A 55,747-nucleotide genomic window follows, 5' to 3' on the forward strand; every position below is an offset into this window, starting at 1 on the left:
ACGCGCCGGCGACCGGCACCGGCGCGTCCCGGGGTCCGGGGCTCCCGCGGATCACGCCGCGGGCGGGCGCCCCGGTGGTGCCTCGAAGCTCGTGAAGGCGCTCCGCTTCGGCAGCCGGTAGGTCTCCCGGCCGGTGACGGCGTTGAGGATCGTCGCGTTGCGCACCGCGCCGATGTCCAGGTTGGGCGAGGAGACGCCGTGGCTGTGGGTCTCGGCGTTGGCCACGAACACGCGGCCGCTCACCCCTTCGGCGAGCTCGACCGAGTGGTCCAGGCGCACCCGGGGACGCCCGCGGCCGTCCCTCAGCAGCAGCTTGTCGACCGGTTCCAGGAAGGCGGGCGGCCGGTCGCGGTAGCCGGTCGCCGCCACCACCAGGTCGGTGCTGTGCTCGAAGAGCTGACCGGTGTCGCGGTGCCGGCAGGTCAGTACCGCGTGGCCCGCCGGATCCTCGACCGCGGACTCGACCGCCGTGCCGAAGCGCAGTTCCACCTCGGCCAGTCCGTGCTCCAGCTGGCGCCGGTAGAGCAGTTCGTGGATCTCTTCGAGGGTGTCGGTGGAGATTCCCTTGTGGAACTGCCACTGCTCGGCGGCCAGCCGGTCCCGTACGTCCTCGGGCAGCGAGTGGAAGTACCGCATGTACGCCGGGGTGGTCATCTCCAGGACCATCTTCGTGTAGTCCAGCGGCGCGAACGAGGAGGTCCGGGTCAGCCAGCTCACCGCGGGCCCGCCCGCCAGGTTGCGGCCGAGCAGGTCCGCGGCCACCTCGGCGCCGGACTGCCCGGCGCCGACCACCGTGACCTTCGTCGCCGCGTCGAGCTCGGACGCCCGGTACAGGTAGTCGCTGGTGTGCAGGAGCCTCGACGCGGGCAGGCCCGCCAGGGCGTCCGGCACGTACGGCGCGGTGCCGATGCCGACGACGAGGTCGCGGGCGCGTGCCGTCAGCCGGGTGCCGTCGCCGCGCAGTACGTGGACGGTGAAGCGCTCCTCGGCCTCGTCCCAGTGGACCTCCTCGACGCGGTGCGAGAAGCGCACCGCGGGGAGCCGGGCCGCCGCCCAGCGCAGGTAGTCCTCGTACTCGCGGCGGGAGGGGAAGAAGTTCTCGCGCACCGTGAAGGTGTAGAGCCGGTCCATGTCGTGGAGGTAGGTGAGGAACGACAGGGGGTGGCCGGGGGCCACGAGGGTGACGAGGTCGGCGAGGAAGTTCACCTGCATCGAGGCTTCGCCGAACATCATCCCCCGGTGCCAGGTCAGCTCCGGCCGCTCCTCCAGCACCACCAGGTCCAGGCCGTCCACGGTCGAGGCCAGCGCGGCCAGCCCCAGGTTGAAGGGTCCGCAGCCGATGGCCACCACGTCGTGCTCACTGACGGAACAGCTCATCACAGCATGTCCTCCTCGCCGCGCGGACGGATGACCAGGGCCGAGGTCTTGTCGGGGAAGGCGACCTCGCCGGCGTGGCGGAATCCGGCGGCGGCGAACGCCCTGAGCGAGGGCTCGTTCGCCACGTCCGGCTCGGCGACCACCCGCGTGCAGTGGGGGTCCGCGGCGAGCAGGCCCTCGGCGAGCGCGCGCAGCAGGGCCCGACCCAGTCCCCTGCCGGTGCGGCCCACCTCGCCGATGGCGATGTGCAGGCCCAGGTCGCGGGGGCGGTACGGGTACTCCTGGGCGAGCCGGTCGCGCATCACCCGGTAGACCTCGATGTAGGCGAAGGGCTGTCCGTCGAGGTCGACCAGTACGGGCAGGACGGCGTCCCCCGCGAGGTGTCCGGCGATCTCCTCGGCCCAGCGCTCGCGCGGCCATGCCTGGTGCCAGAAGGCGTCGATGTGCCGGGCCCGCATCCAGTCGTGCACCACGTCCAGGTCGGCTCCGTCGGCTTGCGCCACCCGGGCCGTCCACGGTCCGCAGAGCCGCGGGAGCGGCGGACCGGGGACGGCGGCGGGCGGCGCCTGGTGGTCCTCGGGGTTCGCGCCCCGGTCCTTCGGTAACGGCTGGGCGGGGTGGGCCGGGGTCATGCGGCGGCCTCCTGGAGCGGGTTGGGGGCGTCGAGGTAGACGGACTGGGCGTCGAGGGGGGCGAGGACCTCGTCGATGCCGTGCAGTCGGGTGAGCAGATTGCCCTTGCAGGGGAGGGTTTCGGCCTCCAGCCAGCGGCGGGCCAGCCGGTCGCCGTCGGGGCCGGCGGCGGCGAGGCCGGGCAGGGCGGCGCGCAGCCGGTCGGCGAGGACGGCGAGGAGGTCCCGTTCGTCCGCGAGGCCGTCGACGGCGAGGCATCCGACGACGGACAGGGCCTGGTTGCGCAGCAGGTAGTACGAGAGCCGGTCGTCGACGAGCGGGTCGTCGACGACGGCGAGGGTGGAGGACTCGGCTGCGAGGCGCCGCAGCAGGCCGGGGAGGCGGGAGGCGGCCAGGTAGTAGCCCTGGTTGTCGCGGAAGGCGGCGCCGGTGACCCGGCCCCGGCCGTCCAGGCGGACCAGGGTGTTCTGCTGGTGGGCCTCCAGGCCGATACCGGTGGCGGCGTACAGGTGGAGCATGGGTACGAGCACCTTGTCGGTGTAGTCGGCCGTCCACTGCTCGGCCGCTCCCGCGCCGAGTCCGGACACCAGGCTGCCCAGCATGCTGCGGCCGAGTCCGGGGCGGGGGGCCACCAGGCCCACGAGGCAGCGCAGGTCGGCGATGCCGCCGGGCACCTCGCGTACGGCGACGTCGAGGCCGGTGACCTCCGGTCCCTCGGGGCGGCCCGGTTCGTCCACGGCGAGCCAGGCGGGGTCCCGGGTGAGGGAGAAGCCGGGGTGGGCCTCGAAGGTGCTGTCCGCGTAGCCCGCGTCGAGGAGCCGGTTGATCTCCAGGCCGCGGCGCAGTTCCGTACGGGTCGACTCGCGGCGGGAGTTGGTCAGCCGCAGACCGAGCGAGAGCTTGAGCATCACGTCGGCGTCGGGCCGGTAGACGGTGCGCACGCTGGAGGTCGGCCACCACTCGGGGCCGAGCTCGCCGAGCGGTTCGAGTGCGCCGGAGGCGACGAGGGCGGCGATGCGCGGGCGGTGCAGCAGGTCCCGGGCCTGCCAGGGGTGGGCGGGGACCAGGATGCGGCCGTCGTCCGGTTCGTGTCCGGCGAGTTCGGCGAGGAGGGCGACGGTGTCCCGGCCGGCCAGCGAGGGGGCCTTGTCCACGGCGTCGTGCGAGACGACGGACGCGTCGGCGGCGAACCAGTGCAGCCGGAAGGATCCGCGCAGTTCGGGCGAGAAGGCGGCGGCGTCGTGGTCCGAGATGCCGTCGCGGCTCTTGGGCGCCGGGTGGTTCAAGTGCCCGAGCAGGAGGGCCTGCTCGGCGTCGAGGAAGCCGTCGACGCCGGGGGGAGGCTGCGGGTGCTCGCGGCGGTCGGCGATGAAGGAGGTGACGCGGCGCACGGACTCGGCGGTGCGTTCCACCAGGTCGGCGATCTCACCGGCCGGGACGCCGCCGGGGCGGCTGCCGCCCCGTACGGCGGCCTCGGTGGACAGCAGCGCGACGGTGGTGACGGGGTCGGCGGTCTCGCCCAGGGGACCGCCGGGGCCCTCCAGGCGGGTGGGGCCGAAGCGGTGCCAGCCGGTCGGCGAGCGGTGCGTGACCTCGGTGACCAGGGTCAGTCCCGCGGTGGGCAGCTCGATCCGCAGCGGGCCGGCCGCGACCGGGGTGCCGGTCTCCAGCAGCCAGCACCGCAGCAGGGCCTCGATGTGGGCGTGTTCGGCGGCGCCCCGGGCGTCGGGGCCGTCCAGAGGGCCGCCGGGGCCGGTGCCCGGTCCGGGACGGGGGGACGTGGCGGTGACGCTCATGCGGCGCCCTCCTCGATGAGTCGTTCACAGGTGCGTCCGGCGTCGAGGACGGCATCCACGAGGCCGTCGATGTCGCCGGTGGTGGCGGTGGGGTTCAGCAGGGTGAACTTCAGGCAGACCCGTTCGGGGCCGCCGGGTCCCCCGGTGCGGACCTCGGTGCGTCCGATGAGCGCGCTGCCGGATTCGAGCAGTCTCCGCCGCAGCAGGCCGTTGAGCCGGTCGGAGGTCGACGCCGCTGCGCCCCGGTGGCGGAACACCACGGTGGTCAGCTCGGCCGGGGCGACGAGTTCCAGTTCGGGCTCGTCGAGGATGCGGCGCTCGGCGTGCCGAGCGAGGTCGTGGCAGGTGTCGATCATCCGGGCCATGCCGGTGCGGCCGTAGGCCAGCAGGGTGGCGGCGGCCTTCACGGCGTCCGGGCGGCGCGTGGTCTGCAGGCTGCGGCCGAGCAGGCCGTCGTAGCCGGCCTCGGAGTCGTCGGCCGGGTTGAGATAGGCGACTTCGCGGTCCAGGGCGGTGAACGCGGTGGTGTCGGAGACCAGCAGCACACTGGTGGCGGCCGGCTGCCAGCCGATCTTGTGCAGGTCGAGGGTGATCGAATCGGCCAGTTCCAGGCCGGCCAGCCGGTCGGCGAGCCGTTCGGAGAACAGGGCGCCGAAGCCGTAGGCGGCGTCCACGTGCATCCAGACGCCCCGGTCGGCGGCGATCTCCGCGATCTGCGGGAGGGGGTCGACGGAACCGAAGTCGGTGGTCCCGGCGGTGGCGACGACCGCGATCGGGGTGCGGCCGGGCCCGAGTCCGTCCAGGGCCCGGGCGAGGGCCTCCGGCCGCATCCGGCGGAGCCGGTCCGTGGGGAGGGGGCGGACGGCGCTCTCGCCCAGGCCGAGGGCCGCGCAGGCCCGCTGTACGGAGAAGTGGGCCAGCTCCGAGCAGAACACGACCGGTCCGGGCAGGGCGGCGACGCCTTCCTCCCGGGCGTTGACGCCCAGCCGCAGGGCGGCGGCGTCCCGGGCGAGGAGCAGGGCGAGCAGGTTGGAGAGCGAGCCGCCCGGGGTGAGGACGCCGTCGGCGCGCTCGCCCAGTCCGGCGAGGTGGGTCAGGACGCCGATGAGCCAGCGTTCCACGGCGATGGCGGAGGGGCCGGAGTCGTACGTGTCCAGGGAGGCGTTGGTCATGCTCGCCAGGGCGTCGGCGGCCACGGCGACGGCCAGGGGTGGGGGTTGCAGGTGGGCGGTGGCCCAGGGGTGGGACAGGTCGATGCCGCTCTCGACGAGCGTGGTGGCCAGCAGGTGGAGCGCGGCCTTGGCGCCGACCCCCTCGGCGGGCAGCCGGGCGGGGCCCAGGGCGCGGGCGACGGCCGCCAGTACGTCGGCGGGTGCGCCCGGAGGTAACGGCCCGGCCGGGCGGTCGGCGCACAGGGCGGCGTCGATGGCCTGGCCCAGGGCGGTGCGGACCTCGGCGAGGCCGTCACGGGTGCCGGCGAGCAGGGACGGGGGGAAGGGCGCCGGTGCGGGCGGCGCCTCGGTGAGCGGTATCACGCTCTGGCCTCCTCAGCCTTCAGCCAGCGGATTCGGGTGCGTGCCGTTCGGGTACAGCGCGTGGCGCAGGGCCCGGTCGCCGTAGCGGGTCACCACGATGCGGTCGCGGTTCAGGCCGTAGCGCGGGATCTGGGGGGTGAGCAGGTCGTACTCGGCGAAGCGCTCGGACAGTTCGGGGAAGCGCTTCTGGAAGTCGAGGATGGTGTGGCGCACCATGTGCCAGAACGTGGTCTCGGGGACGCCGAGTTGCTCGGCGCACAGGGGTGCCAGGTAGCGGAAGTGGCCGACGAACACCTGGTCCATCACGTGCTGCCGGATGATCGAGGGGTGCTTGCGGGGCAGGACGTGGTCGTGTCCGTCGGGCTCGGGGCCGCGCTCGGGCACGTCGGTGAAGGACACGCACACGTCGTCCACGAAGTCCTTGAGGTACAGGCGGGTCGGCACGTCGTTCTCGTCGTAACCGATCAGCGTGTTCTGGCCGTGCGGGTTGAAGGTGACCCCGTACCGGTAGAGGACGTGCAGGATCGGGACGAGCAGGGTGTCGAGGAACCGCCGCAGCCAGTCCTGCGGGTCGAGGCCGGACGCGCGGACGAGTTCGGCGACGAAGGCGTCGCCGGCGTGGTCGACGTGGAGCAGTGAGGCGAAGGTGCGGACGCGTTCGCCGGGGTCCTTGCGGGCGGTGACCGAGTCCCGCCAGATGCAGCCGAGCGTCTCCAGGTGCTGGTAGGGGGCGTCCTCCAGCTTGGAGAGGTAGGGGTGGCGCACGGTGACGGAGGCGACCTCGCCGAGGAAGACGGTCCTGCACTCCTCGGTGAGGAAGGCGTCGCGCTCCACGAGGCCCCGCAGCCACTGGGTGACCACGGGCGCGCCCATGGTGCAGTGCGGGGGGATGCCGCGCCAGACGAGGGTGTTGAGGATCTTCAGCGGGAGTTTGACGTCGTACCGGCCCGGGGTGTCGACGTTGGCCATCGTGCGGATGGACTGGCCCGGCAGGTACGCGTCGGGGCTCTCGCCCAGCGGGATGATGCGCTGCTGCGCCACGTCGGCGGCGTGCAGGATCTGCACGGCGTGGTCCCACTGCCAGGGGTGGACGGGCATCCACACGTAGCCCTGCGGGTCGACGCCGGCGGATTCGAGGACGGCGGTGAAGCGGGCCCGGGTCCCCTCGTCCAGTTCGCGGGCCAGGATCTCCTGCTCGGACAGTTCCGAGGTGCCGCGGAACTCGGCGAGCCCCCGGTGGACGGCCACCCACTGGAGGGTGAGGGACTGGGCCGATTCGGGGGCGTACCGGCGTACGTCGGTGGCCGAGAAGCCTATGCGGCCCTTGTTCGCGACGAGGAGGTTGTGCCCCGTCATGCGGCACTCCAGCTCCGTGTGGCCCAGCGCCCGCAGTTCCGCCACGGTCTCGCCGCCGTGCGTGATGCGGGCGGCGTCCACGGCCAGGGTGGCGGACAGCTCGGTGAAGTACGTGGCGATGGTGGAGGCGTCGCTGCCGAGGGTGGACGCCGCTTCGAGGAGGAACTGCTGGGCGTCCCAGGCGGGTTCGGCCACGGAGTTGCCGAGCATGCTGGTGGCCGTGCGGGTGACCGACCGCGGGTCGACGCGCAGCCATCCGAAGGCGCCGACGACAGCGTTGAACGCGTACGTCGTACCGCTGTCGAGGTCGACGCGGTAGCCTCCGTCGCCGGTCTCCACCGCTTTCAGCATGTCCTCGAAGCACCATTCGCCCAGGGCTTTGGCGAGGAGGCGACGGCCGGCCTCCCGCCAGGCCGCGGGGGCCACCTCCGGGAGGGCGGGGACGGGATGGTCGGGGGGGATGGGCATGAACTGCTCCGATGTCTGGCTGGATCGGGCCGGCCGGGTGAACACCCGGACCGTGGTCAGGTTAGGTAAGGCTCACCTAATGCTCAAGGTCAACTTCCAGCCAATCATGCGATATGACGCCACATCAGTAATTTGCTTAGGTTAGGCTAACCATATCCCCTGTCTTCGGTCCGGTCTCTTCTCCGAGGTGATCCGCGGTGCCCTCACGCCGGCGCACTCCCCGATGGACGTTCGCACTCGTCAGCGCCGGCGGCGTGCTGATGACCCTGGACGTGACCGTCGTGAACGTCGCCCTCTCCGACATCTCCCGGGACCTGGACGCCGGACTCGGCAGGGTCCAGTGGACCGTGTCGGCGTACTCGCTGGCCTTCGGAGCCCTGCTCCTGACGGCCGGCGCACTGTCCGACCGCATCGGCCGCCGCACCGTGTTCGCCGCCGGCGCGGCCCTGTTCACCCTCGCCTCCGCGGCCTGCGGGCTGGCGCCCGACGCGGGCACCCTCATCGCCGCCCGGGCCGCGCAGGGCCTCGGCGGCGCCATGGTGTTCGCGCCGACGCTCGCCCTGCTCGCGGCCGCCTACGAGGGCGCCAGGCGGCAGGCCGCCATCGCCTCCTTCGCGGCCATCGCCTCCGCCGCGGGGGCGCTCGGGCCGTTGGTCGGGGGGCTGTTCGTCCAGACCCTCGGCTGGCGGTGGATCTTCCTGATCAACGTGCCCATCGGCGTTCTGGTGGTGGCCGGGGCCCTGACGCGGCTGCCCGAGTCCGCCGCGCCGGGCGGGGCGCGCCGCAGACTGGACCCGCTGGGCGCCGTTCTCGGCGTGGGCGCCCTCCTCGCCCTGCACTACCCGCTGGTCACCGGCCCCGAGGCGGGCTGGACGGCGCCGCGGGTCATGGGCTCGGCCGTGCTCGGCGTCGCGCTCGCGCTGGCGTTGGTGGCGAGTCAGCGGCGGGGCGGCGGGCTCATCGACCTGACGCTGCTGCGCGTGCGCGCCTTCTCCGGCGCCGCCGTACTGGGCTTCCTGGCACGGATGTCCAGCCTGGGAGTGCTGGCCTTCACCACGCTGTGGCTGCAGAGCACGCACGGGTACACGGCCCTCGAAACCGGTCTGCGCCTGCTGCCGCTGACCGGCAGCCTGCTGGTGGCGGGGCTGTTCGTGGCGCGGCTGCAGCGGAACTTCTCCCCCGATGTCCTGGTCGCCGGCGGCTTCGCCCTGCAGGGGCTGGGGCTCCTCGCGCTGGCCGCCGCCGGAGCGGGGGCGGGGGCGGGTGCGACGGCGACCGGTCTCGTCCTGCTCGGCGTGGGCGGGGCGGTGATCTTCCCGCCGCTGATGGGGGTGGCGGTGGGCGCGGTGCCCGCGGAGCGGGCGGGCATGGCCTCGGGGCTGACGAACGCCTGCTATCCGCTCGGCACCGCGACCGGGGTCGCGGTCTTCGGCGCGCTGTTCTCCGCCCGGCTGGAGACCGGCTCGGCCGGCGGCGCCCACCGGTCCGCCGTGGAGACCGGCCGCTTCGAGCTCCTCGATCCCGTGCTCCGTCCGCTCGCCCGGTCCGCCTTCTCCGGGGCCTTCACCGCCGTCTGCCTGGCCTCGGCGCTGGTCTGCCTCCTGGGCGTACTGGCGGCCCGCACGCTCAGGCCCGTACCGTCGCCCGAGCCCGAGCCGGCCGGATCCGGGGCCGCGGGGAGCGGGGGTCGGGGAGCGGGGACGGGCCGGCCGGCCGGGTCCCCGGCCGACACCGCACCGGGACGGCGCCGCTGACCGGCGCAGCCGCCCCGCGCGACGCCCCCGCCGCCGGGGCCGGACCACACCGGCCGCCGGCGCGGGGGCCGCCCTCACGCCTCCTGCCCCTCACGCCTCCTGGGTCCGGCGCAGGAGCCAGACCAGGTACGGCGCGCCGAGCAGGGCCGTGACGATGCCCACCGGGATCTCCGTCGGGGCCAGCAGCCAGCGGCCGAGCGCGTCCGCCGAGACGACCAGGACGGCGCCCAGCACCGCCGCCATCGGCACCATGCGCGCGCTGCTGTTGCCCACGACGCGCCGCGCCAGGTGCGGGGCGACCAGGCCCACGAAGCCCACGGCGCCGACGGCGGCCGCCGTTCCGGAGGCCAGTACGGCGCCCGCGCCCAGCACCAGCAGCCGCGCCCGGCCCAGTTCCAGGCCGAGGGCGCGCGGTAGTTCGTCACCGAGGGCCATCAGGTTCACCGGCCTCGCCGCGGTCACCAGCAGCATCGCCGCCAGGGCCGGCAGGGCGAGCCAGCCGAGCGCCGAGTAGTCGCGCGCGTAGGTGCTGCCGGCGAGCCAGCTGAGCGCGGCCGAGATGTTCATCTGCGCCCCGACCACCATGATGTTGACCAGCGCCATCGAGGTGGCGGCGGCGCCCAGTCCGACCAGGACCACGCGCGTCGGGTCCAGGCCCGCGCGGCCGGCCTCCCGGCTGCCGCGGGCGACGAAGACCACCAGGGCGAGCATCAGGACGCCTCCGATCCCGGCCGCCGCCGGCAGCGCGGCCGCCGGCGCCGAGGGGACGACGAGGATCACCAGGATCGCCCCGAGGGAGGCCCCGCCGGTCACGCCGACGAGGCCCGGTTCGGCCAACGGGTTGCGTACGACGGCCTGCACGGCGGCGCCGGCCACCGCGAGGCAGGCCCCGGCCAGCGCGGCCACCAGGATGCGCGGCATCCGGTACGCGACCACGGCCTCGGTGATCTGCTCGGCGGAGCCGAACAGCGCGGTGCCCAGCTGGCTCCAGCCGACCTCGACGTCGCCGACGCGCAGCGACACGACCATCGCCACGGCCAGCGCCACCAGTCCCCCGCCGAGCGCGACGGCGTAGGCGGGCGTCCGGCGCCGGCCGGCGACGGTGACCGCCGCCCCGGTGTCGGCGTCGCCGGTGCTCACCCTGCGCGCGAGCAGCATGAAGACGGGGCCGCCGATGAGGGCGGTCACCACCCCCACCGGAATCTCCGAGGTGTACACGGCGGAGGGCGGCACGGCGACCTGCGCGGCCGCGTCCGCCGCCAGCAGGACGGTGGCGGCCAGCACCGCCGACAGCGGCATGAGCAGGGCGTGCCGGCGCAGGCCCAGCTGGCGGACCATGACGGGCGCGATCAGTCCGATGAAGCCGATGGGGCCGGCCAGCGACACCGCCGAGGCGGACAGCAGGACCGCCAGGAGGAAGGCGGCGGGACGGACGCGTTCCACCCGGACGCCCATCGCCTCGGCGGTCTCGTCGCCGAGGGACAGCAGGTCGAGGGGGCGGGCCAGCAGCGGCGCCAGCAGCGCGCCCGCGGCGACGACGGCGCCGAGCGTGAGCGGCCGTTCGAGCCCCGACTGCATCAGGGTGCCGTTGCCCCAGAAGAACAGGCCCCGGGTCGCCTGCACGTCGAGCATCTGCAGGAACTCCGCGCCGGCGGTGGCGGCCAGGGCGACGGTCGCGCCGGCGAGCAGCACCCGTCCGGGTGTGAGCACGCCGCCCCGGCTCAGGACGTAGACCACCGCTATCGCGAAGAGGCCGCCGAGGAAGGCGGCGCCGCCGGCGGGCAGCGGGCCCAGGCTCACGCCGGTGAACGCCACGAGCACCACGGCGAGGTAGGCGCCGGCGTTGACGCCGAGCGTGTCGGGCGCGGCCAGGGGGTTGCGGGTCGCCCCCTGGACGAGGACTCCGGAGATACCGAGGGCGACACCGACGACCAGGCCGGTCAGGGTGCGCGGCAGGCGGCTGCCGATCAGGACGTCCCGGGTGCGGGGGTCGCCGCGGCCCGTGAGCAGGTCCGCGATGTCCGTGATCCCCACGCCGGAGGCCCCCAGGCAGAGGTGGGCCACGGCGACCAGGCACAGTGCGAGGCCCAGGGCGCCGCCCACGAGCAGGGCTCGCGGGCGGCGGACGGGCGGCGGGGCGGTAGGGGTCATCAGACCTTCAGGGCCTTGCCGGTCTCGTCGAGGATGTGCAGGGCCGAGAGCGGGCCGCCGAACAGCCAGGTACCGGGGTCGAGCGGCAGCGCCTTGTCGTTCTTCACGAAGTCCAGCCCCTTCCAGACGGCGTTGCCCGCGAGGTCGCCGGTGAACGGGTTGTCCTTGGCGCTGGCGACGTAGAGGAAGGTGGAGTCCGGTTCCACCTTGGTGAGGCCCTCCACTCCGACCGTGGTCATGCCCCAGGCGTCGGGAGTGCCCTGCCAACCGTTCTTGAGCCCGGCGAGGTTCAGGACCTGGGGGGCGATGGCGTCGTCGGTGAGCATGCGCACCGAGGCGGTGCCGTTGGCGGTGAACCCCTGGGCGACGGCGTACTTCAGGCCGCCCTTGCCCGCCTTGTCCAGCCGTCCCTTGAGGTCGGCGGCCGCGGCGTCGATGCGGCCGGTGACCTCGGACGCCTTGTCCGCCTTGCCGACCGCCTTCGCCAGTTCGGTGAAGTTCTTCTTCATCGTGTCGAGCTGGGGCTTGGTGGTGTACTTGAACGACACCACCGGTGCGATGTCCTGGAGTGCCTTGAGGTTGGCCTTCGACCGGTCGTCATCGATCACGATGAGGTCCGGCTGCAGGGCCCTGATCTTCTCCAGGCTCGGCTCGTTGCGGCTCCCGACGTCGGTGACGCTGTCGGCGAGGCCGGCTCCCTTCGCGGTGATCCAGGTGGCGTACCCCTTGTTGTCCGCGTTGCCCAGCGGACTGACGCCGAGGGCGACCAGCTCCTCGGTGTACGTCCACTCCAGCGTCACCACCTTCGTGGCCGGCTTGTCCAGCGTGACCTGACCCTGAGCGGTGTCGACGGTGATCTTGCCGCCGGTGGCGCCGTCCGCCCCGCTCTTCTTGTCGCCGGCGTCGCCGGCCGTTCCCGAACCGCAGCCGGCGGCCGTCAGCGCGAGCGCGGCGGCGGCGGTTCCCGTGGCGAGGGCGCGCAGAATTCTCTGCATGGTGGAACTCTCCTTGTGTGCGGGTGGTACGGGTGATCCCGTGGAGGGCGGGGCGAAGCGCGGCCCGGCCCGGGCCGGGGGCCCGAAACCGGCCGCGGGATTCAGGACGTGGTGGCGGGCGCGGCCGGCTCGGCGGCGCCGGAGCGTTGGGGGAAGCAGGCGAGGTACCCGCTCTGCGGATCGCGGACCACGTTGACCCGCAGCCCGAAGGCCCGGTCGATGACGTCCGGGGTGAGCACGTCGTCCGGGGCGCCGGAGGCCGTGATCCCGCCGTCGGCGACGACCACCACCTCGTCGGCGTACGCCGCCGCCTGCATGAGGTCGTGCAGCACCACCCCGCAGGCGATGCCGTGTTCGCGCGCGAGTCTGCGTACGACGTCGAGGACCTCGAACTGGTGGCGCATGTCCAGGTAGGTGGTGGGTTCGTCGAGCAGCACCACGCCGGCGCGCTGCGCCAACACCATGGCAAGCCAGGCGCGTTGGCGCTCGCCGCCCGACAACTCGTCGAGTCTGCGGTCCACCAGCGGGGCCGCGTCGGTGACGTCCAGCGCCCACTCGATCGACTGGGCGTCCTCGTCGGTGTGCCGGGCGAGCGCGCCCCGGTGGGCGTACCGGCCGTGGCGTACGAGCTCCCGCACCGTCACACCGGCGGGCGCGTGGGAGGTCTGGGGAAGGAAGGCCAGCTGCCGGGAGAGGGCCCGGCGCGGCAACTGGCGCAAGGGCACGCCGTCGATGCGCACTTCGCCGCCGATCGGGGGCAGGAGCCCGGCCACCGTGCGCAGGAGCGTGGATTTCCCACACCCGTTGGGACCGACCAGCACGGTGATCGCACCGGCCTTGAGGGAAAGATCTACTCGCTTGAGCACCGGGCGCCCCGCGTGCCCGACGTCAAGACCGTCCGCCACCAGACGGACGTCACTTAAGGACACCACATGCCTCCCCACGGCCGAACCGACCGCGCCACCATATAACTTAGGTAAGGCAGGCCTAAAACGAACTGTCGCCCCCTCCCCCGCTTGTGATCAGGTCGAGATCTTCCGCGCCCCCGCACGCCCCCCTTGCGCGCACTCACCACCCCTTGCGCTCAACGCACATGATCAGTCATCAGATCAGGAAGGGCCCGGCCGTCGCCCGGCCGTCAGAAGAGGGCCGGGCACGCGAACGGGGACCGCCCCCGTCCAGGAGGTCGGTCCCCGTCACCACCGCGGCCGGAGCGGCTCCGCGCTACCGCCGGCTACGCACCAGCAGGTGGAGGAAGTACGGCGTGCCGATCACAGCGGTCATCAGCCCGGCGCCGAGCTGGGCCGGCGCGATGACGGTGCGGCCCAGCAGGTCCGCGGCGCAGACGAGCACAGCGCCGAGGAGGACCGCGACCGGGACGACCCGGGCGTGCCGGCGGCCGACGAGGGCCCGGGCGGCGTGGGGCGCGACGAGCCCGACGAATCCGATCGTGCCGGCGGCGGCGACCGCGGTCGCGCTGAGCAGGACGCTCAGGACGAGGAAGCCGAGGCGGCCGCGTCCCGGGCTGATACCCAGGAGCCTCGGGGTGTCCTCGTCGAGGGACAGCAGGTCGAGGTCCCTGCGGCGCGCGACCGCGACGGCCAGGCCGAGGGCGAGCACCGCCATCAGCGGCACCACGTCGGGCAGGGTGCGCCCGTAGGTGGAGCCGGACAGCCAGGTGAGGGCCTTCGTCGCGTTGAACGGGTCGGTGAGCACGATCAGCAGGCTGATGAGGGCGGCCGTTCCGGTCGCGACGCCGAAGCCCACCAGCACCAGCCGGTTCTGCTGGAACCCGCCGCGCGCCGCGAGCCCGAAGACCAGGACGGAGCTGAGCGCCGCTCCCGCGAACGCGGCGCCGGCCAGGCTCCAGGATCCGGCCGCCGGCACGGTCGTCACGAGGAGCACGGCGCCCAGCGCGGCCCCGCCGGAGACGCCCAGGATGCCGGGCTCCGCGAGGGGGTTGCGGGTCACGGACTGGACGAGGGTGCCGGCCAGCGCGAGGGCCGCGCCGGCGAAGAGCGCGGCGAGTACCCGCGGGGTCCGCGTGTCCAGGACGAAGCCGACCGTGCGGCCGGCGTTGCCCTGCACCCAGTTGACCACGTCGCCCAGCAACAACTTGCTGTCACCCAGCAGCACGGAGGCGATCGTCACCCCGACGAGTACGGCCGCGAGTACGGCGGTGGTGGTCAGGAAGGCGGCCCGGCTCCTGATGCGCAGCGTGTCCGCCTCGGCGGCTCCCGAGCTGTCCCGGGCCCTCGTCGCCATGGCGATCAGGAACACGGCGCCGAGGAGGCTGGTGGCGACGCCCGTCGGGACGCCGACGGCCACGTCCGCCGGCACGAGGGCGCGCAGCAGCACGTCCGCGCCCAGGACCAGGACCGCGCCGGCCAGGCCGGCGAGCGGGATGCCGGCCCGGGTGCGGGCGAACGCCCTGAACCGGCGGGCGAGCGGGCGGGCCAGGGCGGGCGCGCACAGGCCGACGAAGCCGATCGGCCCGGCGAGCGTGACGGCGGCCGCGGACAGCAGGGACGCGAGGACGACCGCCGTGACGCGGGTGGCCCGCACGGGCACGCCGAGGCCCCGGGCGGCGTCGTCGCCGAGCGCCAGGGCGTCGATGCGGCGGGCGAGGAGGAGCAGTCCGACGAGACCGGCGAGGGCGATCGGCGCGACCTGGAGCACGCCGTCGAAGCCGTTCTGGGAGATGCTGCCCAGGTTCCACTTGTAGATGCCCTCGGTCTGCCGGGGGAACAGCAGGAGCAGGCCCTCGGTGAGCGCGGTGAGTCCGAGGGTGAGGGCGCTGCCCGCGAGGACGAGCCGTACGGTGCCCGCGCCGAGGCCGGACAGTCCGAGGACGACGGCCGCCGCCGCGAGACCGCCGACGAAGGCGACTCCGGAGGAGGCGAGCAACGGGAGCGAGACGCCGGTGACGGCGACCACGCCGAGGGACAGGTAGGAGCCGGCGTTGACCGCGAGGGTGTCGGGCGAGGCGAGCACGTTGCGGCTGACGGCCTGCAGGGCGGCGCCGGCCATGCCGAGCACGGCGCCGACGAGCAGGCCCGCGGCCGCCCTCGGCAGCCGGGAGGCGACGATGACGGACGTGTCGCCCGAGTCGGCCCGCCCGGTGAGCGCCTTCCAGATCTCGGGGGCGCCCACGGCGGCCGTGCCCTGGGTGATGTCGAGGATCGCGAGGCCCGCGAGGAGCAGGAGCAGTGCGGCCGCCACCGCGGCCGCCCCCGTCCGGGACGCGGCCGGCGACGGGCGGGTGGGGGCAACGGATGCGGTGACGGCCACGGTGCTACTTCGTGAGTGCCTGGACGACGGAGTCGATGTACAGGCCCATCGACTGGGGACCGCCGAACATCCAGATGCCGTCGGGCAGGCGGTGGACGTTGCCGTTCTTGACGAACGGCAGGTTGTTCCACACGGCGTCCTTGGCCAGGACTCCGGTGAACGGCGTGCTGTCCTTGTCCGTGTCGCTGCCGATGTAGGCGAACTCGACGTCGCCGAGCTGGGTGAGGCCCTCGACGTCGGTGGCCGCGAGACCGTAGCTCTCGTCGCCCTTGACGGTCCAGGCGTTCGTGAGACCGATCTTCTCGTTGACGGCGCCGAGGAGCGAGCCACCGGTGTACGGGCGGATCGAGACCTGGTTGGAGACGACGTAGCCGTCGGCGAAGGCGTACTTCGCACCGGCGCGGCCGGCGTCGGCGAGGGTCTTCCTGGCCTCCGCGGCCTTGGCCTCGAACTGCTTCTTGAGCGTGTCGGCCTTCGGCGTGGTTCCGGTGGCCTGCGCGATCAGGTCGAGGTTCGCCGTCATCCGGCCGATCGGGTCCGCGGCGTCGGCGGCCTTCAGCTCCAGGACGGGGGCGATGTCCCGCAGCTGCTTCAGGGCGGCCGCCGGCAGGTCGCTGGTGGCGATGACGAGGTCGGGCTTGAGCGCGGCGATGGTGTCCATGCTGGGCTCACCGCGGGTACCGATGTCCTTGGGCTCGTTCGTGAGCGGGACAGCGGTGTTCCAGGTCTTGTAGCCCTTGACGTCGGCGACACCGACGGGCTGCACTCCCAGCGAGACCAGGCTCTCGACGACGTTCCACTCGGTGCCGACGACGTTCTCGGCCGGCCCGGCGAGCTCCACCTTCGCGCCGGAGGCGTCGGTGAGGGTGAGGGGCTCGCCGGTCTTCTTCGCGTCGTCGGCCGCCGGTTCGGTGGTGCCGCAGGCGGTGAGGGCGAGCGCCGCGACGGTGGCGGCGGCGGTGAGGAGGAGTCGTCTCATGAGGTGGTGCTGAGCCTTTCGCTTCGCGTGTGGTGCCGGCCCATCGCGCGGGTGCGCAGCCGGCCGGTGAGGGGGTCCTCGTCGACTTCGACGCGGATGCCGTACGTGTCGGTCAGGCGCGCCGCCGTCAGCACGTCCTCGGGGGCGCCCTCGGCGATGACGCGTCCCGCGTGCAGCAGCACGATGCGGTCGGCGACGGCCGCGGCCTGGTCGAGGTCGTGCAGGACCACCCCGACGGCGATCCCGTGGTCGTCCGCCAGGTCTCGTACCAGGTCGAGGAGTTCGACCTGGTACCGCAGGTCGAGGTAGGTCGTCGGCTCGTCGAGGAGCAGTACGCCGGTCTCCTGCGCGAGGCAGCCCGCGAGCCACACCCGCTGGAGCTGCCCGCCGGAGAGGTGCTCGGCGCCGCGCTCCGCGAGGTCGGCGACGCCCGTCAGGGCGAGCGCGCGGTCCACCGCGGCCCGGCCGTCCGGGTCCGCCCTGCCCCAGCGGCCGCGGTAGGGGTACCGGCCGAACTCGACGACGTCCCGTACGCTCAGCCCGCCCGGGGTGGGGCGCCCCTGCGTCAACAGGGCGACGCGCCGGGAGAACTCCCGGGGCGTCAGGGCGAGGGCGTCCGTCTCGGTGTCGATGGTCAGCGTGGCGGTCCTGGGCCGCTGCAGCCGCGCCAGCGTCCGCAGCAGCGTGGATTTCCCACTGCCGTTCGGGCCCACCAGAACGGTCACTTCGCCGGGCCGCAAGGTGATCGACGCGTTGTGCACGACGTCGACGCCGTCGTAGGCCACGGTCACCTCCGCGGCCGACAGCACATGGCCGCGCGAGCGCGTGACCTCAGCTCTTTCTCCACCAACGTTCACATCGCGAGGTTAGCCCACCCTAAGCACTGGCTGAAATGAGGCTCCCGTTGACCGAAAAGCGACCCCTGCCACCGGCGACTCACATCAGGTCCGATCGCGCGGAGGTGCCGTCGAGGAACCCGCCCGACTGGTGCTGCCACAGTTTCGCGTAGGCGCCCTCGGCGGTGAGCAGCTCCTGGTGCGTTCCCTGCTCCACGATGCGGCCGCGGTCGAGGACTACGAGCCGGTCCATGGTGGCCACCGTGCTCAGCCGGTGCGCCACCACGAGCGCGGTCCGTCCCTCCATGAGCCGCCACAGGGCGTCCTGGACGAGGATCTCGCTCTCGGAGTCCAGGGCGCTGGTCGCCTCGTCGAGCAGCAGGACCGGCGCGTCGCGCAGGATGGCCCGAGCGAGGGCGACGCGCTGGCGCTGCCCGCCGGACAGCTTCACCCCGCGCTCGCCCACCATGGTGTCGAAGCCGTCCGGGAGCGCGTCCGCGAACTCCGTGACATGTGCCGCCTCGGCCGCGCGGCGGATTTCCGCGTCGGTGGCCTGCGGGCGGGCGAAGGCGATGTTCTCGCGGAGCGTGCGGTGGAACATCGCCGGGTCCTGCGGCACATAGGCGATCAGAGCGCGCAGGTCGGCCTGGCGCAGCTTGCTGATGTCCTGCCCGCCGATCAGGATCCGCCCCGCGTCGATGTCCGTCATGCGCAGCAGCAGCCGGGTGAGCGTGGTCTTGCCGCCGCCGGACCGGCCGACGAGGCCGACCCTCGACCCGTGGGGCACGGCCAGGTCCAGGGAGTCGAAGAGCGGCCGCCCGCCCCCGTGGGCGAAGGTCACCCGCTCGAAGCGCACGTCGGCGTCCTGGCCCAGCAGGGGTTCGGGGCGTACCGGGTCGAGCACCGTCGACGGCGTCAGCAGCAGTTCGGTGAACTGCGCGGCCTCCATCATGGAGCTCTCCAGCCGGCGGTAGATCTGGTTGAACTCGAACATGATCCGGGTCGCGTTGGTGTAGTAGGTGAAGGCGACGACGACGGTCTCCACCCCGTGCCCGCTCCCGGCCAGCGTGACGGCGAGCAGCAGGCCCAGCGCGTTGGTCAGTACGGACATCGGGGCGACCAGCGTGTCGATGCGCAGGTTGCCGTAGTCCCACGAGCGCAGCGTGAGCCGCCGCGACTCGGCGACCCGGGACCGGTGCTCGGCGGCCTCCCGCCGTTCGGCCGCGAACGCCCGGACGGTGTCCATGTTCATCAGGCTGTCGGCGACATGACCCGAGACCCGCGCGATCGCCGTCTCGCGCTCGTGGACGAGTGCCTGGCGGCGGCGGATCAGGGGCGTCACGCCCAGCGCCGTCACGGTGATCATCGTCAGGAGGCAGACGACGAGCAGGGGTTCGTACTGCCACAGCACCACCGACCCGAAGGCCAGCGGCACGAAACTGCCCACCACCGAGAACGTCAGGGTGTCGACGAACTCCTCGAAACGGGAGGCGAAGCTCAGGACCCGCTTGGTCAGGGACCCGGCGAAGTTGTCGTGGAAGAACGCGGCGTCCTTGGCGAAGAGCTCGTCCATGCCGATCACGTACATGTGCTCGATACCGCGGGCGTCGAGGCGGTTCAGGCAGTGCAGTCCGACGCGCCACAGCGTCTCCGCGAGGAGCAGGACCGCGGCGAAGCCGAGCACGTAGGGGAGCAGTGCCCCGATGCCGGCGCCGGAGTCGGCGCCGGAGTCGCCGTCGCCCGCGATACGGCCGATGAGCTTCGCGACGACCAGCGGCGCGATGTAGTGGATGCCGATGTTGCCCAGGGCCGGGAGCAGCATGGCGGGTAACGTGAGCCATCGGAGCCGTGCCAGCTCCCGGCCGTAGTAGCGAAGCGCGAGCAGTACCGCGCCCTTGCCCGGCGCCCCTTCACGAGGTGATGCAGACATTCCCATCCCAACCCTGGGTTGTCGGGCCATCAGGTCAGGAAGGGGAGTGTCCCGCAGGGACGCCCGCCGGGTCCACGCGTTTTCCCCCGCCCCACCGCCGGCGGGCGGCGGCTGCGCCGGGCGGTGGTGCGGGGGCGGGAGGGGCCTGCTCCGGGGTCCCGGGGCTGGGACGGGGCAGGTCCCGCGTCAGTTGTCGGTGTCGTCGTTGAAGCGGTTCGAGCAGTCCTGCTGCTCCTGCTGCGTCTGGGCGCTGTTCAGGCAGGACCGCAGGTCCTTGCCCTCGTCGGAGTTGAGGATGGACACGCCGACGGCGACGAGGATCCCCGCGAGGACCACGGTCACGGCGCCGAGGGTGAGGCCCGCGATGGCCATACCGCGGCCGCCGGCGCCGCCGCGGGCTCTGCGCAGGGCGGCGATGCCCAGGCCGATGGCCACCAGGGCCAGCGGGATACCCACGAACCACAGCCACAGCAGCAGGAGCGACGCGACGCCGGTGATCAGCGCGGCCACGGCGAGGCCGTTGCGCCCCGTGGCCGGTGCGGGGGCCGGAGCGGCGGGAGCGGGATGGGCGCCGGCGCCGGTGTGGTCGGAGGAGGGGTACGCGTCGGGCATGGCAGGGGTCCCTTCAGGGGCGATCGATGGGCAACTCCGCCGCGGAGCGGCGGTGTTCACCCCGTCTGCCACGGACCGTCCGCCGCAAACCCCCCTCCTCGCCCTCAGCCGGCGGCGAGCACGGAGTCGTCCAGAACCCCCGCACCGGGCAGGTGGTGGCGGGCGGCGATCAGGGCGGCGTGCACGTCGGCCGTCCCGGTGGCGACGCACAGGGCCCGCTCGACGTCCTCCATCTCCTTGCGCACGGGCGAGGCCTCCGCCCCGGCGTCGATGACGGACAGCGCCCAGTAGCGGTCGACGAGACCGGGGAGTACGGCCGGATGAGCCATCAGCACGGGTATTGCCTTTCGCCGGCGGATCGATCAAGACGGCCGTCGCCTACCCGGCCGATCGCCGTTGAACCCGCCCGGCCCCCGGAAACGAAGGAGGGGCCGTTCCAGATTTCTCTGGAACGGCCCCTCGATTCGCGACTACGAGGCGAACCTCTCGTCGGGACGACAGGATTTGAACCTGCGACCCCTTGACCCCCAGTCAAGTGCGCTACCAAGCTGCGCCACGTCCCGATGTGCCTTCGACCTGGGGTTTCCCCCGTCGCGGCGGCACATGCAGAACATTACCCCACGCCGAGGGGTGTGCACGCACGGGTAACCGCCCCGGGGGAGGATGCGGGGGTGAACGGACGGGACAGGGACGGTACGGGGCGTGCGCGCAGTGCGCGGCCCAGGGACGGGCTGGGTCGGCCGCTGCCCTACGGGGCGAGCGGAGTGGAGCGGCAGGCCGAGGGGGTGGTGCGCTCGCCGCGCGAGACCCTGCGGGAGGCGCAGCGGCTGCTGGACGCCGGCATGCCCTTTCACGCGCACGAGGTCTTCGAGGACGCCTGGAAGTCGGGTCCCGAGGAGGCGGCCCCGCTGTGGCGGGGTCTGGCCCAGCTCGCCGTCGGGCTGACCCACGCCGCACGCGGGAACGCGGTCGGCGGGGCCCGGCTGCTGCGGCGCGGGGCCGCCGGTGTCGAGGACGTGGCCGGGGGCGCGTACGGGGTCGACGTACCGGGCCTGGTCCGGTGGGCCCGGGAGCTCGCCGGGCGGGTGGAGGCCGGCGGCCCGGCCGTGGACGCGGCGCGGGAGGCACCGAAGCTGGAGCTGGAGGCCTGAGCCGTGCCAGCGCCCGCGGCCACGGGCCGGGGCCACGGGCCGGGGCCGGGCCTCGGCGGCCGGGGCGGTGGAGCGGGCGGAGCTATCCGGCCGGCTGGAGGAGGTCCCAGCGGTTGCCGTACAGGTCTTCGAAGACGGCGACCGAGCCGTAGGGCTCGTGGCGCGGCTCCTCCAGGAAGCGGACGCCCTGCGCCGTCATCCGGGTGTGGTCGCGCGCGAAGTCGTCGGTGTACAGGAAGAACCCGACGCGACCGCCGGTCTGGTCGCCGACCCGGGAGCGCTGGGCGTCGTCCTTGGCGCGCGCGAGCAGCAGCGCGGACTCCCGGGCGCCCGGCGGGCGGACCACGACCCAGCGTGAGCCGTCCGGGCGCGCGGTGTCCTCGACGAGGTCGAAACCGAGGGCCCGGGTGTAGAAGTCGACGGCCTCGTCGTAGTCGGTGACCAGCAGGGCGGTGAGGGCGATGTGTGCGGACATGGGGTCAGTCTTCCGCAACGGCGGACCGCTCGCGGGCGGGACGGTACGGGTGCCGGTCAGGGCCGCGCGGGAGCCGGGCAGAATAGCCGGGTGAAGAAGTTCTCAGTGATCGGTATCGGCGCGGGCGACCCTGACCACCTGACCCTCCAGGCGGTCAGGGCCATCGGTGCGGCGGACGCGTTCCTCATCCTGGAGAAGGGCGAGGAGAAGTCGGATCTGACCGGGCTGCGGCGCGCGATGCTCGACGCGCACGCCCGGCCCGGACACCGGCTGGTGGAGGGCCGGGACCCGGACCGGGACCGGAGCCCGGCGGACTACGCCCCGACGGTGGACGGCTGGCGCAGCGCGCGGGCCGAGATCTTCGAGCGGTTCGTCGAGCAGGACCTGGCCGAGGGCGAGACCGGGGCGTTCCTGGTGTGGGGCGACCCGTCCCTGTACGACTCCACGCTCGCGATCCTCGACGAGGTGCTGGAGCGGGGCCGGGTGGCCTTCGAGCACGAGGTCGTCCCCGGAATCAGCAGCGTGTCGGCCCTGCTCGCACGGCACCGGACCCAACTGAACCGGGTCGGACGCCCCGTCCAGATCACCACCGGGCGGCGGCTGGCGGAGGGCTGGCCGCAGGACGTCGACGACGTGGTGGTGATGCTCGACGCCCGGCACGCCTTCACCGCCCACCTGGACCAGGACCTCCACATCTACTGGGGCGCCTACGTCGGCACCCCGGACGAGATCCTGGTCTCGGGCAGGCTGGCGGACGTGGCGGGGCGGATCGAGGAGCTGCGGACCGAGGCCCGGGCGCGCAAGGGCTGGATCATGGACACGTACCTGCTCAGGCGCGGCTGACGGAACGGCCGGGACGGCCGGGACGGGACGCGAGACACCGCCGGGGACGGCCGGGACGGCAGGTACCGCCCGTCACCCGAGGAATGCGGGGAGAGCGGCCGCGAAGCGCTCGTACTCCCCCGGCCGGTTGTAGATCTGCCCGCAGAGCCGGATGCCACCGCCGCCCGCCCGGGGCCAGATCAGCACCCGCGTCCGCAGCCGCGCCGCCAGTTCCTCGCGCAGGTCGACGGCCTCCTGCCGGGTCTCGGCCGTGCCCGGCGGCAGCCGCAGGGCGCGCATGGCGAGTCCCTCGGTGTACGGCAGCGGGGTGAGCCCGGGGATCTCGGCGAGCAGGGACGCGCCGTGGGCGGCGAGGGCGGCGTTGTGGGTCCGCACCTTCGCCGCGTCGAGCCGGTGCAGGAGGTCCAGGCCCTCGGGGGCGGCCAGCCAGCCGGTGTAGTCGACGGTGGCGCGGTACTCCAGGGAGTGGGGGAATCCCCGTTCGTCCTCCCAGGACGGTACGAGGGCCCGGACCCGGTGGCGGTGCTGCGGGGCGACGGCGAGGATGCCGCTGCCGGGAGGTGCGTAGCCCCATTTGTGGAGGTTCCCGAACCAGAAGTCGGCGCCGCCGGCGAGCGGGTCGGCCAGCATGCCGGGGGCGTGCGCGCCGTCGACGACGGTGGTGACGCCCCGGGCGGCGAGGTCGGCGAGGAGTCGGGGACTCGCGACGAGGCGGGCGGTGGGCGAGCTGATGTGGTCCAGCACGGCGACCTTGGTACGGGGGGTCAGCGCGGCCAGCACGGTCTCCCGTACGGCGTCCTCGTCGGGCAGCAGGGGGTCCAGCGCGACGGTGGTGACGGTGGCGCGGCGGGCGGCCGCCGCGGTGACGGTGCCGTAGCCGTGGTCGGTCACCAGGATCTCGTCGCCGTCGGCGAGGGTGACGGCGTGGAGGGCGAGGTTGGCGCCCTCGGTGGCGTTGGAGACGAAGGCGATGCCCTCCGGGTCGGCGCCCAGATGCGCGGCGATCCGGGTCCGGGCCTGTGCCAGCCGGTCGGGGACGGCGAGGAAGAAGGCGTCGGGATCCGCGTGCGCCTGCGCCCGCAGCTCCGCCTGGACCTCCTGGACGGGGACGGGGACCGCCCCGAAGGAGCCGTGGTTCAGGTGGGCGACGGCGGGGTCGAGGCGGAACAGGGCCCGCCCGCCGGGGAACCCGTCGGGGAAGGCGGTGGAGTGCTCCGCCGTGGGCTTCGGCTCGGTCATGGGACCTCCGTGGATGCGGCGCGGCTGTCGTGGGGATCATCTCCCGCCCCCGCCGGCACCGGTACCCGGCGGGGTCCGGCGCGGCCGCGGATCCGGCCGGAACGCGCTCATCTCGCGGGCCGGGCAACCGATTTCGTCCACCTGGTGGTCTAGGGGGCGAGGAGGTGTTCGATGCAAGCCGAGCAAGAGCTCCAGTTCCAGTCCTTCGTGACCGCGCGATGGGCCCAGCTGGTGCGTACCGCGTATCTGCTGACCGGTGATCCGCATGACGCGGAGGACCTGACGCAGACCGCGTTGGCCAAGGCGTACCGCTCGTGGCGGCGCGTGTGGCGCAGCGACAACCCGGAGGCGTACGTCCGCCGGATGCTGGTCACCTGCAACAGCGACCGGTTCCGCAAGCGCCGGGTCGCCGAGCGGCTGACGGCCGAGCCGCCGGACACCGGTGTGCGCGACCCCGGCGCGATCTGGGCCGACGAGCGGAACGCGCTGATGAGCGCGCTGGCCGAACTGCCGGCGCGGCAGCGGGCCGTGGTCGTGATGCGGTACTGGGAGGACCTCTCCGAGGCCGAGGTCGCCGATGTCATGGGCTGCGCCCCCGGCACGGTCAAGAGCCAGGCCTCGAAGGCGCTGGCCAAGCTGCGGGCACATCCCGGGCTGGAGCAGGTGGTGGACGGGCCCGGCCGTACGAGGACGATGAAGCAGGGAGCGGCCCGATGACGGGGCGAGACGAGTACGAGCGCGAGCACGAGCGGTACGAGGCCGCGCGCGGCCACGCCCGCGGCCGGGGCGGCGGCCGGGGCGGCGGCCGGGGCGGCGGCCTCGGGGCCGCCCCCGGACCGGCCCCCGGACCCGGGGACTCCGCGGACCTGGGGGCCTTCGAGCTGACCCTGCGCGAGCGGCTGGCCGAGGGCGCCGGAGCGCTGCGCCCCGCGGCCCTGCCGTACCCGGCGATCGTCCGGCAGGGCCGGCGCATGGAGCGGCGGCGCAGGCTGGCGGCCGTCGGGGCGGCCCTGGTGGTGCTGGCCGTCGTACCGGCCGCGGCGGTTGCGTTCTCCGGCAACGGCGGACCGGCGGAGTCGACGTCCGTCGCGAACCCGGGCCCCGGGAACCCGTCGCCCGCCCCGCCCGCCGCCGCGCCGGCCGGACCCACTCCTCCGGCGACGGCCGGCCAGCTGGCGGACGGGATCACCCTCCAGCAGGCCACCGGGTGGCTGCAGGCGTGCCTGGACCTGCGCCGGACGAACCTCGCGGGCGGCACGGCGGACCTCGGCACGGCCTCGGACTACCGGATCCTGCTGGCGCAGCGCAGCACGGGCAACGACAACAGCCCGGGGGACGGCCAGTCCGTCGTGGCGGTCAGGGACCAGCCGACGCGGACGCGGCTCATCTGCGCCATCAAGGACGGCGCGGCCTCCGGTATCAAGACGTCCGTCGGCTCGGACCGCGAGCCGGACAGCGGGGCCGTCATCCCCGATGTGAACGGGGGCAGCCTCTACCTCCAGCGCCTCGCCTCCGAGGGCGCCTGGAGGCTCCCGTACCGGTGGGGCAGCATCGGCACGGTCGACGCGCGGGTGGCGAAGGTGACGGTCACCTACGGGGGCACCACCGTCGAAGCCGCACTCGACCACGGCTGGTTCGCCGCCACGGGCATCCTCGAACAGCGGGTCACCACCGCCCCCCGGATCAAGGGGTTCGACGCGGGAGGCGCGCTGGTCTACGACTCGCAGCAGGACACGTCGTACGCCAAAACCCTCCCCTGAGGGGTGTCCCGGCGCCGCCGGGAGCACCGGGCGGCCGGTTCGCGGAGGGACGGGGGTCCACCGCGGTCCGGCCGCCCGGCTGTCCGGCCGTCCGGCGGCGGGGCGCCGCGCCGCAGGTGGCCCGGGGTGCCGTGACGGCCGAGGGCGGCACCCGGACCCCCGGTTTCGTCGGATAGGGTCCTGAGCGCCCGTGACCCGACCGACCGAGGAGTGCCGGTATGCCTGACAGAGAGCAGCCGCCCAGCGGCGCCGCGGTTGCGACCCCCGGCAGCGGCCCGGCGGACGAGCGGATCCACCGCATACGCAGGCGTCTGGAGCGGCTCATCGGCATCGCGGCGACCGAGGGCAACGCCCTGCGGCCCCTGCGCAACGGGGACGAGATCTTCACCGCGATGCTGGACGCGATCGGCGGCGCCCGGCACACCGTCGACATGATGACCTTCGTCTACTGGCGGGGCGACATCGCACGGCGTTTCGCCGAGGCACTCGCCGACCGGGCCCGTGCGGGAGTGCGGGTGCGGCTGCTGCTGGACGGTTTCGGCAGCCGCCTGATAGAGCGGGACCTGCTGGACCGGATGAGCGGGGCCGGTGTCGAGATCGCCTGGTTCCGCAAACCGCTCTACCTCTCGCCGCTCAAGCAGAACCACCGCTGCCACCGCAAGGTCCTGGTGGTCGACGAGCAGACGGCCTTCACGGGCGGCGTCGGCATCGCCGAGGAGTGGTGCGGTGACGCGCGCAACCCCGGCGAGTGGCGCGACACGCACGTCGAGGTCCAGGGGCCCGCCGTCGACGGCATCGCCGCGGCCTTCGCCCAGAACTGGGCCGAATGCCATGCGGAGCTCTTCGACGAGCGCGACCGGTTCGTCAGCCACGAGCCCAGCGGGGGCGCCATCGTGCAGGTGGTCCGGGGTTCGGCCAGCTTCGGCTGGCAGGACATGCAGACTTTGATGCGGGTGATCCTCGAATCGGCCGAGGAGCGGGTACGCCTGGCGACCGCCTACTTCGCCCCCGACACCTACTTCATCGAGCTGCTCTGCGCCACGGCCGCCCGCGGCGTGGAGGTCGACATCCTGCTGCCCGGCCCGCACACGGACAAGCGGGTGTGCCAGCTGGCGGGCCAGCACCGCTACGAGGCTCTGACGTCCTGCGGCGTACGCATCCACGAGTACCAGCCGACCATGATGCACGCGAAGGTCATGACCATGGACGGGGTCGTCTCCCTGATCGGGTCCACGAACTTCAACCGCCGCTCCCTCGACCACGACGAGGAGGTCATGCTCGCCGTCATGGACGCCGGGTTCACCGCCACCCTCGACGCGCACTACGACGAGGACCTGAAGGCCAGTGAGCTGATCAGCCCGGACCGCTGGAAGCGGCGCTCGCTGCTGCAGCGCGCCCGGGAGACCGCGGTACTTCCCGTCCGCCGCTACCTGTAGCCGCGGACGGAGGGGGCGGGCGCGGCGCCCGGCGCCCGCCGGCGGGCCGCGCGATCATTCGCCGGCGCGGGCGAGCACCGCGTTGTACTGCGCGCCGGCGAGCAGTGCCAGGTTGCTGAACCACAGCCACACGAGGAAGACGACCACCCCGGCCAGCGATCCGTACAGGCGGCTGTAGGTCCCGAACTGCGTGTAGAGGGTGAAGAGCGCCGAGGCGCCGAGCCACAGGAGCGCCGCCAGGGCGCCGCCGGGAAACCCCCGGCGCATCCCGCGGACCCCCGCCGGGCCGGTCCGGTACAGGATGCAGATCAGGGCCGTGACGATCACCAGGAGCACCGGCCACCGCAGGACCGCCATGGCGTCCGTGCCGGGGTAGCCGGCGGCCTCGGCCAGTCGGCGGGCCAGAGGGCCGGTCGCGACGAGGCTCGCGGCGCCCGCGACGAGCAGCGCCAGCAGTACGCCCGCAGTGAGGACGAGGACGTGCGCCGCGCGCAGCGGCGGCCGCGTATCGGGCAGCCGGTGCATCGCGTGCAGGGCGCGGCGGAAGACCGCCAGGTAGCTGGAGGCCGACCAGAGCGCGCTCAGGACGCCGCTGATGAGCAGCACCCACAGGGAGGACGGCGCGGAGGTGAGGCCGTCCAGGGCCTCGCGGAGTACCGGGGCCGACTGGGGAGGGGCGTAGGAGGTGAGGTCGAGGATCAGGCGCTCGCGGGTGCCGGCCCCGGCCAGGCCCACCAGGGAGACCGAGACGAGCAGGGCGGGCACGAGCGCCAGCACCGCGTAGTAGGTGAGGGCCGCCGCGTAGTCGGCGATGTTGTCGTGCCAGAGGCGGACGGCGGTGCCGCGCAGTGCGGAGCGTGCCCGTCTCAGCAGCTCGGCGGCGCGGTGTCGCGGGGTGCTCCGGGGTGTGCGGAGCGTGTTCGTTGCCACGATGCCCTCTTGCCCGGCGCCGCCGCTCCCATCCTCCGTCCAGCGGGCGGGTGCGGCGCTCCTACCGGCCGCGGCCGCTCGTCGCCCCGTAGTACTGGAGGTCCTGGACCTCCGCCCCCGGGTTCGCGGCGTACGGCAGGGCCACGTCGGGGCCGGGCTTCCCGTCCCGTACGACCGCCGCCGAGCTGGTGCCCGGTTTCAGCGGCAGCAGTTCGGAGTGGAGGCCCGCCGGCGCCTCGTGCGTGTCCTTGGCGGAGCCGACGACGGTGCGGACGGTGGCGGGGCCGGTCAGGAAGCTGAGCACCTCCACCGTGTCCCGGGGTGCGGCGCTGCCCTTGCGCGGGGCCATGACCAGCGACTGCTCGCCGGTCGGGTCGGCGGCGGCGAACTGGGTGCGCGCGGTGAGGTAGAGGGTGTCCCGGACGATCTTCGGCCAGCTGCCCGTCTTGAACCTGGTCAGGTAGTAGGAGGTCAGGTCCAGGTAGGTGTGGCCGTTGTGCAGGGAGGGCGCGAACTGCGTGCTCTCCGAGTAGTCGTTCCACGTGGTCAGCTGAACCCAGTCGGCGCCGTCCTCGATGGCGTGCGTCCAGGTGGCGCGCAGGGTCGCGGTGTTGCCGGCCTCGTCGTAGATGCCCTGGTTGGGGCGGGCGTCCTGGATCGACACCGGCTGCATCCAGATCTTGCCCATGCCGTGGGCCCGCTGGACGTCCCGGGTGGTGCTGTCCTGGCCGACGTAGCTGCGGGTGCCCCACTCGGAGAAGCCGTAGCTGATCGGGGCGAACTCCGCGCTGTTGCCCGCGAAGTCCAGGAACAGCGGTACGAAGGCGGTTCGCAGGCCGTGCCGGTCCTTGAGCTCCGCGATGAAGCGGGTCCACCAGGACACGCTCTTCGCCTCGGCCTTGAACGGGGACACCACGAGCCGGCCGTCGGGCAGCCGGTGCGCGGCGGGCGAGGTGCCGAGCGCGGCGACCGCGTCGGCGAGCACGGCCGGGTCGTCGGTCTTGAGCGAGGTCATGTCCGGCATCAGCATGACCCTGAAGGCGGGGTCCACCGAACGGGCCGCCTCCATCAGGAGGTTGGAGCGCTCCCAGTTCTTCCCGGCGAGGGACAGCATGTCGAGGGTGAAGCCGTCGAGGCCGGCCGCGCGCGCGGTGCGTACCTCCTGCTGGAGGTTGGCGAGCTCCCAGTTGCCGCTCTTGGGCGGGACGGGCAGGGGGCGGTCGCGGAGCAGGCCGCCGTACCGCTCGTGCTTTCCGCTCTCGCCGTCCGGCTTCAGGTAGTTGCGCGTGTAGTAGTCCGTGTCCGCGCTCGCGTTGTCGAGGGAGAGCGGGTACGGGGTGAAGTAGTGGGCGAACACCAGCTTCTTGCCGGCCGCGCCGGAGCGCAGGGCGGCCGGCTGGGGCATGTCGAAGGGCAGTGCGCCGGTGGGGCGTTCGGCTCCCGTGTCGACGGGGCTGCGCGAATCCCCCCCGGCGGCCGTCCCGTTGCCGGGCGTCGGGGTCGGGGACGGCTGCGCGGCACTCTCCGCGGGAGCCGGGGAGGCGGGCCCGGGGGCGGGGTCGCTGGGCTTCGGCGCGCCGGGGCGTGGTACCGAACCGCCTTGCGCGGCCGACACGGTGAAGGGGTTCCAGGCGATGCCGGTGGCGACGGTGAGGCCGACGAGCAGGAACGCGGACGCCAGGAGCAGCAGCGGTCGACGGCCCCGGGCGGCGGATCGGCGCCGGTGCGACGCCGGACGTGGCGCCCGCTCCGCCCGCCGCTGTGCTCTCCGGTCCGCTCTCATGCTGATCCCCCCCGCATATGCCCCCCGCGTGGGGGCTGCACAGCAGTAGAGCCCATTACCGGCTCCCGGACAACCGTTCCCGGGGCGCGGAGGCGGACACGTACGTCACAGGGACCACGGGAACTACGCCGGGGGCGCCGGAGTGTCCCGACGGACCCCCGCGCCGGGGTCCGGCGGACGTCCAGAGCGGTGTCGACGCCCGGCCGGCGGCGCCGGGGCGGCGCGGAACCGTACGGGCCGCGCCGCCCCGACGGGCGGGGCGCCGGACCGGTTTGCCGGAATGCGACATTCCCCTAGTCTTCCGGCGGAAGTGGCGCATAATCGTCGTCACACGGCTCGAACCAACCCTCTTGCCGTGCTGGGACACGCATGCAATGGGGGGCATCGTGCCGATGGGGGAATCCGCGCCATCCGTGTCCGGCACGCTGCCGGCGACATCCGCGGAGCTGTCCCGGCTGCTCACCGCCGTCCGGCGGGGGCGGGTGCTGACCGTCACGGGCGGCTACCGGGAACCGCGCAGCATGCTGGTGCGGGAGATCGCCCGGCGGCTCGCGTCGAACTTCTGCGACGGGGTGGCCGTGGTCGCCATGGACCCGGCCCGGGGAGTCCACGGCGTCCGCGAGCTGGCGGCGGAACCCGGCTGCGGGCCGGGCCGGCCCTTCCTCCCCTGCGGGACGGCGGGCGCCGCCTCCTGGCTGGCCGAACGCGACACGCTGCTCGTCCTGGACTGCGCCGACCAGCTCGGCCCGGACGCCCTGGCCTGGCTGCGGAACCTGCTCGCGGTGGCCCCCGGCGTACGGATCCTCGCGGCCGGGCCCTCCCCGCTGGCCTTCGACCAGGAGCGCGTCCACCGGCTCTGAGTACACCGGTGCGGGGGCGCCGCGGGCGGCGCACGGCACGGTCGTCGACCAGCGGCCCCCGGACACGCGTCCGCCCCGGCCGGGCACGGGGCCGGCCGGGGCGGGTGCGCGCCGGGAGGGCGCGCCACGCGGTCGCGAGGATCAGCCCAGGAGGGACAGCGCCTGGTTGAACGTCGCGGACGGGCGCATGATCTCGGTGGCCTTGGCGGCGTCGGGGCGGTAGTAGCCACCGATCTCCGCCGGGGAGCCCTGCACCGCGATCAGCTCGGCGACGATGGTCTGCTCCTGCTCGCCCAGCGTCTTGGCGAGCGCCGCGAAGCCCGCCGCCAGCTCGGCGTCCTCGGTCTGCCGGGCCAGCTCCTGCGCCCAGTACAGCGCGAGGTAGAAGTGGCTGCCGCGGTTGTCGATGCCGCCCAGCTTGCGGCTCGGCGACTTGTCCTCGTTGAGGAAGGTGCCGGTCGCGCGGTCCAGGGTGTCGGCCAGCACCTGGGCGCGGGCGTTGCCGGTGGTGGTCGCGAGGTGCTCGAAGGAGACCGCCAGCGCGAGGAACTCACCGAGGCTGTCCCAGCGCAGGTAGTTCTCCTTGACCAGCTGCTGGACGTGCTTCGGGGCCGAGCCGCCGGCGCCCGTCTCGAAGAGGCCGCCGCCGTTCATCAGCGGGACGACCGACAGCATCTTGGCGCTGGTGCCCAGCTCCAGGATCGGGAAGAGGTCGGTCAGGTAGTCGCGCAGCACGTTGCCGGTCACCGAGATGGTGTCCTCGCCGCGGCGGATGCGCTCCAGGGAGTAGGCCGTGGCCTCGACCGGGGAGAGGATCTTGATGGTGAGGCCGTCGGTGTCGTGGTCGGCCAGGTAGGTGTTCACCTTGGCGATCAGCTGCGCGTCGTGCGCACGGCCCTCGTCCAGCCAGAACACGGCCGGCACACCGGTGGCGCGGGCGCGGGTGACGGCGAGCTTGACCCAGTCCTGGATCGGCGCGTCCTTGGTCTGGCAGGCGCGGAAGATGTCGCCCTTGGCGACCTCCTGCTCCAGGACCGTGTTGCCCGCGGCGTCGACGAGGCGCACGGTGCCGGCCTCGGCGATCTCGAAGGTCTTGTCGTGGCTGCCGTACTCCTCGGCCTTCTGGGCCATGAGGCCGACGTTCGGCACCGAGCCCATGGTGGACGGGTCGAAGGCGCCGTGCGCGCGGCAGTCGTCGATGACGACCTGGTAGACACCGGCGTAGCTGCTGTCCGGCAGGACCGCGAGGGTGTCGGCCTCGGCGCCGTCCGGGCCCCACATGTGGCCGGAGGTGCGGATCATGGCCGGCATCGAGGCGTCGACGATGACGTCGCTGGGGACGTGGAGGTTGGTGATGCCCTTGTCCGAGTCGACCATCGCCAGGGCCGGGCCCTCGGCGATCTCGGCCTCGATGGACGCCTTGACGGCGTCGCCCTCGGGCAGCGCGCCCAGACCGTTCAGGACGGCACCGAGGCCGTCGTTGGGCGACAGGCCCGCGGCGGCCAGGGTCTCGCCGTAGCGGGCGAAGGTCTTCGGGAGGAAGGCGCGAACCACGTGGCCGAAGACGATCGGGTCGGAGACCTTCATCATCGTGGCCTTGAGGTGCACGGAGAACAGCACGTCCTCGGCCTTGGCCCGCTCGATCTGCTCGTTCAGGAAGGTGCGGAGCGCGTCGACGTGCAGGACGGACGCGTCGACGACCTCGCCGGCGAGTACCGGTACGGACTCGCGCAGGACCGTGGTGGCGCCGCCGGCTCCGACGTGCTCGATGCGCAGCGTGCCCGCTTCGGCGATCACGGCGGACTTCTCGGTGGAGCGGAAGTCGTTCTCGCCCATGGTGGCGACGTTCGTCTTCGACTCGGGGGTCCAGGCGCCCATGCGGTGCGGGTGCGCCTTGGCGTAGTTCTTGACCGAGGCGGGGGCGCGGCGGTCGGAGTTGCCCTCGCGCAGGACCGGGTTGACGGCGCTGCCCTTGATCTTGTCGTAGCGGGCGCGGACCTCGCGCTCCTCGTCGGTCTTCGGGTCGTCCGGGTAGTCCGGGAGGGCGTAGCCCTGGCCCTGGAGCTCGGCGACCGCGGCCTTCAGCTGCGGGATCGAGGCCGAGACGTTGGGCAGCTTGATGATGTTCGCGGCCGGGGTCTTCGCCAGCTCACCGAGCTCGGCGAGGGCGTCGTCGATCCGCTGGTCCTCCTGGAGGTGCTCCGGGAAGCTGGCGATGATCCGACCGGCCAGGGAGATGTCACGGGTCTCGACATTCACACCCGCCGTCGACGCGTACGCCTGGATCACAGGCAGGAACGAATACGTCGCGAGGGCCGGGGCCTCGTCAGTGTGCGTGTAGATGATGGTCGAGTCAGTCACCGGATGCTCCGCTCCACAGTCTGCGTCTCTCGTCTGCAACATTGCTCGACATCAAGATATCTCGTGATCGGGGCTGTCTGGACAGCCCCCCTGCCGTCCGCGGCGCGAGACGCGCGTCACGCCGGAGCGCCGCCGCCGACGGGGTCCGTCGGCGGCGGCGCTCGCGTGTGCGCGGTGCGGGGTGCCGGTCAGGCGTGGACGGCCTTGGGGCTCGGGCCGTACTCGTTCGCCTGGGGCGTGCCCTCGGTGGCCATGAGCACGATGAGCCAGATGGCACCGACGAGGGGGATGAGGACCACGAAGTACCACCAGCCGGACTTGCCGGTGTCGTGCAGCCGGCGCACGGCGAGGGCGATGCCCGGTACCGCGACGGCCAGGACGTACACGTAGTAGAGGATCATCGCGGCGCCCACCGCCAGGTCGATGAGCAGGACCGCCACGGCCACCGCGAGGTTGCACAGGAAGAACATCCAGAATTCCTGGCGGCGTGCGCGACCGTTGAAGACGGCGTACTTCTTCAGGACATCGGTGTAGTAGTGCATGCGTCCCCCCGTGCGACGGATCGTCGGCCCGTCCCGCTGGAGCGGGCCGGGCAGAACTTATGCCCGCCTTACGTCACGGTCAAGCCATTGGGCGACAGCGGGAATTGGCCTCGGACCGCCCGGCGGCGGCCGGAGGCCGTCGCCGCTCGCCTCAGAGCCAGCCGTTGCGCCGGAAGCCCCGGTGGATGACGAAGCAGGCGACCGCCATCACGCCGAGGACGAGGGGGTAGCCGTACGTCCAGCGCAGTTCGGGCATGTGGTCGAAGTTCATGCCGTACACGCCGCAGACCATGGTGGGGACCGCGACGATGGCGGCCCAGGCCGTGATCTTGCGCATGTCCTCGTTCTGCGCGACGGTCACCTGCGCCAGGTGGGCCTGGAGGATGGAGTCGAGGAGGTTGTCGTACGCGCTGATCTGCTCGGTGGCGCGGATCAGGTGGTCGGCCACGTCGCGGAAGTACGCGCGGATCTCCGCCGGGATGACCGGTATCGGCTGGGTGGCCAGCTGCTGCAGCGGGCGGCTCAGGGGCGCCACGCCCCGCCGCAGTTCCAGGAGTTCCCGCTTGAGCTGGTAGATCCGCCCGGCGTCCCCCCGGCCCCCGTGCTCGCTGAACACGGCGGTCTCCACGGCGTCGATGTCGTTCTGCACCGCGTCCGTGACCGCCGTGTAGTCGTCCACCACGTGGTCGGCGATGGCGTGCAGCACCACCGCCGGGCCCTTGGCCAGCTGCTGCGGATCGGCTTCCAGCGCCTCGCGGACCGGCCCCAGGGTGCCGCGGCCGCCGTGCCGGATGGTGATGACGAAGTCCTCGCCGGTGAAGGCCATCAGCTCGCCGGTCTCCACCACCTCGCTGGTCGCGGTGAGCTCCTCGTGCTCGACGTAGCGCACGGTCTTGAACACGGAGAACAGCGTGTCGTCGTACCGCTCCACCTTGGGGCGCTGGTGCGCGTGCACGGCGTCCTCGACCGCGAGGGGGTGCAGTGCGAACAGGGCCGCGAGCCCGGCGAGCTCCTCCTGCGAGGGCTCGTGCAGGCCGATCCAGACGAAACCGTCGCCCGTCTTGCGGACCCGGCGCAGCGCCTCCTCGACCTCCCCGCAATCCTCCTGCCGCACCCCGTCCCGGTAGACGACGCAGTTGACCACCGCGCTGCCCAGGGGGGAGCGGGACGGGTGGCTGAGGTCGACGGCACGCCGGTAGCCGCGGCGCACGACCCGGCGCAGGTTGCTGAACACGGACAAGGTCGCACTCCCCTTCGGCGGCACTCGGCCCAGTGTGCCACCGCCGCCGCCCAGGTCACCGCCCGGTGGGGCGGGAGCGGCCGTACGGCGGCGGGGACGCGTGGGGGGCGGGGGCCCAGCCGGAGCTCCCAGCTACCCGTAACGGGCGCTTCAGGGTCCCAGAAGGCTGCGCGGTCAGCGCCGGCCGCCGCCGATGCGGCGGTCGTCGGCCAGTCCGGTCAGCGGGCCGAACTCGCGGGCAAGCTGGTTCCACGTCAGAACCTCGCCACAGCGGGCCGGGAAATCCTTCGGGTTGAACTCGGGCATGGTCCAGGTGCCAGTGCCCCGGTCCCGCAGCCACAGGTCCCCGTCACCGTCGACCACGGACGGCGGGACCGGTACGGGCTCGGCCTGATCGGTGGGCTCCCAGGTGACCCGGCCCGGGTGGGAAGCGCGGCGCAGCTCGGTGGTGGCCAGCCGCGCGGCCAAGTCCCGGGTGGACTCTTCGGCGTCCTTGACCGACGCCAGTCGGAATGCGTCGTCGAGTACGGGCAGGGCTGGATTCTTGCTGCGCTTTGAACTCATACGCTGACTACCTCCGGTGGGGGGCGTCACATCCGTTATGGCACCCCGTAGAGGAACACGGTATCCGAGGCGGGAGCCGGGCCCGCTACGACCACTGTCCAGAGGGAGGCGCCGGCCCACCGGGCGATCTGTGCTCTCGGGTGCTCGCTCGGTCGGCCGTCGCCGCCAACGACGAACGCGAACGACAAACGCGAACAGCAAGGGCGAACGACAAAGGCGAAGAGGACAACCCACTCTTCGCCACTCCTAACTTATAGCGCACTGGGGGGCTTGCGGCAAGGCCCCTGACCTGCGGCACAATCGCGCACTCAGGCCAGAAGCTGCAGAAATGGGAGTTTCACGAAGTGCGTGTGCCTTTGTCGACCACCAGCGCGTTCGACCTTCCCGACCACCTCTCCCCCAAGGCCGACCCCGTTCTGATCGGCGCCGACGAACGGCACTTCACCGCCATCTCCGAGAGCCTGCGGCAGTCCGTCTCCGAGCTGTCCGACCGCCTCGAAGCGGAGCGGCGGGCGCCCGGCGGCCTCGGCCGGGCCGCGATGGACCGCGACGCCGAGATCCACCGCCTCACCGCGCGCCTGCGCACCCTGCGCCGTTTCGGCCTCGACCTGTGCCTGGGCCGCGTCGTCCCGGCGGACGGCTCGGAACCCGTGTACATCGGCCGCCTCGGACTCACCGACAGCACGGGGCGCAGGCTGCTGCTCGACTGGCGCTCCCCCGCGGCCGAGCCCTTCTTCGCGGCGACGCACTCCGAGCCGATGGGCCTGGCCAGCCGCCGCAGGTACCGCTGGACCGCCGACCGCGTCAGCGACTACTGGGACGAGGTCTTCACCGCCGACGGGCTGGAGGGGCACGCCGCGCTCGACGACCAGTCCGCCTTCATCGCGAGCCTGGGCGGCACCCGGTCGGCCCGGATGCGCGACGTCCTGGCGACCATCCAGTCCGACCAGCACGCCGTCGTCCGGGCCGGGTCCCGCGGCGCGCTCGTCGTCGACGGCGGTCCGGGTACGGGCAAGACCGTCGTAGCGCTGCACCGCGCCGCCCACCTGCTGTACTCCGACCCCCGCCTCGGCCACCGCCGGGGCGGCGTCCTGTTCGTCGGTCCGCACCAGCCCTACCTCGCCTACGTCGCCGACGTCCTGCCGAGCCTGGGCGAGGAGGGGGTGCGGACCTGCACCCTGCGCGACCTCGTCGCCGAGGGGGCCGCGGCCGCGCCCGAGACCGACCCGCGCGTGGCCCGCCTGAAGGCGTCCGCCGACCTGGTGAAGGCGATCGAACCGGCCGTCGCCCTCTACGAGGAGCCGCCGACCCGGGGGACCACCCTGTCGACCCCCTGGTCCGACCTGCGGCTGAGCCCCGACGACTGGGCGGTGGCGTTCGAAGCGGCGCGGGGCGTCGCGCACAACGAGGCGCGCGAGGTGATCCGGGAGGAGCTGGTGGCGATCCTGATGGACAAGGACGACGGCGACGCCCCGCCCGCACTGCTGCGCAGGCACCTGCTGCGGGACCGGGAGCTGATCGGGACGCTCGACCGGGCGTGGCCGGTGCTCGAAGCGACCGACCTCGTCGGAGACCTGTGGTCGGTCCCCGCCTACCTGCGCCGGTGCGCCCCGTGGCTGGGCGCCGACGACGTGGCCGCGCTCCAGCGCGCGGACGCCCACGCCTGGACGGTGTCCGACCTGCCGCTCCTGGACGCGGCCCGGCAGCGGCTCGGCGACCCCGGGGCCTCGGCGCGCAGGCGTCGACACGAAGCCTCCGTCGCCGCCGAGCACGCGCGCAGGGCCGACGTCATCGACGGCCTGCTGGCGGCCGACGACGACGGGGAGGGCGCGGTGACGATGCTGAACGGGCGGGACCTGCGGGACACCCTGATCGACGAGGCGGCGCGGCCGGGCCCCGAACCGGACCTGCTGGCCGGACCGTTCGCGCACGTCATCGTGGACGAGGCCCAGGAGCTGACCGACGCCGAATGGCAGATGCTGCTGCTGCGCTGCCCGTCGCGGAGCTTCACCGTCGTCGGCGACCGCGCCCAGGCCCGGGACGGGTTCCCGGAGTCGTGGCGGGAACGGCTGGAGCGGGTCGGGCTCGACCGGATCACCGTGGCCTCGCTGAGCATCAACTACCGCACCCCGCGGGAGGTCATGGCGGAAGCCGAGACGGTCATCCGCGCGGCGCTCCCCGACGCCAATGTGCCCGCCTCCGTCCGCGGCAGCGGCATCCCCGTCGTCCACGGCTCCGTCACTGAGCTGGACGCCGTCCTGGACACCTGGCTCGCCGCGCACACCGACGGGACCGCCTGCGTCATCGGCACGGGGGGCCCGGCCGGGCGCCCGCTCCGGGCGGGGCCCCGGGTCCGGTCGCTGACACCGGGCCTGTCGAAGGGGCTCGAATTCGACCTGGTCGTGCTCGTCGACCCGCAGACCTTCGGCACGGGTGTGGAGGGAGCCGTCGACCGCTATGTCGCGATGACGCGCGCGACCCGGCAGCTGGTGGTCCTCACGAGCCCCTGACGCCGCGGGGGCCCCGCCCGCCCGCCCCGGGGGCGCGCAGGGCCTCCGCCGCCGCCTCGGCGACCACCCGCGCGACCATCGACAGCAGCGGCGAGTCCAGCTTCCACTGCTGCCAGTAGAGCGGTACGTCCATCGGCCGGCGCGGCGCCAGCAGCACCAGCTCGCCGGTCCGTACCAGCGGCCCCGCCTGCGGCTCCGGCACCAGGCCCCACCCCAGCCCGGCCACCACCGCGTCGCGGAACCCCTCCGAGGTGGGCATGGAGTGCCGTACGGGGCCGGCGCCGTCGACCGCACCTCCGGCCAGCGTGCGGACGAAGGCGTCCTGCAGCTCGTCCTTGCGGTCGAAGACGATCGTCGGCGCCTCGCGCAGCTCCCGTACCGGCACCTCCACCCCCGCGCCCGCCCCCGGCAGGTGGCGGGCGGCGAAGCCGGGGCTCGCCACCGGCAGGTACCGCGCCAGGCCGAGCCCCCGTACGGTGCATCCGGCCACCGGATCCGGGGAGGAGGTGACCGCCGCCATCACCTGCCCCTCGCGGAGCAGCGCCGTGGTGTGCGACTCGTCCTCGCGGTGCAGCTCGAAGCAGACCGGGGGCTCCTGCGGGACCCGGCTCAGGGCGGGCAGGAACCAGGTCGCCAGGGAGTCCGCGTTCACCGCGATCGGCAGCCGCACCGGGCCGGCCCCGTCGGCCATGCCCAGCTCGCTCCGGGCGTCCCGCTCCAACCGCGCCAGCTGCCGGGCGAAGCGGATCACCACCTCGCCGGACTCCGTGGCCCGGACCGGTTTCGTCCGCATGAGGAGCACCCGCCCGGTGCGCTGTTCCAGCGCCTTGACCCGCTGGCTGACGGCGGACGGCGTCACGTGCAGGACGGCCGCGGCGGCGTCGAAGGTGCCCTCGTCCACGACCGCCAGCAAGGTCCGCACCTGGTCCAGGGGAAGTTCTTCCATCACAATCGCTAAGGGTACGTAAAAATCTTTAGCTGTACTGAAAGCGGGCCGCTGTCTACGGTCGACGGCATGACACACGGCATCATCACGGCGGCCCTCGCCGGCTTCGGAACCGGCCTCTCCCTCATCGTCGCCATCGGCGCGCAGAACGCCCTCGTCCTGCGCCAGGGGGCGCGCCGCCACGCGGTCCTGGCCGTGGTCGCCATCTGCGCCGTCTCCGATCTGCTCCTCATCGCCCTCGGCGTGGCGGGCGTGGGCGCTTTCGTCACCGCCTGGCCCGCCGCCCTGACCGCGGTCGGGATCGCCGGCGGCGGGTTCCTGATCTGCTACGGGCTCCTGGCCGCCCGCCGCGCCCTGCGGCCGGACCCCGGCGCCGCCCTCGTCGCGGGGGACGCCCGGGGCGCCGCGCCCGGCTCCGCCCGCCGGGCGGTACTGGCCTGCCTGGCCATGACCTGGCTCAACCCGCACGTCTACCTGGACACCGTCCTGCTCATCGGCTCCCTCGCCGCGGACCGGGGAGACCTGCGCTGGGCCTTCGGTCTCGGCGCCGGGCTGGCCAGCCTCACCTGGTTCGGCGCGCTCGGCTACGGCGCACGGCTGCTCAGCGGCCTGCTGGCCCGACCCAAGGCGTGGCGCGTCCTGGACGGGCTCGTCGCGGCGACCATGGTCACCATGGGCGGCATGCTGCTGGCCCGTGCCTGACCGCAGCATGTCGGCGCCGGGCGCGGGACGGCGCGGGCGATAGTGCTGGGGCGGGCGGGCCGCGTGGAACGCCGCCCCGGAGCGCGGCCTTGCGGGCGCCGCCCCGCCCGCGACAGCCGACCTCAGGAGCCGCCGTGCCCGACCGCCCCTCCGCCCACCGCCCCTTCGCCGGCAGCCCTTCCGCCGGCCGCCCGTCGGCCGGCCCGCCCTCGGCCGGTCCCCCCTCCCCCGGCGGCCCGTCTCCCGCGGACGCGCGCGCCCACTACGCGGCGCTGCCCGCCCCGCTCGTCGCCGCCACCGGGATCGTCCTGGACGGCGACGGGCGGGTCCTCGTACTGACGACCTCGTACAAGACGGACCTGGAGCTGCCGGGCGGCACGGTCGAGGACACCGAGACCCCGGAGGAGGGCCTCGCACGCGAACTGAGGGAGGAGCTCGACCTGACCGTGCCGGTGGGGCGGCTGCTCGCCGTGGACTCCCGGCCGCCCGGCCCGCTCGGCCGCTCGCTCGTCGCGCACGTGCACCTCGTCGGCCCGCTGTCACCGGACGAGGCCTCGGCCCTCTCCTTCGTCGACGGCGAGATCACCGCGGCCCGCTGGCTCCCGCCCCGCGAGGCGTGCGCGGCCCTGCCCGCCCGCGTCGCGCCGCGGCTGCGGGCCGGCCTGGCCGCGCTGTACGCGGGCTCCGTCGCGCACCTGGTCGACGGGGTGCCGCAGCCGGGCTCCGCGGCTGGCCTGGACCCGTCCCGGCGCGCGGAACTGGAGCACGCGGGGGCCTTGGACGCCGCCAGCCACCGGGCGAACCGGCCCAAGGCCCTCACGTCGGCGAGCGTGCTGTTCACGGACCCCGCCGGCCGGGCCGTGCTGGTACGGCCCGCGTACGGCCGGCCGGACCGCTGGAACCTGCCCGGCGGCGGCATCGACAGCGACCTCGGCGAGACCCCGCGGGCGGCGGCCCGGCGGGAGGTCCGCGAGGAGCTCGGCCTGGACCGCGCCCCGGGCCGCCTCCTCGCCGTCAACTGGGCCCACAAGAAGGGCCGTCCGGCCCGGGTCCGCTTCCTCTACGACGGCGGGGTCCTCGACGCGTCCGCCCTCGCACGCGTCCGGCTGGACCCCGCCGAACTGCTCGACTGGCGCGCCGTCGACCGCGCGGACCTGCGGGCCCTGGTCAAGCCCTCGCTACGCCGCCAGATCGAGGCCTGCCTCGACGCGCGTGCCACGGGCGCCGGCCCGCTGGAACTGCACGCGGGCCGTGTCGTGCCCGGCGACTGACCGGACCGTGCCCGCCGGCCCGCCCCGCGGGCGCCGGGCTACGCGGGGGTGCCGGCCTCGGCGCAGCTCGCGTGGCCCCAGCGGTTCCCGTTCTTCGCGATCATCTCCCCGGCGGCGTACGGCTGTCCGCACGGGCAGCTGCCGGGGAACTTCGCCTTGATGGCCCGGGACGCGGAGGCTCGGCCCCCAGCGGCGCCGGGGGCGGCGGACTTCCGCGCGGCGCCCTTGCGGGTGGCGGGTCCGCTGCGCGTCGGCGCCGGTACCGGCATGTCCGCGTCCCCCAGGGCGGTCCCGGCGGCCTGCTGGCTCAGCGCGGCTTCGCTCGCGGCCTGGTCCGCGATGGCGTTCAGGTGGTCGCCGTCCTCGCGGTGGGCCGGTACGTACTGGAAGGTGACGTCCCGGTCGGCCAGCAGGAGGTCGATCCGCTCCACGAGTTCGCGGTTGGCCACGGGCTGGCCGGACGAGGTCTTCCAGCCGTTGCGCTTCCAGCCCGGCAGCCACTGGGTCACGGCCTTCATCGCGTACTGGGAGTCCATCCTCACCTCCACGGACGTCCCGGGGTCGACGGCTTCCAGCAGCCGCTGCAGTGCGGTGAGCTCCCCGACGTTGTTGGTGGCGCGCCCCAGCGGGCCGGCTTCCCAACGCTGCGGCGTGCCCTGGGAGTCGGCGATGACCCAGGCCCATCCGGCCGGTCCGGGGTTCCCCTTCGCGGCTCCGTCACAGGCGGCAATGATGCGATCAGACATCCCCCGATCATGCCTCACGGCGGGCGGAGCGCAGGACGCGCAGGACGAAGCCGGGGGCGAGCAGCCCCTCGGGGCGGCGGACGAGACCCTCGACCTCGCCGAAGCGGACGCTGACCGCGTCGTCGTACCGCGCGGCGCGGACGACCCGTTCCACATACCGGTTGAACAGGTCCGTTCCCGCGGGCTTGGGGCCCGTGGTGCCCGCGTAGGCGAAGTCGCCGCCGGCCGCGAGGGACCAGGGGGCGGCCACCGTCCGCGCGACCGCGTCGAAGTAGCGGCGGCCGAAGGCGTGGCTGATCCTTCCCGTGCCGTCGAGGCACTCGCCGAGCACCACGGCCTGCTGGGCCGCCGAGGTCATGCCCTGTGCGTGGATCGGGTCGAGGGCGGCGACGGCGTCCCCGAGCAGCACCCAGCCGGACGGGAAGCGCCGCAGCCGCTCGACGTGGCGGCGGCGGTTCTCGGGGAACGGGTCGGCGGCCGGCTCCGTGAGGGGCTCCGAGGCGGCCATGAGGTCCGCGACGACCGGGGAGTCCAATGAACGGGCGAAGGCGATCCGGCCGTCCTCGTCCGTGGGCGGCACCTCGCCGTTGACGCCGATCAGCGCCACGATCCAGCGGCCTCCCTCCAGCGGCAGGGCCATCGCCAGCCGTCGCAGGGAGGGCGCCCCCGTCACCACGGCCGCCTTCCAGTCCCGTACGGTCGCGCCCGCCTCGTCGCGGCGGTAGATCCGGCTCGCGTAGTGGGTCCCGACGGTGACCACGGACAGCGGCGGCGCCCCGTACCCGAGGTCCGCGATCCAGTCCAGGCTGCGGGCACCGCTCCCCGTGGCATCGACCAGCAGGGCGCATCCGAGGGTGGCACCGCCGGCCAGCCGGACTCCGGCGATCCGGGTGCCCGAGGCGTCGGTGACCAGTCCGTGCACCGGGGACCGCCCGCGCAGGGTGACATGTCCGAGGCCGGCCAGGCGTCCGCGTACCGTCGCCTCCAGGAGCGGCCGGGACATCACCGGGACGCGCAGCCCGGACGCCGGGCGGGCCAGCACGCCCCCGCCGCGGTGCCGGTGGATGTCCCGGCAGTAGTCGACTTCGGTGGCCCCGCTCCCGTACAGCTCGCGGGTGAGCCCCGGGAACCACTCCTCCAGGAGTCGCGCTCCCGCGCGCAGCAGCAGGTGGGGCTGGCGGCCCTGAGGGACCCCGGGATGCCGGCCGCCGTCCTGGCCGAGGGCGTCCCCGTCGAGGACGACGACCTGGTCGAAGCGTTCCGACAGGACCCGGGCGGCACACAGCCCGGCCATGCTCGCGCCGACGACGACGGCCGTCTCCGCCACTCTGCGGGGCTCACCACGGGGCATCCGAACACCTCCGACGAGGCCCCCGCTACGGCGGCATCCATTCTTCCACCGGAGCCGGGGACGCGCCGCCGCGGACCGCTGAGGGTCCCCGGCGGCGCGCCGCGGGACGGGCGGGGACAGGATCCCGTCAGCTCTTGCCGAGCAGCCCGTTCATCCGGTCGATCTCGGCGCTCTGGGACGTGATGATGGCGTCGGCCATCGTGGTGGCGCCCGGGAAGGCCCCGGCCGCCTTCTCCTGCTTCGCCATCTCGACGGCCCCCTCGTGGTGCTTGACCATCAGCTCCAGGAAGGCGGTGTCGAAGGCCTTGCCGGACGCCTTCGACAGCGCGTCCATCTCCGCGGCGGTCATCATGCCGCCCGCGCCGCCGTGCCCGGAGTGGTCCCCGCCGCCCTCGGCGGGCACCTGCTGCCCCCAGGAGGTCAGCCAGGCCGACAGGGTCCTGATCTCGGGGTCCTGGGCCTTCTGGATCTCGTCGGCGAGCTTCTTCACCTCGGCGGACCCGGCCCGGGTCGGTGCGAGCGCGGCCATCTCCACGGCCTGGCGGTGGTGGGGGATCATCCCCTGGGCGAAGGCGACGTCGGCGGCGTTGTGCTGCCCCCGCGCGGTCGGTGTCGCGGTCGGTGTCGCGGCCTGCGCGGACGCGGACGGCGTCGTGGCGGTGTGGCCGTCGTGCGCGGCGCCGGCCGCGCCGGAGCCGTCGGCCCCGCAGGCGGCCAGCACGAACGAGGTCGCGGCGGCCGCCACGGCGGCGGCGGCCCGGCGGGCGGGGGAACGGCGGGCGGGAGAACGGTGCGTGCTGAGGTCGGTCATGGCAGTGCGACTCCTTGGTGCGCGGCCCCGCGGGCACGCGCGTCCGTACGGAAGAGGGCGTGACGGCGCGCGGCACCCGTCGCCGGCCGGGCCGGAACGAGGGTGCCGTGCGGGCCGCGCTATATCCGCAGGATTTGCAGCTCGGCCAGGTCGGGCGGCGCGCGCCCGGCCCTGTCCGCCGCCGCCGGGTCACCGGGTGCCGGCGGCGGCGCGGGCGCCGCTCCGAGTCCCGCCGTGAGGGCGGGCGGTGCGTACGGGGCCGCCGTCCCGGTGGCGGCGCAGGTGCCGTCCGCGTGCTGGAGGTGCCCGGTCCCGCCGGATCGGTGCGCGCAGTCCCCGCCCGCGCCGTGGGCGGCACCGAGCTGCGCGGCACCGGTGTGGGCGTGCGGGACCGGGGCCGCCCCGCCGTGGGCGTGCGCGACCGGGGCCGCCGCGCCGTGGGCCGCCGCCGTCCCGTGCTCGGCGCCGACCGCCGGGGGCTGCGCCGCCCGCAGCGCCGGGCGCGGTCCGAGACCGTGCATGGCCAGGACCCCGGCCAGCACCACGAGCACCAGCAGCGCGAAGCCGCGCCCGGCGGGGCGGCGGCTCCTCGGCTGCTCGGCGGAGATCATGGGGTCATCGTACGATCCGGGGCCCGTCGGGACGCGTCGGGATACCCCGACCGGGTCAATCAGGCCGCGGTGAGGGCCGCCGCGCCGAAGGACACGTCGAAGCGGTCGCACCAGATGCTCACGCTCGAATACCGGGACAGGTCGACCTCGGGCGGGACCTCGTAGTTCTGGTCGCCCTTGTTGCCCTTGAGCTTGCCGAGGCTGACGTAGGCGCCGTCGTCGAAGACACGCCAGCCCTCCACGCCCTCCTTCACGGGCGCGTCGGTGAGCCAGACCCGCAGATCCGGACCGTTGCTGGTGTCCAGGCCCTCCAGCCGCACCGTGTGCGAGCCGTCGGCGAGCCGCACGAGCGTGACCGTGCCGCTCGTCCGGTGCTCATGGCTGATCAGCTCGCCCGAGGCCAGCACCCGCGGCTCCGCCGGCGCCGCGGACGCGGACCCCGCGCCCGACGGGGCCGGCGCCGAGGCGGCGGGCAGCGCCTCGCGCACGGTCTCGTCCCGCCACAGCTTCCACGGCTGGAACCAGTACGCACCCGCGCCCGCGACCAGCACCGCCGCGGCCACGGCGGCGAGCACCACCGGCCGACTCCACTTCCACCGACGCACCACGCGTCCCCCACTCGATCGATCGGGACCCGACCATAGCGGGCAGGATCCGAAAACGACCCGCTTCGGGTGGTGGTGATGCGGTTGCTGCCGCGCGGATGGCGGTCCGGACGAGACGTCCGTCCGCGGGTACCGCGGCGCGCGAGGGGCACTCCCCCGCGTTGCCGGGCGTGTCCGCCGTCCTCGCGGGCGCGTGACGTCGCGAAAGCCGGGCAGGTGCGGTTCATGGGCACACTGAAGAGCTGGGAGCGGGCGATCGAGCGGGCCGAACAGGTAGTGGCGGAGAAGCTGTTCGGCAGTGACGCGGCGGAGGCGGAGGTGGTGGAGGCGCTGCTCCGAACGTGCGACGAGCAGGCCGTCGTGTGCAGCTCCCACCGCACGGTGGTGCCAAACGTGTACACCGTCGAGCTGCCTCCGCCCGTGTACGCCGAGATCGGCCCCCACCTCACCGTCGTGGGGCAGGAGCTGACCGACCGGTTGGAGCGCCACGGCGAGCGCGAGGGCTACGAATGGGCCGGGCCGCTGACCGTGCGGCTCGCCGCGGCCGAACACGTCCCCAACGGCCGCTACCAGGTCCGCTGCGCCCCCATGGCACACATCACGTCCGCGCCGCTGAGCGCTCCGGACGCGTAACCCGGCGGCCCCGCCGCGACCAGACGGCGACGCCCCGCTGCAGCGCGGCCCCGGTCCGGTAACCGTCAGCCCGTGTTCCCTCAGAGCGGCAAGGTGGGACCGGCGGCCCACGAAATGCACCTCGTGTCCGGCTGCGGCGCGAGCCGGGCACCGTAGTACCCCCCCCCCAATGCCTCGGGAGCCGGTCACAACCCCCTTGGTGCGGTCGCCGCGTTCCCCCGTAAAATAGCCCGTTCCCATTCCGAGCCCTCTGCTATGATCCAAGATCATCGGCGCTGCATTTCCCGGTATGCGCCGATTGTCGTGACGTCGGTCGAATATCGACATATCGCGGTCGGATACGCGTCAAGGGAGTGCACAGTGGCGGGACGTCGCGGCTTCGCATTAACGGAGACATTGTCTCACTCGCGCCCCACCGCACCCCTCGGCGCTTTATCGACGCCCCGCCCCGTGCACCGCTACGCCCCGATCAGGCCGCCGGTCCGTGCCAGATGATGTCGCCATTGACCTGGTGCGAAACAGCCATGGACGGTGCGCCGACATCACTTCCACCGGTTGCCGCGAATCCGGCGAGCGCGAGCACCGCCGAAGCGGCGAACGCGAGCAGGAACACAGAATTTATTCGGTTGCGGACCACGATTCAATCACTCCCCGTTGCTGACTTCGACTCGAAGGCCTATCCGCTGCCCTCGGGGATCAGCTTGCCGAAGTATGGGCACTTCCCGCCACCGCAATACAGTGGCGACAAGTCGTTGGTGAGTTCCCCTCACCCTTGAACAGAGGTTGAGACCATCGAAATCCAGGCAGAAGCGACACCCAAACCCGCGATTCCCGAGTTACATGAAATTCATGTAACCATCTACAAAATGGCTCTTGAGCGCGGAGCCCTCTGGCCCGCCCTCGCCGCGGTCGACCTGGACCGATCGGCAGAGGAGGTCGAAACGGCCGTCGCCGACCTCAGCGCCCTCCACCTGCTGCGCCCCCGGGGGGTCAACCCGGCGCCAGGACCCGTGCCGGCCTCTGACTGCTACGTCCCCAGCAACCCCGAGGTGGCGGTTACCCACCTGGTCGGGCCCATCGAGGCCGACATCCGGCGGCTGCGCCGACGGGCGGACATACTCAGCGCCCAGGTCATGACAATGAAGACGGTCTTCGACGAGGCGTGGGAGAACCACCGCACGAAGGCACTGATCGAGTACCTCACCTCGCTCGACGGCATTCGCTCCGCGCTGGAGCGGGTCTCGGCCTCGGCCCGGGTCGAGGTCCTCACCGCCCACCCCGAAGTGCCGCCGGCCGAGACGTTGGAGGACGGCCAGCCGCGCACCGCTGAGACGGTCGGCCGAGGTGTCCTGTGCCGCACTCTCTACCCCCATGCCGTACTGACCCACGGCTACATGCGCCAGCACATGAGCCGCATGGCCGAACTGGGAGTGGAGTACCGCACGGTCAGCCACATCCCCGACCGCCTGGTGCTGATCGACGCCGGAGTCGCGGTGATCGCCGACCCCGAGCAGCCGGCCGGTCAGGGCGCCCTCCTCGTGCGCGACCCCTCGCTGGTCCGCCACCTGTACCGCTCCTGGGAGGGCGTCTGGAACTCGGCCCGCCCGTTCGCCGACAGGGGCACGTCCGCTCCGCGGGCGCACGCCAAGGAGGAGCTGCGCCGCTCCATCCTCCGGCTGCTCGACGCGGGCATGAAGGACGAGGTGGCCGCCCGGCGCCTGTCGATGTCCACGACCAGCTACCGCCGCCACGTCACCGACCTCTTGACGGAACTGGGCGCCCAGAACCGCTTCCAGGCCGGCAGCTACGCCCGCCGCGCGGGCTGGCTGGACGAATGAGCGGACGCCTCCGAGACGGCTGTCTCGCGTGCGGCGGCCACCACATCGGCCAACACCTCGTCGATCTCCTCGAAGGTGGTCGCCGGGTTCAGGAACACGAGCTTGAGGTGGACCTGCGGCCGGCCGTCCGGGCCGGGCGCCTTCGTACGGGCCGGCAAGACGCGGCCCTCGGCCATCAGCTTCCTTCTGACGGCGGCGTTCCAGGCGCCTTCGTCGACGACCGGCGCGGTTGCCGAGGCCCGGCACCGGAAAATCACGGTGCTGAGGATCGGGTCCGCCACCAGGTCCAGGTCGTCCGAGTCCGCGATACGGGCCGCCGCATACCGCGCCTGCGCGTGGCAGGCGTCCACCCAGCTGCCCATGCCCTTCCGGCCGACCGCCAGCAGGGAAGCTGTGATCTTGAAGGCGTCGGCGCGACGGGTCGTCTGCATCGAGCTGCCGAGCAGGGCCGAGAAGCCGGCGGCTTCGTCGTCCGTCGGGTTGAGGTAGACGGCCTGTTGGCTCAGGCATTCCATGTGCTGCTCGTCGCGCACCAGCAGGACACTCGAAGAGGCCGGGGTCCAACCGAACTTGTGGAGGTCGAAGGCGATCGAGTCGGCCAGGGCCAGCCCGTCGAGGAGGGGGGCGAGGGTGGTGGAGAACAGTGCCCCGATGCCGTACGCGGCATCGACGTGCAGCCAGACGCGCCGTTCTGCGGCGAGCGCCGCCAGTTCCGGCAGCGGGTCGAACGACCCGTGGTCGGTCGTGCCCGCGGTCGCGACCAGCGCCACCGCGACCTCGTCCGGCCCGAAGCCGTCGAGTATGCGCCGTGCCTCATCGGCGAGCATCCTGCCCCGGTCGTCCACCGGCACGCTCACCACGGCGTCCCTGCCGAGCCCGAGGAAGCCGGCCGCGCGGGCGATGGAGAAGTGGGCGGCGGCCGAGCACAGAATCCGCGGTCGGGCCCCCAGGCCCGACAGACCCGCCTGCGACGCGTCGAACGGGCCGTCCCCGCTCCGGCTCCGCGCCAGCGCGTGGTCCCTGCTGAGCAGCAGGCCCATCAGGTTGGAGATGCTGCCCCCGGGGGTCAGCGTGCCGAATGCCTCCTCGCCGTAGCCGACCCAGGACGCCATCTCCCGGATCAGCCGCCGCTCCAGTTCGAGCGCGAAGGGGCCGCTCTCCCAGGAGTGCATCGACTGGTTGAGTACGGCCGCCAGGAGTTCGGCGGCGGCGGACACGGCTGTGGGTGCGCACTGCATCCGGGACACGGCCGCCGGATGCGTCAGATCGGCCGCGGAGGCCGCGTACGCGTCGAAGAGGTCTGCCACCCGCCGGGCGGTGGGGTGGTCGGCGAGGATCCGGTCACCGTCCAGAACCTTCCGTACCGCGGCGAGGGCCGCGTCGGGCCCTCCGGCCGCGATCGGGCCCCCGCGCTTGAGGGAGGCGTTGTGGAGGGAGCCGAGGGCAGCCTCCACCAGCAGCCGGAGCTGCTCCAGGCCCTCCGGACGGCCCGCGAGGGCTGTGTTCTCGCCTGTCTCGATCACTGTGGTGGTCCTTGGTCTCGTGAGGTGAGGGGTGGGTCCCCGGGAGTCGTGCCGCGGGCCGTGCGCGTGCCCCGGATGACTCCGATCGACGCGACGCACACCGCTGTCAGGCCGAGGGCTTGCGGCAGCGAGATGGTTTCGTTCAGGACGAGCAGGGCGACGAGTGCGCCAATGGCCGGTTCCAGGCTCAGCAGCACTCCGAAGACGAGGGCGGACACCCGGCGCAGCGTCTCCATCTCGCAGGTGTACGGCACCAGCGACGACAGCATCGCGATACCGAATCCCAAGGCCAGCACGGTCGGCCGGCCGAGCGCGGAACCCCCTTCGGCCAGTCCCATCGGCAGCGTGCACAGCATGCCGAACGCCATCGCCAGGGCCAGGCCGTCACCGCCGGGCAGCAGTTTCCCGACCCGTGCCGACAGCGGTACGTAGGAACCCCAGAACACGGCACAGGCCAGTGCGATCAGCAGCCCGGTGGCGCCCGCGGCGCCGCCCTGCCAACCCAGCAGCGCGATGCCGCAGGCCGCGAGCACGGTCCACAGCCTGTCGCGCACCCGTCGCGACGCCAACGCCGCGACGGTGAGCGGGCCGGCCATGCCGACGGTCAGCGCCACTCCTACGGGCAGCCGGGCCATGGCGAGGTAGAAGCACATGTTCATGCCGGCGATGGCGACCCCGAGCCCGACGACCGCGCCCGCCGTGCGCCGGTCCAGGCGTAGTGAGGGGCGCCGCCACAGCAGCAGCACGACCGCGGCGAAGCCAAGCCGTAGCACCGTCATGGACGCGGGGCCCACCGTGCCGAACAGCTGCTTGGCGAAGGCCGCGCCGAGCTGGGTACTGACCATCCCGACGAACATGAGGGCCGGTGCCGGGACAGCACCGAGGCCCCGGCGCGCGGGTCCGGACGCGGCAGGGCCGGCCGACGCCTCGGCCCTGGTGTCGACGCTCGTGCCGGAGCCCTTCACGGTGTGAGCAGGACCTTGCCCGTAGTGGTCCGGCCCTCCAGGAGCTCATGCGCCCGTGGGGCGTCGGCAAGTGGCAGTTCCGCGTGCACGCTCGGCCGTACGACGCCACGGGCCACGTAGCCGAACAGCTCGGCCGCCGCGGCCCGGAGCGACGCGGCGTCCGGGACGTGGTCTGCCAGTGTGGGCCGGGTCAGGTAGAGGGATCCGGACATGCGAAGGAGCTCCACGTCGAACGGCGGTACGGGACCGCCGGACAGCCCGCAGACGACCAGGGTGCCGCGGCGACGCAAAGCCTTGACGCTGCTGCGGTAGGTCGGCGCGCCCACCGAGTCGTAGACGACATGCGCGCCCTCGCCGCCGGTGACCTCGCGCACGCCGGTCTCGAAGTCCCCGTAGGACAGCGTGTGGTGGGCACCGGCGGCGACGGCCGTTCGCCGCTTGGATTCGCTGGAGGCGACGGCCACCACCGTGGCGCCGCGGTGCGCGGCCAGCTGGACGAGCAGCTGGCCCAGGCCTCCGGCCGCCGCGAGGACGACCACCGTCTCGCCCGACGCCACGGCGTGCGTGGTGTGGGTCAGATAGTGAGCGGCGAGCCCCTGGAGGAGTACCGCCGCCGCGTCGGACAGGGCGACGTCGTCGGGGACGCGCACCAGCTTCGAGGCCGGTACGGCGGTGTACTGGGCGTAGGCGCCCAGCTGGGTCGCATAGGCGACCCGGTCGCCGGGCGCGAAGTCCTCGACCCCGACGCCCACAGCGGTGACGGTGCCGGCCGCCTCCTGACCCGGCACGAGGGGGTACGCCGCGGGATAGGTCCCGTTGCGGTAGTAGACGTCGATGAAGTTCAGGCCCACGGCCGCGTTGCGCACGACGACCTGGCCCGGCAGGGCGGCCGGTTCGGGCAGGTCGGTGGCGACGAGGGCGGCGGGGCCGCCGGGGGTGGTGACATGGAGAGCGCGCATCAGATCCTCGGTTCGGCGGGTGCGGGTACGGGCGCCGTCTCCCGGAAGACAGTGCGGAAGTAGTTTATGTCGCCTGTGAGTTGGTCCATCAGTGTGTCGAGGCCCGAGGCGGGCCCGTCTCCGGAGTGCAGCAGTTCGTCGTTGCGGCCGCTCTGCGCCGCCGAGAAGGGCAGCGCGCCGGCCGACAGGTAGCGGATGGCGCCGGTCGCGTCCCTGCGCGGGATGATCTCGGAGCGTGCGTAGCGGCTGGCGCTGAACGGGATGTCCAACCGTCCCTCCTCGAACGCGCCGGTGATGGCCGCGATCAGGTCGTCGCTCTCCAACAGCGGATCGACGAGGTCCGCGACCTCGGCGAGGATCCACCGCATCTCCTCGGCCACCTGAACCTCGTCTACCGTGATGAAGTCGAGCAGCGAGGAGTTCGCCCGGTCGGCCAGGCGCAGACCCGCCACGTTCGCCTCGGTGTCCGGGATCCCGTATGCCTCCTGGTACGTCTTGGTGATCAGTTTGGACGCCCCGCCGAGCCGGGCGACGAGCGCCCCGTAGAAGATCAGGTCTTCGGCGTTGCCGCGCTCGCGAGGGAACACACCCATGAACTCGTGCAGCACCGCGTGGACTTGTGTACCGGCGGGCAGGTAGCGCTCGGCGAGCACCGCGATGCTGCGCAGCGCGGCGACGTCCTGGGGCAGGTTGCCGCCCTGCGGGTAGGCCACGGAGACGCAGCGCACGCCCGCGCGGGCGGCGAGCACCGCCTCCAGCACACTGATGGCGAGGCTGATGGAGGGGGGTACGAGCACGGCGGTCAGGGTGCCGAACAGCTCACGGTCGATGACCACACCGAGCTCGGCGAGCTCCCCGCAGCGGCGGTCGACGTCCTGCCATGCACTGAGGGACTCGGCGAGCGGCACGGCCTTGGAGTACGGCAGATTGTAGGAGATGCCACCGCCCTCGAACGAGGTGATGCCGGAGGCGACGGAGACGTCGAAGAGGGTCCGGGCGTCCGGAGAACCATGCCGGACCTCCAGGGGCGCCGCGACCAGCTCGTTGAGTTCTCTGCCGCGGCGCCAGCCGTGGGCGACCAGGGGGTATCCGTTCAGATCACCGGGGCGCAGGTTGAGCGTGCGCAGCGCCTCCTCGAACCGCTTCAGGCGGGTGTGGGAATCGATGGTGAGCGTGAGGACGTCGGGCCGCGCCCGCGCCTCCAGAGCCGCGAGGAGGTCCATCATCTCCGCATGGCCGCCGACACCGCAGCGGGGCTGAATGGCCACCCGGCCCCGGGCGCGGCAGTCGGCGAGGACCTCGGCGGCCGTGGGCTTGCCGAGCGAGGCGATGTACGCGGCGGACTCCGCCGGCGTCGGCAGACCGCTCACGCCGCCGGGGGCGTCACCGCTGCTGCGCACCCCGCCGAGCGGCGGCAGTGAGGTCAGGCTCATGACGCCGCCAGGCCGGCGGCCACGGGCCGCAGGCGGGACGCACGCAGCGCGTCGAGGAGCGCGGGCAGCTCGGCCGGTTCGGACAGGATGTGGTCCACCCCGGCGGCGTAGAGCCGGTCGTGGGAGGAGGAGTCCTTGTGGCTTCCCACCGACAGGTTGCCGCCGACGACGACCGGGCAGGTGATCCGGCCGGACTGCTTGGCCCGGTCCAGCCCCCGCAGGTCCTCGTGGACATGGCCGTTGAGGCTGCCGATGACGACGGCCTCGGCGTGCGGGTGCTCCTCGCAGGCTTGGGCGAACTCCTCCACGGACGTGCAGGTGCCGAGGTTGACGACGTCGAACCCCAACCCGCGCAGCGAGTAGGAAATGAGGTGGTTGGCCACCGCGTGGCTGTCGCTGGCCGCCACTCCGAGGATGACCGTACGGGAGAGGGTGTGCTGGTCGGGCGTGGTCCGCATCGCAGAGTCCTGTACTGGGTTCGGTCGGATCGGTGGAGTCGGGTGGCCGGCCGGCTCGGTCGGCCGGGTCGGGGCGCGGTCAGTCATCGAAGGCGGCGAACAGTTCGCGCTTGCTCACGGACCTCAGCCGGCTGACGTCGAATTCGGCGGGGTCGGCAGCGGTCAGCGAGTCGAAGACGTGGCTGATGGCGGGGACCAGCCCCCACACCTCCTGGTACGGAGGCCGGCCGGGTCCGCCGCGCTCGGCGTCCTGCTGCCGGACGAAGAGGTAGTTCGCCCAGTCGGGGCTGCGCGGGTGCAGGTGGTGGTAGTCGTGCACCACCGTGTCGCCGGTCAGGACGAGGTAGCGGGACGGGGCGTGCACGAACAGCAACCGCGCCGTCCAGCGCGTCCAGGCCAGGGCGCGCCGCACGGCCGGCAGCCGGTGCGAGGGAACCGGCTCGCCGATGAAGATGGCGTTGGTCAGCGACGCGAAGTAGGCCCGGCTGTGACGGTCTTCGACGCCGGCCTTCGGGAAGGTGTGCTTCACGCACAGCCGTAGGGTGTTGCTGATCTGGAACAGCGGGACGAGCGGTACGAACCAGACGACGAGCAGGGCCGCCCAGGTGCCCGTGGGCACGGTCACGGCGATGGCCGTTCCGTACAGGCAGAGCGCCGAGACCTTCTCGCTGCGTGCGGACTCCGTGAGGAAGGACCGCACGCGCGAGACGGCGAAGGCGAAGTGGAAGCGGGGTGATACGAGCTTGCCCAGCAGTCGGCGCCACATCTGGCGTCGGGTCAGACCCGGGTGCATGCCCAGGCTGACCAGGAAGGCCTGCACCGTCGGGTCCTGCAGGGTCATGTGATGGGTCGCGTGGTGGTCGCTGACATGCTCGCGGCTGTACCGCTGGAAGTTCTGGATGACGAGCAGGCTCGATACGGCGTGGCCGATGATCCGGTCCGGTTTACGGCGCCGGTACATGTTCCGGTGCGAGCACTGGTGGTAGACCATCATCCGGAGGTTTCGCATCCCGTGCAGGGTCACGGCCCAGCCCGGCAGGAGGAGCAGCAGCCAGGCGCCGCCCAGTGCGTAGCCAACCGTACTGAGCAAGGCGCCGGCAACCATGGACGCGGTGGCTGTGACCAGGTGGAACGTAGGGGTCCAGCCGAGGGACCGCTGTCCGGGCAGCGCCTTGCCCGTGAAGATCGTCAGCGGGTACTGCAGGAAGCCGGGAAGCACGGTCATGGACTCGCGCGGGTCGGACGCCTCGGCGACCGGGCCGGGGGTGGACAGGGCGTCCGCGTTGATGACAGCCATGGGGTACTCCTGGAGCGAGCAGGCGGAAGGGGGGCCGGAAGACGGGGGCACGCTTCTCACTACTCCACGACGCGTACCGTCGCGGAGCCCAGCAAGCGACACTGGCAGGCGAGCCGGTAGGTGCCGTCCGTCCTGCCCAAGTCCTCAAGGAAGTCCGTCTCGTCGAGGTCGGCTTCCCCGAGCGAGCGGAAGCCGTCGATGACTTCGATGACGCACGCTCCGCAGGCTCCCGAACGGCATCCGAAGGGAATCAAGTGCTGCGGCGTCTCGTACTCGATGTCCGTGAGCGGGGCGCCTTCCGGCAAAAGGACTTCCGTGCCGTGTGGCATGACGGTGAGTTTGTTGAGGAACATCGCTTTCCAAAACCCCCGTGGGGCATGTCGGGCATCCCGCCACGAGCGGGATGCGGTTCGGCGGCTCAAAGGGGCACCGCGCGCGGCGCGGCCGCCGGGTGGACGGGCCGGAGCCGCGGCCGGAACGGATCGGCGTCACGCGGGGCCTCGTGGGCGGCGGCCGATGTCGGGGCGGTGTGCCCGTGGTCGTGGACGGTGTGGCGCCTGGGCACGACGTTCACACCGCGCGCGCCCGAAGGCGGCGGTCGTGGTCGGTTGTCGGCGGCCCGGAGGCGATGTGCCCTCGGATGGCTTGATCAGGCCGTAGGACCGTGCCGGATGCCGTCATCGGCATTCCGTACGCGGCGGTCTCGGAGGATGCGCCGGCATCGCCCCGGTCCGGTGTCACACAGGTCACGAATCCGGTGAGGGCAATCACCACGAACGTGGGACGCCGGCGGAAGTCCGACAGTTGTGCTGCGGACCACAATGAACCCCTCCCCCGTTGTCTGATGTCGATTCGATGGCCCAGCCGTTTCCCTCGGCCCGGCCGTTTCCCTCGGAGATCAGCTTGCCGAAGCACGGACACTTCGCGCCATCTCCGCCCCGTGGCGACAAGTCACAGACGACTACTGCTCAGAGCCGAGCGCCCGCGGCGGCGATCCTGTCGGCCGGGCCCGCGACATCCGGTGCCGTGCCTCACGAGGCCGGGGCGCCCCTTGCGCCGGGCGTACGACCAGGTCGGGCACGTGATACGCCTTGTCGATGAGCAGCTCGTCGCACGTGCACCGGCCCTCGCGGGGGCTGCATCACCAGGGCGGTCCTACGCGACGCGACCCACTGGGACCAGGTGGTCACCACACTCGGGTACGAGCACCGGCGGCAACACGACCTCCGGCACAAGACCACCGCCGCCCGCGCCGCTCTCCGCCCACCTGAGCGTGCCGCGGGCCCCGCGGTCGCTGCCCGTACCGCTCGTCGTCGCCCGCCGACGCGGGCAAGCGCGCTGGTCCCCAACGGGTCCCCAAAAATGATCAGAGGCCGCTCCAGATTGCTCTGAAACGGCCTCTGACCTGCGACTCTTTCGAGTCGGGACGACAGGATTTGAACCTGCGACCCCTTGACCCCCAGTCAAGTGCGCTACCAAGCTGCGCCACGTCCCGATACCCGCTGACCTGGGGTTTTCCCCGGGTTCAACGCGCAGGAGAACAATACCGCACTTCACCGGTCGGTCGCGCGCACCTTGCGGGCCCGGACCTCAGTCCGCCGGGCCCCCGAGCTCCGGGTGGGCCGCGGCCAGGCGCTTCGGGGCCGCCAGCAGCCACGAGTCGGTCAAAATCGAACGCAGCTCCGCCGCGTCCACCGCGTCCAGGCGGACCCGGATCCAGGCGTAGTTGTCGTCATGGCCCTCGCGCAGGAAGAATTTCTCCGGTTCCGCCGCGATCAGTTCGGCCCGGTCCTCCTTGGGGCACTTCACCCCGATCGAGGCGTCGTCGTCCGCCAGCGCGGCGAAGACCTTCCCGCCCACCCGGAAGGTGGGCATGCCCCAGGCGGGCTTCTCGCTGCTGTCCGGGAGCGACAGCGCGATCGTACGGACCTCGTCCGCGTTCACGGCCATGGCCGCGACTCCTCTCCGGTCACCGGTGCACCCCGTCCGACGACGGTAGACCCTGCCGCGGACAGTCGCGTGCGGGCGTGTGCGCCGCGTCCGGTCGAATGCGGTCCCGTGCGAAGGGCGCCCGCGCGGCGCTCAGCTCCGCCGGTCCTCCCTCGCGTGCAGCAGGTCCACGAGCTCCGCCGCCAGCTCCTTGACCGCGGCGAGTCCCTCCGTGCCCCACCGCCTGGGCACCACGTCCGCCC

The 55,747-nt window shown here is 73.2% G+C and carries 50 protein-coding genes and 2 tRNA genes (1 of these 52 only partly in view); 12 read left to right on the top strand and 40 right to left on the bottom strand.

Annotated elements, in window-relative coordinates; genetic code table 11:
- Positions 1 to 51: 51 nt before the first annotated feature.
- Genes ACFWUQ_RS11390 through ACFWUQ_RS11410 form a run of 5 tightly spaced genes read right to left on the bottom strand, consistent with a single transcriptional unit; the run spans position 52 to position 7,164 of the window.
- Positions 52 to 1,377: a lysine N(6)-hydroxylase/L-ornithine N(5)-oxygenase family protein gene (locus ACFWUQ_RS11390; protein WP_384536065.1), complete on the bottom strand. Its 1,326-nt coding sequence runs from the start codon at positions 1,375 to 1,377 to the stop codon at positions 52 to 54.
- Positions 1,377 to 2,009 carry a GNAT family N-acetyltransferase gene (locus tag ACFWUQ_RS11395; RefSeq protein WP_384536066.1) on the bottom strand — a complete coding sequence of 211 codons (633 nt, stop codon included), beginning with the start codon at positions 2,007 to 2,009 and terminating at the stop codon, positions 1,377 to 1,379. Before ACFWUQ_RS11395 ends, ACFWUQ_RS11390 begins: the two co-directional genes overlap by 1 nt.
- The gene (locus ACFWUQ_RS11400; protein WP_384536069.1) at positions 2,006 to 3,805 is read right to left on the bottom strand and encodes an IucA/IucC family protein; all 1,800 of its coding nucleotides are present in this window, start codon (positions 3,803 to 3,805) and stop codon (positions 2,006 to 2,008) included. The genes ACFWUQ_RS11395 and ACFWUQ_RS11400 overlap by 4 nt, the downstream gene beginning before the upstream one ends.
- Complete coding sequence (locus ACFWUQ_RS11405) at positions 3,802 to 5,340, bottom strand: pyridoxal phosphate-dependent decarboxylase family protein (RefSeq protein WP_384536071.1); 1,539 nt, start codon at positions 5,338 to 5,340, stop codon at positions 3,802 to 3,804. Before ACFWUQ_RS11405 ends, ACFWUQ_RS11400 begins: the two co-directional genes overlap by 4 nt.
- A gap of 12 nt (positions 5,341 to 5,352) precedes the next feature.
- Positions 5,353 to 7,164 (bottom strand): IucA/IucC family protein, encoded by a 1,812-nt coding sequence (locus ACFWUQ_RS11410; protein WP_384536074.1) that lies wholly within the window; start codon positions 7,162 to 7,164, stop codon positions 5,353 to 5,355.
- Between the two features lie 197 nt (positions 7,165 to 7,361).
- Here ACFWUQ_RS11410 and ACFWUQ_RS11415 point away from each other — a divergent pair, with 197 nt between their 5' ends.
- Complete coding sequence (locus ACFWUQ_RS11415) at positions 7,362 to 8,918, top strand: MFS transporter (RefSeq protein WP_384536076.1); 1,557 nt, start codon at positions 7,362 to 7,364, stop codon at positions 8,916 to 8,918.
- 90 nt (positions 8,919 to 9,008) lie between these two features.
- Here ACFWUQ_RS11415 and ACFWUQ_RS11420 read toward each other — a convergent pair whose 3' ends face one another.
- From ACFWUQ_RS11420 to ACFWUQ_RS11465, 10 genes are all read right to left on the bottom strand, one after another.
- Complete coding sequence (locus ACFWUQ_RS11420) at positions 9,009 to 11,069, bottom strand: iron ABC transporter permease (protein ID WP_384536078.1); 2,061 nt, start codon at positions 11,067 to 11,069, stop codon at positions 9,009 to 9,011.
- Positions 11,069 to 12,064 carry an ABC transporter substrate-binding protein gene (locus tag ACFWUQ_RS11425; RefSeq protein WP_384536080.1) on the bottom strand — a complete coding sequence of 332 codons (996 nt, stop codon included), beginning with the start codon at positions 12,062 to 12,064 and terminating at the stop codon, positions 11,069 to 11,071. Before ACFWUQ_RS11425 ends, ACFWUQ_RS11420 begins: the two co-directional genes overlap by 1 nt.
- A 101-nt stretch (positions 12,065 to 12,165) precedes the next feature.
- The gene (locus ACFWUQ_RS11430) at positions 12,166 to 12,930 is read right to left on the bottom strand and encodes an ABC transporter ATP-binding protein (RefSeq protein WP_384536083.1); all 765 of its coding nucleotides are present in this window, start codon (positions 12,928 to 12,930) and stop codon (positions 12,166 to 12,168) included.
- A gap of 358 nt (positions 12,931 to 13,288) precedes the next feature.
- Positions 13,289 to 15,355, bottom strand: coding sequence for an iron ABC transporter permease (locus ACFWUQ_RS11435; protein ID WP_384536085.1), 2,067 nt, complete (start codon positions 15,353 to 15,355; stop codon positions 13,289 to 13,291).
- Positions 15,356 to 15,359: 4 nt separating this feature from the next.
- The gene (locus ACFWUQ_RS11440) at positions 15,360 to 16,334 is read right to left on the bottom strand and encodes an ABC transporter substrate-binding protein (RefSeq protein ID WP_384536088.1); all 975 of its coding nucleotides are present in this window, start codon (positions 16,332 to 16,334) and stop codon (positions 15,360 to 15,362) included.
- A complete protein-coding gene (locus ACFWUQ_RS11445) occupies positions 16,331 to 17,191 on the bottom strand; it encodes an ABC transporter ATP-binding protein (protein WP_384536090.1) in 861 nt (286 codons plus the stop codon). The genes ACFWUQ_RS11440 and ACFWUQ_RS11445 overlap by 4 nt, the downstream gene beginning before the upstream one ends.
- A gap of 79 nt (positions 17,192 to 17,270) precedes the next feature.
- Positions 17,271 to 19,100, bottom strand: coding sequence for an ABC transporter ATP-binding protein (locus ACFWUQ_RS11450; protein WP_384536092.1), 1,830 nt, complete (start codon positions 19,098 to 19,100; stop codon positions 17,271 to 17,273).
- A 186-nt stretch (positions 19,101 to 19,286) separates the two neighbouring features.
- Positions 19,287 to 19,712: a DUF4190 domain-containing protein gene (locus ACFWUQ_RS11455; protein WP_384536094.1), complete on the bottom strand. Its 426-nt coding sequence runs from the start codon at positions 19,710 to 19,712 to the stop codon at positions 19,287 to 19,289.
- A gap of 104 nt (positions 19,713 to 19,816) precedes the next feature.
- A complete protein-coding gene (locus ACFWUQ_RS11460; RefSeq protein ID WP_384536097.1) occupies positions 19,817 to 20,047 on the bottom strand; it encodes a DUF5133 domain-containing protein in 231 nt (76 codons plus the stop codon).
- Between the two features lie 154 nt (positions 20,048 to 20,201).
- Positions 20,202 to 20,275 (bottom strand) — tRNA-Pro (locus ACFWUQ_RS11465).
- 108 nt (positions 20,276 to 20,383) lie between these two features.
- On the opposite strand from ACFWUQ_RS11465, the gene ACFWUQ_RS11470 reads away from it, so the two are divergent.
- Complete coding sequence (locus ACFWUQ_RS11470) at positions 20,384 to 20,863, top strand: DUF309 domain-containing protein (RefSeq protein ID WP_384536099.1); 480 nt, start codon at positions 20,384 to 20,386, stop codon at positions 20,861 to 20,863.
- Between the two features lie 82 nt (positions 20,864 to 20,945).
- On the opposite strand, the gene ACFWUQ_RS11475 is transcribed toward ACFWUQ_RS11470, so the two are convergent.
- Positions 20,946 to 21,338 (bottom strand): VOC family protein, encoded by a 393-nt coding sequence (locus ACFWUQ_RS11475; protein WP_384536102.1) that lies wholly within the window; start codon positions 21,336 to 21,338, stop codon positions 20,946 to 20,948.
- Positions 21,339 to 21,428: 90 nt separating this feature from the next.
- Here ACFWUQ_RS11475 and cobF point away from each other — a divergent pair, with 90 nt between their 5' ends.
- Positions 21,429 to 22,181 (top strand): precorrin-6A synthase (deacetylating), encoded by a 753-nt coding sequence (gene cobF, locus ACFWUQ_RS11480; RefSeq protein ID WP_384536105.1) that lies wholly within the window; start codon positions 21,429 to 21,431, stop codon positions 22,179 to 22,181.
- Between the two features lie 72 nt (positions 22,182 to 22,253).
- Here cobF and ACFWUQ_RS11485 read toward each other — a convergent pair whose 3' ends face one another.
- Positions 22,254 to 23,420 (bottom strand): aminotransferase class V-fold PLP-dependent enzyme, encoded by a 1,167-nt coding sequence (locus ACFWUQ_RS11485; RefSeq protein WP_384536107.1) that lies wholly within the window; start codon positions 23,418 to 23,420, stop codon positions 22,254 to 22,256.
- A 171-nt stretch (positions 23,421 to 23,591) separates the two neighbouring features.
- Here ACFWUQ_RS11485 and ACFWUQ_RS11490 point away from each other — a divergent pair, with 171 nt between their 5' ends.
- The 3 genes from ACFWUQ_RS11490 to ACFWUQ_RS11500 all read left to right on the top strand — a co-directional run bounded on the left by ACFWUQ_RS11490 (position 23,592) and on the right by ACFWUQ_RS11500 (position 26,616).
- Entirely contained in the window at positions 23,592 to 24,137 is a 546-nt protein-coding gene (locus ACFWUQ_RS11490) for a SigE family RNA polymerase sigma factor (RefSeq protein ID WP_384536109.1), read from the top strand.
- Positions 24,134 to 25,180 carry a hypothetical protein gene (locus ACFWUQ_RS11495; protein ID WP_384536111.1) on the top strand — a complete coding sequence of 349 codons (1,047 nt, stop codon included), beginning with the start codon at positions 24,134 to 24,136 and terminating at the stop codon, positions 25,178 to 25,180. Before ACFWUQ_RS11490 ends, ACFWUQ_RS11495 begins: the two co-directional genes overlap by 4 nt.
- Positions 25,181 to 25,398: 218 nt before the next feature.
- Positions 25,399 to 26,616, top strand: a complete 1,218-nt coding sequence (locus tag ACFWUQ_RS11500; protein WP_384536114.1) for a phosphatidylserine/phosphatidylglycerophosphate/cardiolipin synthase family protein — start codon at positions 25,399 to 25,401, stop codon at positions 26,614 to 26,616.
- Between the two features lie 54 nt (positions 26,617 to 26,670).
- On the opposite strand, the gene ACFWUQ_RS11505 is transcribed toward ACFWUQ_RS11500, so the two are convergent.
- Entirely contained in the window at positions 26,671 to 27,546 is an 876-nt protein-coding gene (locus tag ACFWUQ_RS11505) for a YihY/virulence factor BrkB family protein (RefSeq protein ID WP_384536116.1), read from the bottom strand.
- Between the two features lie 61 nt (positions 27,547 to 27,607).
- Positions 27,608 to 29,329: a glycoside hydrolase family 71 protein gene (locus tag ACFWUQ_RS11510; RefSeq protein ID WP_384536118.1), complete on the bottom strand. Its 1,722-nt coding sequence runs from the start codon at positions 29,327 to 29,329 to the stop codon at positions 27,608 to 27,610.
- Between the two features lie 413 nt (positions 29,330 to 29,742).
- Between ACFWUQ_RS11510 and ACFWUQ_RS11515 the strand changes: the two genes are divergently transcribed.
- A complete protein-coding gene (locus ACFWUQ_RS11515; RefSeq protein WP_384536121.1) occupies positions 29,743 to 30,189 on the top strand; it encodes a hypothetical protein in 447 nt (148 codons plus the stop codon).
- A gap of 141 nt (positions 30,190 to 30,330) precedes the next feature.
- On the opposite strand, the gene ACFWUQ_RS11520 is transcribed toward ACFWUQ_RS11515, so the two are convergent.
- From ACFWUQ_RS11520 to ACFWUQ_RS11535, 4 genes are all read right to left on the bottom strand, one after another.
- Positions 30,331 to 32,550, bottom strand: a complete 2,220-nt coding sequence (locus tag ACFWUQ_RS11520; protein ID WP_384536124.1) for an NADP-dependent isocitrate dehydrogenase — start codon at positions 32,548 to 32,550, stop codon at positions 30,331 to 30,333.
- 188 nt (positions 32,551 to 32,738) lie between these two features.
- Positions 32,739 to 33,092, bottom strand: a complete 354-nt coding sequence (locus tag ACFWUQ_RS11525; protein WP_384536127.1) for a DUF805 domain-containing protein — start codon at positions 33,090 to 33,092, stop codon at positions 32,739 to 32,741.
- A gap of 151 nt (positions 33,093 to 33,243) precedes the next feature.
- Positions 33,244 to 34,332 (bottom strand): magnesium/cobalt transporter CorA, encoded by a 1,089-nt coding sequence (corA, locus tag ACFWUQ_RS11530; protein WP_384536129.1) that lies wholly within the window; start codon positions 34,330 to 34,332, stop codon positions 33,244 to 33,246.
- A 174-nt stretch (positions 34,333 to 34,506) separates the two neighbouring features.
- The gene (locus ACFWUQ_RS11535; RefSeq protein WP_384536131.1) at positions 34,507 to 34,896 is read right to left on the bottom strand and encodes a hypothetical protein; all 390 of its coding nucleotides are present in this window, start codon (positions 34,894 to 34,896) and stop codon (positions 34,507 to 34,509) included.
- A gap of 350 nt (positions 34,897 to 35,246) precedes the next feature.
- On the opposite strand from ACFWUQ_RS11535, the gene helR reads away from it, so the two are divergent.
- Positions 35,247 to 37,406 (top strand): RNA polymerase recycling motor ATPase HelR, encoded by a 2,160-nt coding sequence (gene helR, locus ACFWUQ_RS11540; RefSeq protein ID WP_384536134.1) that lies wholly within the window; start codon positions 35,247 to 35,249, stop codon positions 37,404 to 37,406.
- Here helR and ACFWUQ_RS11545 read toward each other — a convergent pair.
- Positions 37,393 to 38,352, bottom strand: coding sequence for a LysR family transcriptional regulator ArgP (locus ACFWUQ_RS11545; RefSeq protein ID WP_384536195.1), 960 nt, complete (start codon positions 38,350 to 38,352; stop codon positions 37,393 to 37,395). The two genes, helR and ACFWUQ_RS11545, sit on opposite strands and share 14 nt — an antisense overlap.
- A gap of 69 nt (positions 38,353 to 38,421) precedes the next feature.
- Between ACFWUQ_RS11545 and ACFWUQ_RS11550 the strand changes: the two genes are divergently transcribed.
- Both ACFWUQ_RS11550 and ACFWUQ_RS11555 read left to right on the top strand, forming a co-directional pair.
- Positions 38,422 to 39,054, top strand: coding sequence for a LysE/ArgO family amino acid transporter (locus tag ACFWUQ_RS11550; protein WP_384536136.1), 633 nt, complete (start codon positions 38,422 to 38,424; stop codon positions 39,052 to 39,054).
- Positions 39,055 to 39,188: 134 nt separating this feature from the next.
- The gene (locus ACFWUQ_RS11555) at positions 39,189 to 40,325 is read left to right on the top strand and encodes an NUDIX domain-containing protein (protein ID WP_384536139.1); all 1,137 of its coding nucleotides are present in this window, start codon (positions 39,189 to 39,191) and stop codon (positions 40,323 to 40,325) included.
- A 38-nt stretch (positions 40,326 to 40,363) separates the two neighbouring features.
- Here ACFWUQ_RS11555 and ACFWUQ_RS11560 read toward each other — a convergent pair whose 3' ends face one another.
- The 5 genes from ACFWUQ_RS11560 to ACFWUQ_RS11580 form a co-directional block, all read right to left on the bottom strand.
- Positions 40,364 to 41,071 (bottom strand): ribonuclease H, encoded by a 708-nt coding sequence (locus ACFWUQ_RS11560; RefSeq protein ID WP_384536141.1) that lies wholly within the window; start codon positions 41,069 to 41,071, stop codon positions 40,364 to 40,366.
- Positions 41,072 to 41,078: 7 nt separating this feature from the next.
- Positions 41,079 to 42,422, bottom strand: coding sequence for an FAD-dependent oxidoreductase (locus ACFWUQ_RS11565; RefSeq protein WP_384536143.1), 1,344 nt, complete (start codon positions 42,420 to 42,422; stop codon positions 41,079 to 41,081).
- 127 nt (positions 42,423 to 42,549) lie between these two features.
- On the bottom strand, positions 42,550 to 43,233 hold the full coding sequence (locus ACFWUQ_RS11570; protein WP_384536146.1) for a DUF305 domain-containing protein: 684 nt from the start codon (positions 43,231 to 43,233) through the stop codon (positions 42,550 to 42,552).
- Between the two features lie 119 nt (positions 43,234 to 43,352).
- Positions 43,353 to 43,844 carry a DUF6153 family protein gene (locus ACFWUQ_RS11575; protein ID WP_384536148.1) on the bottom strand — a complete coding sequence of 164 codons (492 nt, stop codon included), beginning with the start codon at positions 43,842 to 43,844 and terminating at the stop codon, positions 43,353 to 43,355.
- A gap of 59 nt (positions 43,845 to 43,903) precedes the next feature.
- On the bottom strand, positions 43,904 to 44,422 hold the full coding sequence (locus tag ACFWUQ_RS11580) for a DM13 domain-containing protein (protein ID WP_384536151.1): 519 nt from the start codon (positions 44,420 to 44,422) through the stop codon (positions 43,904 to 43,906).
- A 252-nt stretch (positions 44,423 to 44,674) separates the two neighbouring features.
- On the opposite strand from ACFWUQ_RS11580, the gene ACFWUQ_RS11585 reads away from it, so the two are divergent.
- Entirely contained in the window at positions 44,675 to 45,082 is a 408-nt protein-coding gene (locus ACFWUQ_RS11585; protein WP_384536154.1) for a DUF3662 domain-containing protein, read from the top strand.
- A 469-nt stretch (positions 45,083 to 45,551) separates the two neighbouring features.
- Here the strand turns inward: ACFWUQ_RS11585 and ACFWUQ_RS11590 are convergent, their stop codons facing one another.
- Positions 45,552 to 45,695: a hypothetical protein gene (locus ACFWUQ_RS11590; RefSeq protein ID WP_384536157.1), complete on the bottom strand. Its 144-nt coding sequence runs from the start codon at positions 45,693 to 45,695 to the stop codon at positions 45,552 to 45,554.
- A gap of 253 nt (positions 45,696 to 45,948) precedes the next feature.
- Between ACFWUQ_RS11590 and ACFWUQ_RS11595 the strand changes: the two genes are divergently transcribed.
- Positions 45,949 to 46,920, top strand: coding sequence for a hypothetical protein (locus ACFWUQ_RS11595; protein ID WP_384536160.1), 972 nt, complete (start codon positions 45,949 to 45,951; stop codon positions 46,918 to 46,920).
- Here ACFWUQ_RS11595 and ACFWUQ_RS11600 read toward each other — a convergent pair.
- From ACFWUQ_RS11600 to ACFWUQ_RS11645, 10 genes are all read right to left on the bottom strand, one after another.
- Entirely contained in the window at positions 46,887 to 48,443 is a 1,557-nt protein-coding gene (locus ACFWUQ_RS11600; RefSeq protein ID WP_384536163.1) for a pyridoxal phosphate-dependent decarboxylase family protein, read from the bottom strand. The two genes, ACFWUQ_RS11595 and ACFWUQ_RS11600, sit on opposite strands and share 34 nt — an antisense overlap.
- The gene (locus ACFWUQ_RS11605) at positions 48,440 to 49,288 is read right to left on the bottom strand and encodes a DMT family transporter (protein WP_384536166.1); all 849 of its coding nucleotides are present in this window, start codon (positions 49,286 to 49,288) and stop codon (positions 48,440 to 48,442) included. The genes ACFWUQ_RS11600 and ACFWUQ_RS11605 overlap by 4 nt, the downstream gene beginning before the upstream one ends.
- Positions 49,289 to 49,404: 116 nt before the next feature.
- Complete coding sequence (locus ACFWUQ_RS11610) at positions 49,405 to 50,367, bottom strand: quinone oxidoreductase family protein (RefSeq protein WP_384536169.1); 963 nt, start codon at positions 50,365 to 50,367, stop codon at positions 49,405 to 49,407.
- Positions 50,367 to 51,800, bottom strand: a complete 1,434-nt coding sequence (locus ACFWUQ_RS11615) for a methylaspartate mutase (protein ID WP_384536170.1) — start codon at positions 51,798 to 51,800, stop codon at positions 50,367 to 50,369. The genes ACFWUQ_RS11610 and ACFWUQ_RS11615 overlap by 1 nt, the downstream gene beginning before the upstream one ends.
- Complete coding sequence (locus ACFWUQ_RS11620) at positions 51,797 to 52,258, bottom strand: cobalamin-dependent protein (protein WP_384536173.1); 462 nt, start codon at positions 52,256 to 52,258, stop codon at positions 51,797 to 51,799. The genes ACFWUQ_RS11615 and ACFWUQ_RS11620 overlap by 4 nt, the downstream gene beginning before the upstream one ends.
- Positions 52,259 to 52,337: 79 nt before the next feature.
- Positions 52,338 to 53,555, bottom strand: a complete 1,218-nt coding sequence (locus ACFWUQ_RS11625; RefSeq protein ID WP_384536176.1) for a fatty acid desaturase — start codon at positions 53,553 to 53,555, stop codon at positions 52,338 to 52,340.
- 59 nt (positions 53,556 to 53,614) lie between these two features.
- Positions 53,615 to 53,884: a 2Fe-2S iron-sulfur cluster-binding protein gene (locus ACFWUQ_RS11630; protein ID WP_384536178.1), complete on the bottom strand. Its 270-nt coding sequence runs from the start codon at positions 53,882 to 53,884 to the stop codon at positions 53,615 to 53,617.
- 1,092 nt (positions 53,885 to 54,976) lie between these two features.
- Positions 54,977 to 55,050: transfer RNA gene (locus ACFWUQ_RS11635), tRNA-Pro, on the bottom strand.
- Positions 55,051 to 55,145: 95 nt separating this feature from the next.
- Positions 55,146 to 55,505 (bottom strand): MmcQ/YjbR family DNA-binding protein, encoded by a 360-nt coding sequence (locus tag ACFWUQ_RS11640; RefSeq protein WP_384536180.1) that lies wholly within the window; start codon positions 55,503 to 55,505, stop codon positions 55,146 to 55,148.
- A 132-nt stretch (positions 55,506 to 55,637) separates the two neighbouring features.
- Positions 55,638 to 55,747, bottom strand: the final stretch of a protein-coding gene (locus ACFWUQ_RS11645) for a GAF domain-containing protein (protein WP_384536183.1). The gene runs 436 nt beyond the window's last position; the window shows 110 of its 546 coding nt (coding positions 437–546); its start codon lies off the right edge, out of view; its stop codon occupies positions 55,638 to 55,640.

Source organism: Streptomyces sp. NPDC058662, assembly GCF_042716255.1.
In the GTDB taxonomy this organism is placed as follows: Bacteria; Actinomycetota; Actinomycetes; order Streptomycetales; family Streptomycetaceae; genus Streptomyces.

Excerpts from the sequence above, each read along its gene's own strand:
- ACFWUQ_RS11450 (WP_384536092.1), bottom strand. The coding sequence starts at position 19,100 with ATGTCTGCATCACCTCGTGAAGGGGCGCCGGGCAAGGGCGCGGTACTG.
- ACFWUQ_RS11570 (WP_384536146.1), bottom strand. The coding sequence starts at position 43,233 with ATGACCGACCTCAGCACGCACCGTTCTCCCGCCCGCCGTTCCCCCGCC.
- ACFWUQ_RS11490 (WP_384536109.1), top strand. The coding sequence starts at position 23,592 with ATGCAAGCCGAGCAAGAGCTCCAGTTCCAGTCCTTCGTGACCGCGCGA.
- ACFWUQ_RS11395 (WP_384536066.1), bottom strand. The coding sequence starts at position 2,009 with ATGACCCCGGCCCACCCCGCCCAGCCGTTACCGAAGGACCGGGGCGCG.
- ACFWUQ_RS11475 (WP_384536102.1), bottom strand. The coding sequence starts at position 21,338 with ATGTCCGCACACATCGCCCTCACCGCCCTGCTGGTCACCGACTACGAC.
- ACFWUQ_RS11585 (WP_384536154.1), top strand. The coding sequence starts at position 44,675 with ATGGGCACACTGAAGAGCTGGGAGCGGGCGATCGAGCGGGCCGAACAG.
- ACFWUQ_RS11630 (WP_384536178.1), bottom strand. The coding sequence starts at position 53,884 with ATGCCACACGGCACGGAAGTCCTTTTGCCGGAAGGCGCCCCGCTCACG.
- ACFWUQ_RS11455 (WP_384536094.1), bottom strand. The coding sequence starts at position 19,712 with ATGCCCGACGCGTACCCCTCCTCCGACCACACCGGCGCCGGCGCCCAT.
- ACFWUQ_RS11510 (WP_384536118.1), bottom strand. The coding sequence starts at position 29,329 with ATGAGAGCGGACCGGAGAGCACAGCGGCGGGCGGAGCGGGCGCCACGT.
- ACFWUQ_RS11620 (WP_384536173.1), bottom strand. The coding sequence starts at position 52,258 with ATGCGGACCACGCCCGACCAGCACACCCTCTCCCGTACGGTCATCCTC.
- ACFWUQ_RS11625 (WP_384536176.1), bottom strand. The coding sequence starts at position 53,555 with ATGGCTGTCATCAACGCGGACGCCCTGTCCACCCCCGGCCCGGTCGCC.
- ACFWUQ_RS11500 (WP_384536114.1), top strand. The coding sequence starts at position 25,399 with ATGCCTGACAGAGAGCAGCCGCCCAGCGGCGCCGCGGTTGCGACCCCC.
- ACFWUQ_RS11410 (WP_384536074.1), bottom strand. The coding sequence starts at position 7,164 with ATGCCCATCCCCCCCGACCATCCCGTCCCCGCCCTCCCGGAGGTGGCC.
- ACFWUQ_RS11535 (WP_384536131.1), bottom strand. The coding sequence starts at position 34,896 with ATGAGTTCAAAGCGCAGCAAGAATCCAGCCCTGCCCGTACTCGACGAC.
- ACFWUQ_RS11495 (WP_384536111.1), top strand. The coding sequence starts at position 24,134 with ATGACGGGGCGAGACGAGTACGAGCGCGAGCACGAGCGGTACGAGGCC.
- ACFWUQ_RS11605 (WP_384536166.1), bottom strand. The coding sequence starts at position 49,288 with ATGGTCAGTACCCAGCTCGGCGCGGCCTTCGCCAAGCAGCTGTTCGGC.
- ACFWUQ_RS11485 (WP_384536107.1), bottom strand. The coding sequence starts at position 23,420 with ATGACCGAGCCGAAGCCCACGGCGGAGCACTCCACCGCCTTCCCCGAC.
- ACFWUQ_RS11640 (WP_384536180.1), bottom strand. The coding sequence starts at position 55,505 with ATGGCCGTGAACGCGGACGAGGTCCGTACGATCGCGCTGTCGCTCCCG.
- ACFWUQ_RS11525 (WP_384536127.1), bottom strand. The coding sequence starts at position 33,092 with ATGCACTACTACACCGATGTCCTGAAGAAGTACGCCGTCTTCAACGGT.
- ACFWUQ_RS11560 (WP_384536141.1), bottom strand. The coding sequence starts at position 41,071 with ATGTCTGATCGCATCATTGCCGCCTGTGACGGAGCCGCGAAGGGGAAC.
- ACFWUQ_RS11610 (WP_384536169.1), bottom strand. The coding sequence starts at position 50,367 with ATGCGCGCTCTCCATGTCACCACCCCCGGCGGCCCCGCCGCCCTCGTC.
- ACFWUQ_RS11440 (WP_384536088.1), bottom strand. The coding sequence starts at position 16,334 with ATGAGACGACTCCTCCTCACCGCCGCCGCCACCGTCGCGGCGCTCGCC.
- ACFWUQ_RS11420 (WP_384536078.1), bottom strand. The coding sequence starts at position 11,069 with ATGACCCCTACCGCCCCGCCGCCCGTCCGCCGCCCGCGAGCCCTGCTC.
- ACFWUQ_RS11550 (WP_384536136.1), top strand. The coding sequence starts at position 38,422 with ATGACACACGGCATCATCACGGCGGCCCTCGCCGGCTTCGGAACCGGC.
- ACFWUQ_RS11575 (WP_384536148.1), bottom strand. The coding sequence starts at position 43,844 with ATGATCTCCGCCGAGCAGCCGAGGAGCCGCCGCCCCGCCGGGCGCGGC.
- ACFWUQ_RS11545 (WP_384536195.1), bottom strand. The coding sequence starts at position 38,352 with ATGGAAGAACTTCCCCTGGACCAGGTGCGGACCTTGCTGGCGGTCGTG.
- ACFWUQ_RS11615 (WP_384536170.1), bottom strand. The coding sequence starts at position 51,800 with ATGAGCCTGACCTCACTGCCGCCGCTCGGCGGGGTGCGCAGCAGCGGT.
- ACFWUQ_RS11565 (WP_384536143.1), bottom strand. The coding sequence starts at position 42,422 with ATGCCCCGTGGTGAGCCCCGCAGAGTGGCGGAGACGGCCGTCGTCGTC.
- ACFWUQ_RS11400 (WP_384536069.1), bottom strand. The coding sequence starts at position 3,805 with ATGAGCGTCACCGCCACGTCCCCCCGTCCCGGACCGGGCACCGGCCCC.
- ACFWUQ_RS11390 (WP_384536065.1), bottom strand. The coding sequence starts at position 1,377 with ATGAGCTGTTCCGTCAGTGAGCACGACGTGGTGGCCATCGGCTGCGGA.
- ACFWUQ_RS11595 (WP_384536160.1), top strand. The coding sequence starts at position 45,949 with ATGGCTCTTGAGCGCGGAGCCCTCTGGCCCGCCCTCGCCGCGGTCGAC.
- ACFWUQ_RS11425 (WP_384536080.1), bottom strand. The coding sequence starts at position 12,064 with ATGCAGAGAATTCTGCGCGCCCTCGCCACGGGAACCGCCGCCGCCGCG.